This window comes from Streptomyces sp. Ag109_O5-1, from assembly GCF_003814875.1.
GTDB lineage: Bacteria > Actinomycetota > Actinomycetes > Streptomycetales > Streptomycetaceae > Streptomyces > Streptomyces sasae.
In genome coordinates, this window is sequence record NZ_RKQF01000001.1 from 2,051,431 (window position 1) to 2,109,101 (window position 57,671).

General features: G+C 68.9%; 49 protein-coding genes and 7 pseudogenes (2 of these 56 only partly in view). 28 read left to right on the forward strand and 28 right to left on the reverse strand.

The annotated features are described in order from the left end of the window. The 5 genes and pseudogenes from EDD90_RS09220 to EDD90_RS09240 form a co-directional block, all read right to left on the reverse strand. On the reverse strand, nt 1-297 hold the start of the coding sequence (locus tag EDD90_RS09220; protein ID WP_123972602.1) for a DEAD/DEAH box helicase. The gene continues 2,526 nt to the left of window position 1, outside the view; only the first 297 of its 2,823 coding nucleotides appear in the window; the start codon lies at nt 295-297; the stop codon falls past the left edge of the window. 133 nt (nt 298-430) lie between these two features. Then, nucleotides 431-1,012: a sugar kinase gene (locus EDD90_RS09225; protein ID WP_123972603.1), complete on the reverse strand. Its 582-nt coding sequence runs from the start codon at nt 1,010-1,012 to the stop codon at nt 431-433. Continuing rightward, entirely contained in the window at nt 1,009-2,154 is a 1,146-nt protein-coding gene (locus tag EDD90_RS09230; protein ID WP_123972604.1) for an ROK family glucokinase, read from the reverse strand. Before EDD90_RS09230 ends, EDD90_RS09225 begins: the two co-directional genes overlap by 4 nt. Nucleotides 2,155-2,351: 197 nt before the next feature. Beyond that, a pseudogene (locus tag EDD90_RS57010) lies at nt 2,352-2,594 on the reverse strand (sugar ABC transporter substrate-binding protein); the annotation flags it as partial. A gap of 199 nt (nt 2,595-2,793) precedes the next feature. Further along, nucleotides 2,794-3,531 (reverse strand): GntR family transcriptional regulator, encoded by a 738-nt coding sequence (locus EDD90_RS09240; RefSeq protein ID WP_123981064.1) that lies wholly within the window; start codon nt 3,529-3,531, stop codon nt 2,794-2,796. Nucleotides 3,532-3,661: 130 nt separating this feature from the next. Here EDD90_RS09240 and EDD90_RS09245 point away from each other — a divergent pair, with 130 nt between their 5' ends. Beyond that, a complete protein-coding gene (locus EDD90_RS09245; RefSeq protein WP_123972605.1) occupies nt 3,662-4,672 on the forward strand; it encodes a Gfo/Idh/MocA family oxidoreductase in 1,011 nt (336 codons plus the stop codon). A 94-nt stretch (nt 4,673-4,766) separates the two neighbouring features. On the opposite strand, the pseudogene EDD90_RS57015 reads toward EDD90_RS09245, so the two are convergent. The 4 genes and pseudogenes from EDD90_RS57015 to EDD90_RS57020 all read right to left on the reverse strand — a co-directional run. Beyond that, a pseudogene (locus tag EDD90_RS57015) lies at nt 4,767-4,979 on the reverse strand (cytochrome P450); the annotation flags it as partial. A 93-nt stretch (nt 4,980-5,072) separates the two neighbouring features. Next, nucleotides 5,073-5,741, reverse strand: a complete 669-nt coding sequence (locus EDD90_RS09255) for a response regulator transcription factor (RefSeq protein ID WP_123972606.1) — start codon at nt 5,739-5,741, stop codon at nt 5,073-5,075. A 55-nt stretch (nt 5,742-5,796) separates the two neighbouring features. Further along, entirely contained in the window at nt 5,797-7,047 is a 1,251-nt protein-coding gene (locus EDD90_RS09260) for a histidine kinase (protein ID WP_123972607.1), read from the reverse strand. Between the two features lie 309 nt (nt 7,048-7,356). Next, nucleotides 7,357-7,494: pseudogene (locus EDD90_RS57020) on the reverse strand (ribonuclease domain-containing protein); the annotation flags it as partial. Nucleotides 7,495-7,900: 406 nt separating this feature from the next. Here EDD90_RS57020 and EDD90_RS09270 point away from each other — a divergent pair. The 9 genes and pseudogenes from EDD90_RS09270 to EDD90_RS57025 all read left to right on the forward strand — a co-directional run bounded on the left by EDD90_RS09270 (nt 7,901) and on the right by EDD90_RS57025 (nt 14,449). Next, on the forward strand, nt 7,901-9,364 hold the full coding sequence (locus EDD90_RS09270) for a helix-turn-helix domain-containing protein (protein WP_123972608.1): 1,464 nt from the start codon (nt 7,901-7,903) through the stop codon (nt 9,362-9,364). Next, nucleotides 9,361-9,933: a helix-turn-helix domain-containing protein gene (locus EDD90_RS09275; RefSeq protein ID WP_311737204.1), complete on the forward strand. Its 573-nt coding sequence runs from the start codon at nt 9,361-9,363 to the stop codon at nt 9,931-9,933. The genes EDD90_RS09270 and EDD90_RS09275 overlap by 4 nt, the downstream gene beginning before the upstream one ends. A 191-nt stretch (nt 9,934-10,124) precedes the next feature. Next, nucleotides 10,125-10,841, forward strand: a complete 717-nt coding sequence (locus EDD90_RS09280; RefSeq protein ID WP_123972610.1) for a ParA family protein — start codon at nt 10,125-10,127, stop codon at nt 10,839-10,841. Continuing rightward, nucleotides 10,838-11,665, forward strand: a complete 828-nt coding sequence (locus EDD90_RS09285; protein WP_123972611.1) for a hypothetical protein — start codon at nt 10,838-10,840, stop codon at nt 11,663-11,665. Before EDD90_RS09280 ends, EDD90_RS09285 begins: the two co-directional genes overlap by 4 nt. A gap of 152 nt (nt 11,666-11,817) precedes the next feature. After that, nucleotides 11,818-12,249, forward strand: coding sequence for a hypothetical protein (locus EDD90_RS09290; protein ID WP_123972612.1), 432 nt, complete (start codon nt 11,818-11,820; stop codon nt 12,247-12,249). Between the two features lie 23 nt (nt 12,250-12,272). Then, complete coding sequence (locus EDD90_RS09295; protein ID WP_123972613.1) at nt 12,273-13,040, forward strand: transposase; 768 nt, start codon at nt 12,273-12,275, stop codon at nt 13,038-13,040. A gap of 115 nt (nt 13,041-13,155) precedes the next feature. Beyond that, nucleotides 13,156-13,485 carry a hypothetical protein gene (locus EDD90_RS09300; RefSeq protein ID WP_123972614.1) on the forward strand — a complete coding sequence of 110 codons (330 nt, stop codon included), beginning with the start codon at nt 13,156-13,158 and terminating at the stop codon, nt 13,483-13,485. 66 nt (nt 13,486-13,551) lie between these two features. After that, a pseudogene (locus EDD90_RS58935) lies at nt 13,552-13,965 on the forward strand (transposase); the annotation flags it as partial. After that, entirely contained in the window at nt 13,895-14,449 is a 555-nt protein-coding gene (locus tag EDD90_RS57025; RefSeq protein ID WP_260328701.1) for a transposase, read from the forward strand. The pseudogene EDD90_RS58935 and the gene EDD90_RS57025, both read left to right, overlap by 71 nt. Here EDD90_RS57025 and EDD90_RS09310 read toward each other — a convergent pair. The 5 genes and pseudogenes from EDD90_RS09310 to EDD90_RS55220 all read right to left on the reverse strand — a co-directional run bounded on the left by EDD90_RS09310 (nt 14,409) and on the right by EDD90_RS55220 (nt 18,586). Then, nucleotides 14,409-16,409: an ISAzo13 family transposase gene (locus EDD90_RS09310; RefSeq protein WP_398928483.1), complete on the reverse strand. Its 2,001-nt coding sequence runs from the start codon at nt 16,407-16,409 to the stop codon at nt 14,409-14,411. The genes EDD90_RS57025 and EDD90_RS09310 overlap by 41 nt on opposite strands. A 147-nt stretch (nt 16,410-16,556) precedes the next feature. After that, a pseudogene (locus EDD90_RS09315) lies at nt 16,557-17,391 on the reverse strand (IS256 family transposase); the annotation flags it as partial. Between the two features lie 119 nt (nt 17,392-17,510). Beyond that, nucleotides 17,511-17,912, reverse strand: a complete 402-nt coding sequence (locus EDD90_RS09320; RefSeq protein WP_148098568.1) for a hypothetical protein — start codon at nt 17,910-17,912, stop codon at nt 17,511-17,513. Between the two features lie 32 nt (nt 17,913-17,944). Then, nucleotides 17,945-18,154, reverse strand: coding sequence for a Tn3 family transposase (locus EDD90_RS09325; RefSeq protein WP_123972618.1), 210 nt, complete (start codon nt 18,152-18,154; stop codon nt 17,945-17,947). Between the two features lie 138 nt (nt 18,155-18,292). After that, the gene (locus EDD90_RS55220; RefSeq protein WP_185149000.1) at nt 18,293-18,586 is read right to left on the reverse strand and encodes a hypothetical protein; all 294 of its coding nucleotides are present in this window, start codon (nt 18,584-18,586) and stop codon (nt 18,293-18,295) included. A 550-nt stretch (nt 18,587-19,136) separates the two neighbouring features. Between EDD90_RS55220 and EDD90_RS09340 the strand changes: the two genes are divergently transcribed. From EDD90_RS09340 to EDD90_RS57030, 3 genes are all read left to right on the forward strand, one after another. Next, on the forward strand, nt 19,137-19,610 hold the full coding sequence (locus tag EDD90_RS09340) for a hypothetical protein (protein WP_123972619.1): 474 nt from the start codon (nt 19,137-19,139) through the stop codon (nt 19,608-19,610). 227 nt (nt 19,611-19,837) lie between these two features. Beyond that, a complete protein-coding gene (locus EDD90_RS09345) occupies nt 19,838-22,861 on the forward strand; it encodes a tetratricopeptide repeat protein (protein ID WP_260327753.1) in 3,024 nt (1,007 codons plus the stop codon). After that, nucleotides 22,861-22,935, forward strand: a complete 75-nt coding sequence (locus EDD90_RS57030; RefSeq protein WP_260328702.1) for a hypothetical protein — start codon at nt 22,861-22,863, stop codon at nt 22,933-22,935. The genes EDD90_RS09345 and EDD90_RS57030 overlap by 1 nt, the downstream gene beginning before the upstream one ends. A gap of 68 nt (nt 22,936-23,003) precedes the next feature. Here the strand turns inward: EDD90_RS57030 and EDD90_RS09355 are convergent, their stop codons facing one another. Next, entirely contained in the window at nt 23,004-26,789 is a 3,786-nt protein-coding gene (locus EDD90_RS09355) for a WD40 repeat domain-containing protein (protein WP_260327754.1), read from the reverse strand. Between the two features lie 551 nt (nt 26,790-27,340). Here EDD90_RS09355 and EDD90_RS09360 point away from each other — a divergent pair. The 7 genes from EDD90_RS09360 (at nt 27,341) to EDD90_RS09395 (ending at nt 33,013) form a co-directional block, all read left to right on the forward strand. Beyond that, complete coding sequence (locus EDD90_RS09360; RefSeq protein ID WP_260327755.1) at nt 27,341-28,390, forward strand: GH25 family lysozyme; 1,050 nt, start codon at nt 27,341-27,343, stop codon at nt 28,388-28,390. 326 nt (nt 28,391-28,716) lie between these two features. Beyond that, nucleotides 28,717-29,121 carry a peptidoglycan-binding protein gene (locus tag EDD90_RS09365; RefSeq protein WP_123972623.1) on the forward strand — a complete coding sequence of 135 codons (405 nt, stop codon included), beginning with the start codon at nt 28,717-28,719 and terminating at the stop codon, nt 29,119-29,121. A gap of 66 nt (nt 29,122-29,187) precedes the next feature. Next, the gene (locus EDD90_RS09370; protein ID WP_123972624.1) at nt 29,188-29,613 is read left to right on the forward strand and encodes a DUF2690 domain-containing protein; all 426 of its coding nucleotides are present in this window, start codon (nt 29,188-29,190) and stop codon (nt 29,611-29,613) included. A gap of 579 nt (nt 29,614-30,192) precedes the next feature. Continuing rightward, nucleotides 30,193-31,275 (forward strand): ISAzo13-like element transposase-related protein, encoded by a 1,083-nt coding sequence (locus EDD90_RS09375; protein WP_123972625.1) that lies wholly within the window; start codon nt 30,193-30,195, stop codon nt 31,273-31,275. Continuing rightward, nucleotides 31,229-31,738 carry a transposase gene (locus EDD90_RS09380; RefSeq protein WP_311737271.1) on the forward strand — a complete coding sequence of 170 codons (510 nt, stop codon included), beginning with the start codon at nt 31,229-31,231 and terminating at the stop codon, nt 31,736-31,738. Before EDD90_RS09375 ends, EDD90_RS09380 begins: the two co-directional genes overlap by 47 nt. A 164-nt stretch (nt 31,739-31,902) precedes the next feature. Beyond that, nucleotides 31,903-32,325 (forward strand): hypothetical protein, encoded by a 423-nt coding sequence (locus EDD90_RS09385; RefSeq protein WP_123972627.1) that lies wholly within the window; start codon nt 31,903-31,905, stop codon nt 32,323-32,325. A 298-nt stretch (nt 32,326-32,623) separates the two neighbouring features. Then, nucleotides 32,624-33,013: a ribonuclease domain-containing protein gene (locus tag EDD90_RS09395; RefSeq protein WP_123972629.1), complete on the forward strand. Its 390-nt coding sequence runs from the start codon at nt 32,624-32,626 to the stop codon at nt 33,011-33,013. A gap of 596 nt (nt 33,014-33,609) precedes the next feature. Here EDD90_RS09395 and EDD90_RS09405 read toward each other — a convergent pair. Further along, a complete protein-coding gene (locus EDD90_RS09405) occupies nt 33,610-34,332 on the reverse strand; it encodes a hypothetical protein (protein ID WP_123972631.1) in 723 nt (240 codons plus the stop codon). Nucleotides 34,333-34,960: 628 nt separating this feature from the next. After that, nucleotides 34,961-35,356, reverse strand: a complete 396-nt coding sequence (locus tag EDD90_RS57035) for a helix-turn-helix domain-containing protein (protein WP_260327757.1) — start codon at nt 35,354-35,356, stop codon at nt 34,961-34,963. 575 nt (nt 35,357-35,931) lie between these two features. Here EDD90_RS57035 and EDD90_RS09415 point away from each other — a divergent pair. From EDD90_RS09415 to EDD90_RS09435, 4 genes are all read left to right on the forward strand, one after another. Beyond that, nucleotides 35,932-37,419, forward strand: a complete 1,488-nt coding sequence (locus tag EDD90_RS09415) for a hypothetical protein (protein ID WP_123972632.1) — start codon at nt 35,932-35,934, stop codon at nt 37,417-37,419. Between the two features lie 147 nt (nt 37,420-37,566). Continuing rightward, nucleotides 37,567-37,995 carry an effector-associated constant component EACC1 gene (locus tag EDD90_RS09420; protein WP_221305080.1) on the forward strand — a complete coding sequence of 143 codons (429 nt, stop codon included), beginning with the start codon at nt 37,567-37,569 and terminating at the stop codon, nt 37,993-37,995. A gap of 4 nt (nt 37,996-37,999) precedes the next feature. Beyond that, on the forward strand, nt 38,000-41,473 hold the full coding sequence (locus tag EDD90_RS09425; protein ID WP_123972633.1) for a caspase, EACC1-associated type: 3,474 nt from the start codon (nt 38,000-38,002) through the stop codon (nt 41,471-41,473). Between the two features lie 64 nt (nt 41,474-41,537). Beyond that, a protein-coding gene (locus EDD90_RS09435; protein ID WP_123972634.1) for an IS3 family transposase occupies nt 41,538-42,718 on the forward strand; the annotation gives its coding sequence in 2 pieces (ribosomal slippage) (nt 41,538-41,802 and nt 41,802-42,718; 1,182 coding nt in all). A gap of 40 nt (nt 42,719-42,758) precedes the next feature. Here EDD90_RS09435 and EDD90_RS57040 read toward each other — a convergent pair. Next, on the reverse strand, nt 42,759-43,091 hold the full coding sequence (locus tag EDD90_RS57040; RefSeq protein ID WP_123972635.1) for a hypothetical protein: 333 nt from the start codon (nt 43,089-43,091) through the stop codon (nt 42,759-42,761). Between the two features lie 316 nt (nt 43,092-43,407). Then, nucleotides 43,408-43,746: pseudogene (locus EDD90_RS57045) on the reverse strand (transposase family protein); the annotation flags it as partial. 565 nt (nt 43,747-44,311) lie between these two features. Between EDD90_RS57045 and EDD90_RS09450 the strand changes: the two are divergent. Together EDD90_RS09450 and EDD90_RS09455 are read left to right on the forward strand one after the other, a co-directional pair. Then, a complete protein-coding gene (locus EDD90_RS09450; protein ID WP_311737205.1) occupies nt 44,312-45,592 on the forward strand; it encodes an MFS transporter in 1,281 nt (426 codons plus the stop codon). A 67-nt stretch (nt 45,593-45,659) separates the two neighbouring features. Further along, nucleotides 45,660-47,612, forward strand: a complete 1,953-nt coding sequence (locus tag EDD90_RS09455; RefSeq protein WP_123972636.1) for a glycosyltransferase — start codon at nt 45,660-45,662, stop codon at nt 47,610-47,612. Nucleotides 47,613-47,862: 250 nt separating this feature from the next. Here the strand turns inward: EDD90_RS09455 and EDD90_RS09460 are convergent. The 3 genes and pseudogenes from EDD90_RS09460 to EDD90_RS09470 all read right to left on the reverse strand — a co-directional run. Next, a pseudogene (locus tag EDD90_RS09460) lies at nt 47,863-48,672 on the reverse strand (IS5 family transposase); the annotation flags it as partial. 72 nt (nt 48,673-48,744) lie between these two features. Then, the gene (locus EDD90_RS09465) at nt 48,745-49,155 is read right to left on the reverse strand and encodes a RacP protein (RefSeq protein ID WP_123972638.1); all 411 of its coding nucleotides are present in this window, start codon (nt 49,153-49,155) and stop codon (nt 48,745-48,747) included. A 2-nt stretch (nt 49,156-49,157) separates the two neighbouring features. Next, nucleotides 49,158-50,069: a DUF6192 family protein gene (locus EDD90_RS09470; protein ID WP_123972639.1), complete on the reverse strand. Its 912-nt coding sequence runs from the start codon at nt 50,067-50,069 to the stop codon at nt 49,158-49,160. A 700-nt stretch (nt 50,070-50,769) separates the two neighbouring features. Between EDD90_RS09470 and EDD90_RS09480 the strand changes: the two genes are divergently transcribed. Together EDD90_RS09480 and EDD90_RS09485 are read left to right on the forward strand one after the other, a co-directional pair. Then, on the forward strand, nt 50,770-51,201 hold the full coding sequence (locus tag EDD90_RS09480) for a hypothetical protein (protein WP_123972612.1): 432 nt from the start codon (nt 50,770-50,772) through the stop codon (nt 51,199-51,201). A 23-nt stretch (nt 51,202-51,224) separates the two neighbouring features. Beyond that, the gene (locus tag EDD90_RS09485) at nt 51,225-51,992 is read left to right on the forward strand and encodes a transposase (protein ID WP_123972613.1); all 768 of its coding nucleotides are present in this window, start codon (nt 51,225-51,227) and stop codon (nt 51,990-51,992) included. 66 nt (nt 51,993-52,058) lie between these two features. On the opposite strand, the gene EDD90_RS09490 is transcribed toward EDD90_RS09485, so the two are convergent. The 6 genes from EDD90_RS09490 to EDD90_RS09515 all read right to left on the reverse strand — a co-directional run. After that, nucleotides 52,059-52,847, reverse strand: a complete 789-nt coding sequence (locus EDD90_RS09490; RefSeq protein ID WP_123972640.1) for a class I SAM-dependent methyltransferase — start codon at nt 52,845-52,847, stop codon at nt 52,059-52,061. A gap of 130 nt (nt 52,848-52,977) precedes the next feature. Next, nucleotides 52,978-53,949 carry an isopenicillin N synthase family oxygenase gene (locus tag EDD90_RS09495; protein WP_123972641.1) on the reverse strand — a complete coding sequence of 324 codons (972 nt, stop codon included), beginning with the start codon at nt 53,947-53,949 and terminating at the stop codon, nt 52,978-52,980. Next, the gene (locus EDD90_RS09500) at nt 53,939-55,186 is read right to left on the reverse strand and encodes a glycosyltransferase family 2 protein (RefSeq protein ID WP_260327759.1); all 1,248 of its coding nucleotides are present in this window, start codon (nt 55,184-55,186) and stop codon (nt 53,939-53,941) included. The genes EDD90_RS09495 and EDD90_RS09500 overlap by 11 nt, the downstream gene beginning before the upstream one ends. 51 nt (nt 55,187-55,237) lie before the next feature. Further along, the gene (locus tag EDD90_RS09505; protein ID WP_185149002.1) at nt 55,238-56,398 is read right to left on the reverse strand and encodes a VOC family protein; all 1,161 of its coding nucleotides are present in this window, start codon (nt 56,396-56,398) and stop codon (nt 55,238-55,240) included. Next, on the reverse strand, nt 56,395-57,318 hold the full coding sequence (locus EDD90_RS09510) for a sugar nucleotide-binding protein (RefSeq protein ID WP_123972643.1): 924 nt from the start codon (nt 57,316-57,318) through the stop codon (nt 56,395-56,397). The genes EDD90_RS09505 and EDD90_RS09510 overlap by 4 nt, the downstream gene beginning before the upstream one ends. Further along, a protein-coding gene (locus EDD90_RS09515) for an ROK family protein (RefSeq protein WP_123972644.1) crosses the window boundary here: on the reverse strand, nt 57,315-57,671 show its end. The gene runs 708 nt beyond the window's last position; only the last 357 of its 1,065 coding nucleotides appear in the window; its start codon lies off the right edge, out of view; it ends in the stop codon at nt 57,315-57,317. The genes EDD90_RS09510 and EDD90_RS09515 overlap by 4 nt, the downstream gene beginning before the upstream one ends.

A 57,671-nucleotide genomic window follows, 5' to 3' on the forward strand; every position in this document is an offset into this window, starting at 1 on the left:
CCAGCAGGCGGTGGCGGGATGGGCGGCGGGGTCGCGGCGGGCCCGGACGAGCAGCGGGAGGGCCTCGGCGATCGGCAGGGTCAGCGCGGGCACCTGCCGACGGCGGACCCCGGCACCGTGCCGTCGTACGACCGTCAGGTCCTCGGTCGCCGACGCGGAGGCGGAGTCGGGCAACGGGTCCCCCGCCGGGTCCCAGAAGGCGATCCGGCCCTGGCGCGGGAGGTCCGCTGGCAGATAGACGGCGGCCAGGCGCACGTGCACGCCGTCAGGGGTCTCGGTCACCGTGCTGCCGCTCATACGTTCTGCCACCTCCCGCCCACACGTCGGATCAGACGTCTTCGACTGTACGGGCGGGGTCTGACAATCGGCTCCGGCGGCCGACTGGGGCCCGTCGCCACGGCACGGTGCGCAAGACCGCGCAGGACGGTCGCTACGGCACGGTGCGCGAGACGACGTAGATCATCGGGTAGTTCGGGTCGGCCGTGTTCACGACCACGTCCTGGGTGGGCGCCGGGTTCTTCTGGGTGTGCGTCAGGCCCGACCAGGCTCCGGGGCCGGTGAACCTCCAGCCGGTGATCTTCTGGTCGCGGGTGCTGACGCTGATGTCGTTCTTCTTGAGGTCGTCCCGGTTGACGCCCATGCCGGCCAGGAAGCCGTCCAGGCCGGCGCTGTTGGTACGGAACTGGACGTAGAGACGGCTGGTCTTCCAGTTGTTCGTCTCGTAGTACGCGATCCGGTCGGCCGGGTGCGGGACGGGCACCTGGTAGAGGCGCCGCTGCACCTTCGACGGCCAGCCCTCGGTGAGGCCGGTCGCCGAGTACTTGGACTCCTTGTCCTTGCCGCTGTCGCGGCTCTGGGCGGCGGAGATCACCAGATAGCCGGCCGGTACGCCGATGAGCAGCACGATGATCAGCAGCGTGAGCGCACGGCGGCGGGCCTTGTGGCCGGGGGTCTCCGGCGGGCGCTGCGGTTCGTCCGGAGGTGCGGCCTGGTGCGGCAGCGAAGCGATCATGCGGTGTCCTGGGTGCGGCGGGCCTCCGCGTACCGCTCGTAGCGCTCGTAGCGCTCCACCCGGCGCCGGTTGGCACGCCGGAACCGGCGGGCGACGAGCCGGGCCAGGTCGGCGGCGCCGACCATGCCGGCCTCGGGGCCCAGCTGGGCGCGGGCGATCCGGGCCTCGGGGCGGTAGCCGCGGCCGGTCAGCTGGCGCTTGAACGCGTCCCGGGCGGGGCCGATCAGCAGGTCGTCGGCGGCGCTGACGCCACCGCCGATCACGAAGCAGGACGGGTCGAGGGCGGCGGCGAGGTTGGCGATGCCGACGCCGAGCCACTGGCCGATGTCCTGGAGCAGCTCGATGCACATCGCGTCGCCCTCGCGGGCCAGCTCTGTGATCATCGGGCCGGAGATCTCGTTGATGTTGCCCTTGACGTGCTCGATGATCCCGTAGGCCACCGGGGAGTCGGCCGCCGCCAGTTCCTTGGCCTCGCGGACCAGCGCGTTGCCGGAGCTGTACTGCTCCCAGCAGCCGCGGTTGCCGCACGGGCAGCGGTGGCCGCCGGGCACGACCTGCATATGACCGAACTCGCCGGCGACGCCGTACTTGCCGCGCTTGACCTGGCCGTCCTCCAGGATGGCACCGCCGATGCCGGTACCGAGCGTGATCATGACGAGGTGGTCCTCGCCGCGGCCGGCGCCGAAGCGCCACTCGGCCCAGGCGGCGGCGTTGGCGTCGTTGTCGACCAGGACGGGCACGGCGAGCCGGCCGGCGAGGCGGTCGCGCAGCGGCTCGTTCCGCCAGGACAGGTGCGGGGCGAACAGGACGCGGTTGCGGTCGGCGTCGACCCACCCGGCGGCGCCGATGCCGACCGCGTGCACGTCGTGCCGGTCGGACAGGTCCAGGACCAGCTCGACGATCGTGTCCTCGACGACCTTCGGGCTCTTGGACTTGTCCGGGGTCTCCGTGCGGAGCTTCTCCAGGATGTTGCCGTCGGCGTCCACGACGCCCGCCATGACCTTGGTGCCGCCGATGTCGATGCCCACCGTCGGCACACGGGGTGCGGTCAGGTGGGAGCGGCGTTCCCTGGTACCCACCGTTCGCAGGACGGGGGCTCGGCGGGAGCCGATGGGGGCGGTGAGGTCGCGGTAGGTGCTCATCGGGCTCGATTCTGCCGCACGCTCGCGCGGAGTGCCGTTCGGGGGACATAAAGGTGGCTACCGCGTCGTTGCCGGGTGCGGGTTGTCCGTGGCTGGTCGCGCCCACGCGGCGGAGCCGCACATCGAAACAGCCCCGCGCCCCTAGCCCCGCTGCAGTTCGTGGCGTAGGGACTCAAGGTCGCTTCCGCCTGCCATCTGTTGTCCTTGCGGGCGGCCTGCTCGGCACCGTTCTGCACGATGTCCCAGAAGGTGTCGCCGTCCCCCGAGTGCGTGATCATCGCGACGGTCCAGCGGGGCGTGTTCACCGCCGCCCTCCTCTGGGCCGCGGCGGTGTTCCTGGCGTCCTCCGCCCGCTTGCCGCCGGTGCTGCTGCACCCGGCGAGGGTGGCGCTCAGCGCCCCCGCCACCGCGATGCCCAACCAGGTCCGAAACCGTGCCACGAGGCCGTGCCCTTCTTGCCGTGCTCCTTACGTGCGAGAGGGGCGGGCGAGCTCACCGTCGGTGACCACCGAAGGCGAGCTCGCCTGCCCCAAAAGCCTCAGTACCGAACATGAGGTACACCCCTTACCAAGGTGGGGGTTACCTTGCGGTCACATTGTCCGGACAATGCGACCAGCACAGCCGGGACCGGGACGGCACTCAGGTCCGTACGAGCAGCTGGAACTCGAAGGAGTAGCGGGTCGGCCGGTAGATGTGATCACCGAACTCGACGGCGCGGCCGGTGTCGTCGTACGTGGTGCGCTGCATGGTGAGCAGCGGGGCGCCCTCCGGCTCGCTGAGCCGCTCGCCCTCGGCGGCCGTGGCGCCGCGCGCGCCGATGGACTGGCGGGCGCTGTGCAGGGTGATCCCGGCGCCCCGCATCAGGCGGTACAGGCCGGTCGCCTCCAGCTGCCGGGTGTCCAGGTCGAGCAGGCCCGACGGCAGATAGTTGGTGAGGTACGCCATCGGCTCGCCGTGCGCCAGCCGCAGCCGTTCGATGCGGTGCACCTCGGTGGTCTCGGCGACCCCGAGCGCGGCCGCGACCTCGGCGGAGGCCGGGACGACCGTGTTGACCAGGACCTTCGTCGCGGGGCGCTGGCCGGCCGACTCCAGGTCGTCGTAGAGGCTGCTGAGCTCCAGCGGGCGTTTGACCTGACTGTGCACGACCTGGGTGCCGACGCCCCGGCGGCGGACGAGGAGTCCCTTGTCGACAAGGGACTGGATGGCCTGACGGACGGTCGGGCGGGACAGACCTAGCCGTGCGGCGAGTTCGATCTCGTTGCCCAGCAGGCTGCCGGGGGTGAGCGAGCCGTGTTCGATGGCCGCTTCCAGCTGCTGGGCGAGCTGGAAATACAACGGCACCGGTGAGCTACGGTCCACTCTGAGGTCGAGCGACACGGTCGGGTCCACATCTGGTTTCGGCACGGGCCTGAGCGTATCCCCGTGACGGGTTGGCGGGAAGTTGTGTAGTTCGATTGTCCGGACATACGGATTGACAGCGCACGGGCTGCACCAGCACCTTGTTCCCATGCGCATCGGGGTCATCGGTACGGGCCGCATCGGCACCATCCACGCGAACACGCTCAGCCGCAATCGCGAGGTCGGATCGCTGATCCTCACGGACGTGGATCCGGCACGGGCCCAGGACCTGGCGCACCGCCTCGGGGAGACGGCGGCGCCCGGGACGGACGAGATCTTCAGGTGGGGCGTGGACGCCGTGGTGATCACCACCGCGACCTCGGCGCATGCGGACCTGATCGGCCGGGCGGCGCGCTCCGGGCTGCCGGTCTTCTGCGAGAAGCCGATCGCCCTCGACCTGCCGGGCACGCTGCACGCCCTGGCCGAGGTGGAGAAGGCCGGGACGGTGCTGCAGATGGGCTTCCAGCGGCGCTTCGACGCGGGGTACGTGGGTGCCCGGGAGGCGGTGCGCTCGGGCCGGCTCGGGCGGCTGCACACCGTACGGGCGCTGACCTCCGACCAGTCGCCGCCCCCGCCGGAGTGGCTGCCGCTGTCCGGCGGGCTGTTCCGGGACACACTGATCCACGACTTCGACGTGCTGCGCTGGGTGACCGGCCGCGAGGTCGTCGACGTCTACGCGACCGGCTCCGACGCCGGGCCCGCGATGTTCCGCGCGGCCGGTGACGTCGACACGGGCGCGGCCGTGCTCACCCTGGACGACGGCACACTGGCCACGGCCACGGCGGCCCGGCTGAACGGTGCCGGGTACGACGTGCGGATGGAGCTCTCCGGGGAGCGGGACACCGTGGTGGTCGGCCTGGACGACCGCACGCCGGTGGCCTCGACGGAGCCGACCGGTCCGCCGCCCGCGGACAAGCCGTGGCCCGGCTTCCTGGAGCGGTTCGGGCCCGCCTACGAGGCCGAGCTGTGCGCCTTCGTCGACGTGGTGCGGGGCGCGCTCGCCAATCCCTGCGACGGACGCGAGGCGCTCCAGGCGCTGCGGATCGCGGAGGCCTGCGAGGTGTCCCGGCACGAGCGAAGACCGGTGGCACTGGCGGAGATCCCGGACCGACTCGCCTGACCGGACGGGACGGACGGACGAGCCGGACGGACAGGCCGGGACAACCGCCGTCGGCTCCGGCTCGGCTACGGCTTCGGTCACCAGCGCACCGGAAGCCGATCTTTCCGGTGTCCTTGACCAGGCGGGGGTCGGCGAGCGCCGCCCGTGCCTCCTCGTACCCCACCACCAGCCAGCTCTCGTAGAACTGGTCGGCGCCCGGCAGCCTCACGCGGTGCACCGGGCCCCGCGCCCGCAGCCCGGCGTACACCGGATGCGGGTCGGTGCGGAACGTGTCGCCGTACTCGCTCAGGTCGATCACTCGCGTCATGTCTTCCCCCTTGCGGACGCGTCCCCCGAAGCCGTCCCGGTACTTCCCACAACGCACCGGCCCCGCGATTGGTGCCCAGGGGCCAGGAGAGCCCTAGAGGGTGTCTTCCAGGAGCCCGGCGTCGTACGCCAGCAGGGCGATCTGAACCCGGTTGTTGAGGCCGAGCTTGGCCAGGATGTGGGAGACGTGGGTCTTGACGGTGGCGACGCTCATGAAGAGGCCGGTGGCGATCTCGGCGTTGGCGAGGCCCCGGCCGACCGCGACGGCGACCTCGCGTTCGCGGTCGTTGAGGGCCGCGAGCCGGTCACGCGCGCGTGCCTGCCGGGTGTCGGCCCGGGTGCCGGCCGCGTGCCGCATCAGCTGGCGGGTGACGGCGGGCGACAGGACGGGGTCACCGGCCGCGACCCGGCGCACCGCGTCGACGATCTCGGCGGGCGGGGTGTCCTTGAGGACGAACCCGGCGGCACCCGCGCGCAGCGCGTGCAGGACCTGTTCGTCGGCGTGGAAGGTGGTCAGGACGACGACCTGCGGGGCGTCCGCCCGCGCGCGCAGCCGCTCGGTGGCGGTGAGTCCGTCCACGGTGGGCATACGGATGTCCATCAGGACGACGTCCGGGCGGGTGCGGTCGACGAGCGCCTCGACCTCGTCGCCGTCGGCGCCCTCCCCGACGATCTCGATGTCCTCGGCGCCGCCCATCATGAGGGACAGCCCCGCCCGCACCAGCGGGTCGTCGTCGACGAGCAGCAGTCTGATCGCGGTCATGCCCCCTACGTAATCACGTACGCAATCTCGCCGGTACGGCGTCGCGTGGTGCGGTTCAGGCCGCTGCCCAGGGCAGCCAGGCCCGGACCTCGAAGCCGCCGTCGCCGGTGGCCAGGTGCTGGAGGTGTCCCCCGGCCAGCGTGGCGCGTTCGGTGAGGCCGATCAGGCCCTGGCCGGACCCGGGGACGGGCGGGGCCTCGGTCTCGGGGGCGGGGTTGTGCACGGTGATGTCCAGGCCAGCGCCGGGCGTGCCGGTGACGCGAACGGTGACCTCGGCGCCGGGGGCGTGCTTGCGGGCGTTGGTGAGGCCTTCCTGGGCGATGCGGTAGGCGGTACGGCCGACGGAGGCGGGTACGGCCGCCGGGTCGCCCACGTGGTTGTCGAGGGTGACCTTCATGCCGGCCTGGCGGGACTCGGCGACAAGAGCCTCCAGGGCGGCGAGGGTGGGCTGGGGCCGGCCGCCGGCCTCGTCGCCGTCGGTCGCGCGCAGGACGCCGATGATCTCGCGCAGGTCCTGGAGGGCTTCGTGGGCGCTCTCCCGGATGACCCCGGCGGCCCGGGCGATCTCCTCCCGGGGCGCGTCGGGCCGGAACTCCAGGGCACCGGCGTGCACGCTGAGCAGGGTGAGCCGGTGGGCGAGGACGTCGTGCATCTCGCGGGCTATGGCCTCCCTGGCCAGCCGTTGGGCCCGCTCGGCTCGCAGCCCGGCCTCGGTCTCGGCGCGCCGGGCCCGGTCGCGCAGGCTGACCATCAGCTGCCGCTTGGAGCGGACGAACATGCCGAGGCAGGCCACCAGGAGGGTGAACAGCGCGGCGAGGACGACGACCACGAGGTAGGGCAGATCGGGGTCGGGCCGCAGCCAGTAGAAGACCGGGACCAGGGCCAGGCTGACGCCGGTGATCCAGGCCAGGTGCCGGAACGGGCGGTGCACGGCGAGGGTGAACAGGGCGACCATGGAGGCGCCGCCCGCGGTCGCGGAGACGAAGCTCACCGGGATCATCGCGACGGCGAGGCCGAGCGGCCAGCGGCGGCGCAGCCAGACCGCGCCGCAGGCGAGGCCGCCGATCAGCACGTCGAGGACGGCGAGGGTGTGCGGGAGGTGCGCCTCGTGCCGGACGGTGTCCGCGCCGGCCGCGCCCACGACGACGGCCAGCAGGAAACAGGTGAAGTCGACGAGCCAGTCCCGCGCGGTACGGCGGGGCCGCCGGCCGCCGGCCTGGGCGTCTGGATCGAGTTCATGGATCACGGCGGACGGGAAGAGCCACCGTCGCCCTTCGAACGTCCGTACCGGAATGTCACCGCTCACGGTCGCCAAATCTACGCAGACCCGGAGCGCGGCACCGCCCTGCGCACGGGATCGTCGACCAAAGTTGCGCTCGTGTGGACTTTCGGCGCGCCACGCGCGCGTGGCGGCGGTCTTCCAGCGGGAACGACTCGCCCCACGGCCGATGGCATGGGGGGAAGCCGCGGGGCGAGGGTCGTACCGTGAAACAGCTGCTGGAACCGCTCGGATTCATGACTTCGGATCAGGAGCCGGGGGTCCGGCAGAACGCGGACCGGACCTCCGGCCGGTCGCACCGTTCCTGGTGTCGGACCGGTCGGCTCGACGGGCTGCTCAGCAGTCGAAGTCGATCAGGTCGAACGAGGCGTAGTGGTCCGACGTGTAGTAGTCCTCCTGGTACGCCTCGCCGGTCACGATGCGTCGTGCTCCGCGCGTGGACGAGCCCGGCGTGATGACCGTGTACTCGTGGTAATTCCGCCGCACCCCTCCGACCTGGGCTTACTGAGGCCGAAACGGTTGTGACCTGCTAGGTCGGGTTGCAGAGGCGATCGGAGGCAGTCAGAGGAAAGCGCTCTGATTCGACCCCGGTTCGACCCGGGTCGCTCAGAGGCAGTCAGAGGCATCAGCCTCCCAAACTGCCCTTTGAGCGACCGGCGTTGACCGGTACGGATCCAGGGTGGCGACTCTGACAGGCCTCTCGGCCGTCTCCGGTCGAGCCGCGATGGGGACGCCTGCCTCCGCCCGGTGCCAGAGCGCACGAAAGCCCCCAGGACGGCAATCCTGGAGGCTTCGCTGGCACCGATTGGAGGTCAGTTCCGGACGCCACCTCTGATTTAGAGGTCCGCGGTGGCATCCATGTCCATGGGACGACCCCCGAATGCCATACCCCACGCTGCAGGGACTCGCCTCCCTCCCCAAGCCCGCCGCCGACCTGGTCCTGCTCGGCGACCTCACCGGCCGCTACGCGGCAGGCAGCTACAGCAGGCTCGGCCATGACGGCCGCACAGTGACCCTGCGCGGCAACCGCCAGGGCATATCGGAGCACGGTCACCGGATCACCGCAGCCATCGCCTGCCACGTGGCCCGTGCCGGCGGCAGCGTCGAGCAGCTGACGCGGTTGCTGCTGCACCCCGACCACGAGGGTGGCCGACACGCCCGGGACATCGCCCTGCGCTCCGGGCAGGCGCGCGCACTGGACTACATCCACCGCGTGTGGGCCAGCGCCGTCCAGACCGTCAGCGCCACCGTGCCGGTCGACTCCCGGGACCACGCCTACGAACTCCTCGCCGCGCTGCGGGACCAGATCGAGACCACGCCGTGGCGCGGGGAGCGGGGCCGGACCGCGCTGCGGGTCCTGCGGGCGCACCTGACCTTCGCGGAGACCGCGGGCGGTCCGCTGCACCACGCCAGTGAGCGGCAGACCGCCGAGGAAGCCGGAATCTCCCGGACCACCCTGCGGGCCACGTACGAGACTGTCCTGAAACCGTACGGCTGGCTGCGCCGTCTGCGGGCGGGGCGCGGTCGGGAGGGCTCCACCTGGTACCTCGCCCTCGGCACCCCCCGCCAGCACGTGGCGCCCCCTGTGCTGTCTCGTTCCCGTACCACTCAGTACCCCCCCGACCCGGCGCTTGAGGAGTGGACCACCCCTGAGACCGGCAACGCGCCGGACATCGACTCCACCGTCCTCGCCCGCCTCATGGCCCACGACGCCTTCGCCCACCACGGCCTCGGCAGCACCGCCCTCGTGATCATCAGCGCGCTTCACGCCCGGCCCACCCAGACCATCACGGACCTGATCGCCAGTTCCTCGGTCTCCCGTGCCACCGCCTACCGCACCCTCCGGCGCCTGGCCCACCACGGCCTCGTCCACCACCACGGCGAAACCTGGACCCTCACCCCCCGCGCCCTGCACGGCATCGGCCACTCCCCCACCAGTGACAAGGCCACTACGGACACACAGCCGGCCCAGAGCTGGGACGAGATCGCCCTCCGGCACGGTACGGCAGGGACCGCGGCGCGCCGCAAGGCCCTGCATGCGGCCGAACGCACCCTCTACCGAAAGGCCCTGGAGCGTCTGGCGGAGCACCGCAGCCGGGCCGTGGTGATCGTCCGGGACGGCTGCCAGGTCCTGGTCCCCTCGGTGCGGCCGGATGAGGTTCCGGCTGCCTGGCACGCCCCGGGTGGACGCGTCCTCGATCCCGTCACCGGACGGTCTTCGACCGAGTGGCGGGTGGCCACGGACGGCCGGCTGATCCTCATCACTCCTGCCGACCAGCGCACTTATGACGAGCTGGCGGCAGCCCATACCCAAGCCCTCAGCGAATGGGAGTCCGCCTCGTGAACCCACCACCCCCCAACCAGCGCGAGGGCGAGCCGCCCAGCGCACAGAAGTTGCGTGAGGAGTACGAGGGCGGGGCCACGGTCCAGGAACTGGTGGCCGCGAGCGGTCTGCCTTACGGGACGGTCCTGAACCGGCTGCGTGAGGCCGGGACGGTGATGCGGACCTCGTGGCAGACCCGCAGGATGCGCGACGGCCAGGAGGCTCGCGCGCGTCTGGCGGCCAGGCTGCGCATCCTCTACGAGACGCACGGCGCGACTCTCGGTGAACTCGCCGCGGCCGCGGGCAAGTCCAAGCCGGCCGCCCGCCGTCTGGTCGTCGAGGCGGGCGGCAGGGTGCGCAGCACGCGGCAGACGATACAGATCCGCTCCGCGGCATCCCGGGCGAAGCGGGGCAAGCTCGCGGCCTGGCTGCGGGTGCGCTACGAGGCCGGGGCGACAGTGCCCGAGCTCGCCCAAGAGTGCAACTACTCCACGGCCACCGTCTACCGCCTCCTGCGTCAGGCCCACACCCCCATGCGCCCCCAACACCGCCACGGCCCCGGCCGCCACACCAGCAAGAAGCAGCCATGACCGCCCTCGTCGAGATCCCCGCTAGGGCCCGATGGCCGGTGCAACACACCCGTCCTCACCATGCCGGCCTCACCCGGACGGCCCGGGCACCCCCGTTACAGCCCGGCCCGGCATGCCCAAGAGGGCTCCCAAGCCGCCCACCACACACCACGTCTAACAACCACATTTTCGATTCAGGAGATCGCGCACACGTGAACGAGAACACCCGCCACAAGGCCCTTGCCGCGGCCGCCGAACACGCCTGGGACGCCTTCGTCATCGTCGTCGGCATGCTCAAGGGCGGCACCGGCAAGACCACCTCCGCGTGGTTCATCGCCCTGTACTACGCCGTCGTCCTCGGCCTGCCCACGCTCCTGCTGGATGCCGATGCCACGAGTCAGTCCGCCTACGACTGGTTCAAGGTCGCCCAGGCCGCCGGCTTCGAGATTCCCGAGAACCTGGTGGTCGAGCGGTACCCGTTCGACGACATCGCCGAGTACATCCGCGCCAAGCGGGCCGAGTTCGGCGCGATCGTCGTCGACGCCGGCGGTGGCAGTGCTCGGATCTTCCACGAGGCGGTTACCGAGGCGAACCTGCTGCTCGTGCCGGTCGCCCCGACCAAGATCGAGCGCCGCAAGCTGGTCGCCACCTTCGACGAGGCCGAGCGCGCCGCCGCTCGCAACGCCCGTGGCGTCACCGCCCACGTCGTCATGGTCAAGGCCGACGACCGCACCAGCTTGCCCCGCATCGCGAAGGACAAGCTCCTCGACCCCGCCGAGGGCGAGGGCATCGGCCCCGACCGCGACGAGCCGTTCCCGCTCGCCGACACCACCATCCACTCCTGGGTCCACTACATGGAGGCCTTCGGCGAGATCCCGACCGAACTGAGCGATTACGCCGAGCTCATGAAGGAGCTGACCCAGGCATGACCGAAAAGAACGAGAAGCTGAAGCCCCCGGCCCGCCGCACCGGTCGCACCCTCGGCGGCGGGGCCAAGAATGCGGCCCCGCCGCCCCCTCCCCCGGCCGCCGAACTCACCCCCGAGCAGTACGCCGCCGAACAGCCTCCCGCCCGGGCGACAGCCCAGGCGCCCGAAGGCGTGCCCGGCGCAAGCCCCGTTCCGGTGCTCGCTCACGTCGCAGCAGCCCCGGCGCAGGTCGGGACGGAACACGATGCGTATCCGGTCGCCGCAGACTCGGCAGCTGCGTCCACCCCGAACGCTGCGGCACCGGCAGCGGCCGAGAGTCCCTCGCCTCAGACGGTTGCCACCACTGCCGGACCGGTACCGCTACCCGCTGCGCAGGCGGAGACGCCCGCTGCCGCCCCCGTTGGGTTCAGCGAGCACTCCGCGACGAAGGGGAGCGTCGCCACGGCCGCAGATGTCCCGATTCCTGGAGCGGTCGCGGAGATAGCGGTCCGCGCGACGGCACCTGTCGTCACCGGTACGGCTTTCCCCGTCGAGGCCAAGGAACCGACACGAGAGCACAGCCACGGGGCTCGGGCGCAGGAAGCGCCCAGCGAGGGCGTGCCCTGGACACAGGGACCGGGCCGACCCCAGGGCATCCCCGATGTCGCGGTCGTCCTCAACCAGCGCATCATCACCCGCGAGTCCCTCGACTCGTCCGTGCCGGCCGCGCTGAAGCTGAAGAAGCGCATCAAGCGCTTCGCGCTGGACAACGAACTCGACCACCTGCCCCTCGGCGACATCGTCGCCGTCGCAATGGACGAATGGCTGTCCACCCGCGGCTTCTGACAGCCTGAAGCAACGGTTCCCATGCAGCGCAGGGGGGCGCGGTCCGTGGGGTCCGCGTCCCCTCTGCCGACTATTCCACTAGCCCAATAGTCGACTAAGGGCTGTCCCGTAATCTCTGTGACCTGCTGCTCGACAACAGGTACGGTCTGCGGGTGATACCGACCGAACCGCACGAGTGTCCGCTGCATGGCGCGGGGGCGAACCCCGACCGCCTGACTGGACGCCGCGTGCAGCAGGTGGTGGCCGCCTGGCACCGGCACGACTCCGAGGATGCTGCCGGCCCGCTGGAGATCTGGCTCGTCGACGAACTTGGTGGCTACTTCCACATCACGACCGGCTCCGACTGGTGCCTGATCACGGATGAGGAGGCACCCCACGCGGGATACGACCTTGGTGAGAGCAGCCGGGTCGAGGTGGTGTCGAGTGAACGCGGGACACCGTTTGCCGACTACCTGGGAGAGGTCATCCTCGCGGTGGACCAGAGGTTTGACGCCCGCACCGGACGGGTCGGCCTGAAGGTCTGCTTCGCCACCGGCACTGTTGAATGCGGCAGTTGGGGCGGGGACCTGCAAGTGACCGGCTGACCGCCGATGGGATGATCTTGGATGTGGCTGGTGTGATCACGGCGGCCGAGCCGTCCTGGATAGCCCCCTTCACCGGGCTGAGCCCGCGTGCGTTCGGCAAGTTGGTGATCCAACTGCGTCGCGAGGGTGCCGACGCGTGCCGGCGGGGCCGACCGTGGAGGCTGCCGCTGGAGGACCGGGTGCTGCTGGTGGCCGCGTACTGGCGGACGAATCTGACCATGCGGCAGTTGGCCCCGTTGTTCGGCGTGTCGAAGTCGGCCGCCGACCGGATGATCGATGACCTCGGGCCGAGGCTGGCCCTGCAGCCGCGCCGGCGGTTCGCCAAAGACGCCGTGCTGATCGTGGACGGCACCCTGGTGCCCACCCGCGATCACAAGGTCGCCGAGCAGTCGAAGAACTACCGCTACTCCACCAACCACCAGGTAGTCATCGACGCCGACACTCGCCTGGTCGTGGTCGTCGGCCGACCACTGCCGGGCAATCGCAATGACTGCCGGGCCTGGGCGGAATCCGGCGCGAAGACCGCGGTCGGCAACACCACGACGATTGCCGACGGCGGTTACCCGGGCACCGGACTGGTGATGCCGCACCGTCGCCGCAAGGGCGAGGAACTGCCTGAGTGGAAGCAGGCTCACAATAAGTCACACAAGCAGGTCCGCGCCCGCGTCGAGCACTGCTTCGCCCGCATGAAGACCTACAAGATCCTCCGCGACTGCCGCCTCCGCGGTGACGGTGTCCACCACGCCATGCTCGGCATCGCCCGCCTGCACAACCTCACCCTCGCCGGATAGGCGAGCCCGACCGTTCCGAGGTCGAGCACGTCCCGACCAGCCGGAAGATCATTTACGGGACAGCCCTTAGGCGGATCACTATTCGCCTAGTCGCAGCATCCGGAGCAGCCCACACATGCCTGACCACACCCATCACGCCCGCCTGCTGCGCGAGCTCGCCGACCTGCTCGAAACCCAATCCGAGCCCACCGACGATCCGTTCACCCCACATCCAGACACCCAAGCAGTCATCAACAGCCGCCACACCGTCCGCGGACAGCTCAACTACGCCGTGCCCGAAGACCTTCAGCTCCAGCGCCGTATCCGCCGCTACAGCGCGGACAGCGGTATCCCCCATGGCGACATCGTCGCCCTCGCCCTCGACGCCCTCCTCCGTGCCAAGGGCTACCCGCCAGAGCTGCGTCCAGAGGCGGAGACGTCATTGCCTGCCGCGGGACTGTCCTGAAGTTTGTGTTTGGCCTGGTGTGACCCGAGTTGGCATGAGGTGGGTTCTCTGCCGGGAAGGATCACGATGGGCAGTACGAACGAGAGTGGCCCCGAGGGTAACGAGCATCAGGTGCGGACGGGGGCGGAGTTGGCGCAAGCAGCGACTGAGCAGGACCGGGGGCTGGCCGAGAGCCTGATCGAGCGGGCCCGCCGGGACGGGCTGCAACTGGTCGGCGAGAACGGGCTGCTGACGGGGCTGGTGAAACTGGTCCTGGAGGGTGCGCTGGAGGCCGAGATGGCCGAGCACCTGGGCTACGAGAAGGGCGATGCGGCCGGCGCGGGCTCGGGCAACCACCGCAACGGCACCAGCCGCAAGACCGTGCTCTCGCAGGTCGGACCGGTGACCACTGACATCCCCCGCGACCGGGCTGGCAGTTTCACCCCGCAGATCGTGCCCAAGCACGCCCGGCGCGTCGACGGCTTCTCGGAGACCATCGTCTCCCTCTACGCCAAGGGGCTTTACGACCGGGGAGATCCAGGCCCACCTCGCGGAGATCTACGACGTGGAGGTCTCCCGCGACCTGGTCTCCCGTGCCACCGCCCAGGTCGCAGCCGACCTCGCCGTCTGGCGGACCCGCCCGCTCGACCGCATCTACGCGGTCCTGCTGATCGACTGCATCTACATCAAGATCCGCGACGGGGCCGTCGCGAACAAGCCCGTCTGCATCGCCGTCGGCATCAACCTCGACGGGCTCGGGATGTGGGTCGGCACGGGCGGTGAGGGCGCCAAGCAGTGGATGACCTGGCTGGCCGAACTACGCAACCGCGGCGTCCAGGATGTCCTGATCGCCTGCTGCGACGGGCTGAAAGGCCTGCCGGAGTCGGTCAACGATGTCTGGCCCCAGGCCGATGTCCAGCTCTGCGTGGTCCACCGTGAAACCGTCAAGAAACAACCTGGTGGTTATCGGCGCCGATCGAGGTGAGCAGGTCGGATGCGGTGGGGTGGCGGTGGCCGGCGGGGGAGATGTCGATGCGACGGTCGTCGAGGATCGGCAGGACGTCGCGGATCGCGTTCCACAGTGTGCTGCGGCAGACGCCGAACAGCTCGGCGAGAGCGTCGAGGCCGCAGACACGGCGGCGGTAGAGGATCGTGGCGAGGATTCGGTCGCCGTCGGTGATCTTCTCCCGGAACACGCCGCCGCGGGTGCCTGGGCGCCGGTTGCCGCCGCGCTGGCGGTGGCGGCGTTCTTCGATCCCGGCGGCATAGGGCACGATCAGTTCTTCGAGCAGGGCGTGCAGTGCCTCGCGGGACATGCCGGTCAGCGTCGGGTCCGTCAGCGCCTGGTGGGTCGGTGTCGCGGGAGCGTGCTCGGCCGGGCCGCTGCCGGTGACCCAGGCGCGGAGGTCCTCGGCGCGGGTGAAGTAGCGCACGACGGTGGGTGTGATGCTGATTTTCCGTTCGTCCAGCAGCTTCCGGGTGGCCTTGATTGCGTGGCCGATGGTGACGGGGTTCATCCCGAGCAGGTCGCCCAGCACCTTCTGCGGGCAGACCTGCCGCAGGTAGATGACGGTGAGGAGGACTTCGTCCGCATCTGACAGCAGGGATCGGCTGCGGCCGGTGGTAGCGACGCGTCGTCCTTTGCGGAGCACGTAACGGTGCTGTTCGGCCGCTGCCGCCTGAGCCGGAGCCAACTGGGCCTGCAGCGCGTCCAGTTCGCCATCGTTCATGCCGGTCAGGCGGGGGTCGGCGAGCATCTGCAGGGAGTGTGTGCGGGCCTTTGCCCGTTCGTCGGCGCGCGGCGCGAGGGCGGTGGTGCCGGTCGGGGCGATACTGTAGTTCCACCGGCCGTGCTGGTCATGCGCGGTAATCGGCAGGGCCTGAATCTGCTCACGGCTGACGGCGATGCCGGTCGGGTAGGAGCCCTCGTCGAGAGCGGCCTCGACACGCAGTCCGCTCCGGGTCGTGGTCGCGGCAATCGTATTGAGGACGACTTCGTGGCTGGTCAGGGGGCGTCCGCGCCAGTTCATAGTGATGTGGGAGAACAGTCGGTGTTCGATTTTGTTCCATTTTGACGTACCTGGCGGAAAGTGGCAAACCGTCACAGTCAGACCGGCGTCGGCGGCGAACGCGGCCAGTTCGGCCTTCCAAACTCGGTAGCGGTAGCTGTTGGAGCCTCCGGCGTCCGCAGTGATCAGCAGCCGGGATGCCGCGGGGTAGTCGTACTGGCCGCGCGCCTGCCACCAGCGTCGGATCGACGAGGCGGCGAACGTGGCGGTGTTGTGGTCGGTGCCGACGTTCACCCAGCCGGTGTTCGCGGACATGTCGTAGATCCCGTACGGGATGACGGACTCCACGTGCGGGCTGGCGAAGAAGCTGTGGTCCTCGACCTCGACGGGTTGTCCGGCCGGCCGCCATTCCTGTCCGGGCATCGGCAGCTGCCCGATCTGTTCCTTCTTCTTCGCGTCCACGCTGATTACCGGCTCGCCCGCGGCCTGGTGCTGTTTGACCTGCTCGTTGATATAGCGGAACTGCGCGTCCCGGTCCGGGTGTTGATCGCCTTCCAGGGTCTTGGCGGTGCCCTGCAGACTGAACCCGTGTTCCTTGAGCAGCCGGCCCACCGTGGGCGCGGTCACCCGGTGCCCTTGCCGGGACAGCTCCGCGGCCAGGTGCCGCAGCGACTTCGTCGTCCAGCGCAACGGCGACATCCGATCACCGCGCTCGTCCGGTTCGACCAGCGCCATCAGCACCGGAACCAGCTCAGGGTCGATCGCCTCGGCCCGCATCCGCCCGCCGCCAGGGCGCCGGACACGTCCTTCGGGCAGCGGATCGACTCCGGCCTCGAGTTCGAACACGCCCTTGCGGACGGTCGTCTCGCTGACCTCGGCTATCCGCGCAACCACACCGACGCCTCCATGCCCGAGCAGCCGGGCCTCGGTCGCCAGCGCCAGACGCCGTTGACGCTCGTTCAGGTGCGGGAGCAGAACGTCGAACCGTCGAGCCAACTGACTGCGGACCTCGGCGGATATGCGCATACCACATCAACGAGTTCGTCTCCGCGAAGCAACGCGTTGTTTCTTGACGGCTTCACGGTGAACGACACAGGTCTGGACGATCGTCGCAGGCCAGACGGTGTTCACGGCGTCCGGGAGACCGGTCAGGCCGTCACAGACCAGCATCAGGACATCGGCCGCGCCGCGGTTCTTGATCTCGGTCAGGACCTGGAGCCAGTACTTCGAACCTTCACCGCCGTCGCCGATCCACAGGCCCAGAATGTCCCGGTGCCCCTCGGCGGTGACCGCCACCGCCATGTAGACAGGCCGGTCGGCGACCTGCCCGTCCCTGACCTTCACGTTCACACAGTCGATGAACACGACCGGGTAGACGCTGTCCAGCGGACGGTTCTGCCATTCCGTCATGCCGGCCATCACGCTGTCGGTGATCGTGGAGATCGTGGACTTGGAGATCTCCGCGCCATACACCTCGGCGAGATGCGCGGAGATCTCCCCATGCGTCAGCCCCTTCGCCGACAGCGACAGAACCATCTCATCCACCCCGCCCAGACGCCGCTGCCGCTTCTTGACCAGCTGCGGCTCGAACGACCCGGCCCTATCCCGCGGCACCGAGATCTCGACCGGCCCCGACTCTGTGATCACCGTCTTGGAGCGTTGCCCGTTGCGGTAGTTCTCCCTGCCACCCTCAGCCCGCTCACCGGGCTCGTGCCCCAGATGATCCGTGAGCTCGCCCTCCAGAGCGGACTCCAGTACCCGTTTGGTCAGCTGCCTGCAGGAGGCCACCCTCCCCGGTGAGCTTCACGCCACCGGCCTGGGCCCGGGCAACCAGCTCGGCGACCAGCCCGTCATCGACGGCGCTTGCCCCACTCACAGCGGCCTTCCCGGCCTCGGTGTCACTCGTCACGTCAGTCATCAACTGTCGCTTCCAGCTCGGGAGTTACACCGCTCACCGTACAGACCCTCTCGCAACTCGCGTGGTGTCATCACATGAGAAGTGTGCCAGCCCCGCTTGATCACAACCGGAGACAGTCCCTAGTACCAGGCCCCGCAGTCGTCCCAGCCGTTGTTGAGGTTGTTCACGCATACGCGGGCCTTGTAGCCACGGCCGTCGTAGTGGAACTTGGTGCTGCCCTTGTTGAGGCTCCCTCCTATGCCAGCACTGTCCACCCACTTGATCTGCTGATTGTGGTCGATCTCCAGGCGCATCGCGCAGTCGGAGCCACTCCAGGTCTGCACGAGCCCTTGCACCTTGGGACCGGGCTTCTTGCCGTTCATCCACGCCTTGCAGCCCGGAATGGTCACCGGAGAGGAGGAGATGAAGTAGACCTTGGAAGCCGCAGAAGCAGCCGAGGTGGCGATGCGGCTCTGGGATGTCGTTGTGGCATGGGCCGGGGAGGCCATGCCGGTCGCCGCACTGGCTAGGGCGGTTGCCATAGTGATGGCAGCAAGGTTCATCTTGAGTCGGTTCACTGCGTCGTTCTCCCGTTGACGTGGTTGGTGGCAGGACCATCTCGTAGTAGCAGCGCGAAGATGACCTGGGTGACGCCGTGCGTATCGGTCGCGTGCTCCGTGATCGGCAGGTCGGTCTTGTTGCCCATGATCTCGTCCAGCACGTAGTGCGCCTCCTTGCGGGTGACCACGATGACCTTCGTGGCGTCTATCCCGTACGCCTGCATCGCTGCGTAGCTGCGGCTGGCCGGCCAGGGTCAGCTACTCGGTCGGTGGTCGGGCCACGATGGCTCAGGCCCCAGCGAAGTCAGGGGCCTGAGCGTCAAGTGGGGCGTCTGCTGCAAGACCCGCCGCGAAGCTTCGGTCTAGTACCAGACGTACAGGAAGTACTTCCAGTTGCCGTCGCTGCCGTAGCCGCCGGTGCAGTAGTAGTCGTACGGCAGGGATTCTCCCTCGGAGACACAGGCGGCCTTGGTCCAGTAGGCGCGGTAGAAGTGCCAGCTGGCCATCGGGTGCACGTCGCCCACAGCGCTCTCTGCCGGTTTCACGCTCAGTGCGGGCGCCGCGAAGCTGGCGCTCGCACCTGCCAGGCTGGCGGCGGCAATCCCGACAACGGCAGTGGCGCTGACGAGTGCCCTCGTCAAAACATTGGATCGCATTCGTTTTCCTCCCGGATCGCAGAGCGGCGCCTGACCGGCTGGCCGCGTAACAAGGTTTCTAGGCCGACTGGTTGTTGCGCACCTCCCTGCTGTCACATGCAACAAAGTTGTGGGTGGCTGATCGCTGGCGGCGGTCGGCTGAAACCTGCGGACCGCGCTCGCGGTGGCGGAGATCGCCACCATGGCGCAGGTCGAAAGTCTGCGTCACAGTGCGCTCACGCACGACGCCGAGCGCGGCACGTCCACCCGATGCTGATGGCGCGCTCCTGGCACGCCTCGTCCGTTTGTGAGCGATCACGAAATTACGTGACCGTTCACACCGTTCCCTGGAGTGGTACGCCCGCCCCGGCGTGGACGCGGGCGCAGCGCACGTCGCCGCGAGCACCCCGGCCGCCCGGTGCCGCGGCTGACCGTGGTCACCCCGGGCGTCCCAGGTGGCCGCTCTACGAGGGGGACGGCCCGGATTTCGTCAGTTCTCTCATGACGCTGAGCGGGCGTCAGATGCGGCGCTACCGTACTGCTGGGACATTCTTGGGAGGGAAGAACGGGGATGCTGGATCAGGCGTTGGCGGCGTTGGCCGCGGCGGGTGGGACCGCGGTGGTGCAGGCTGCGGGGACGGACGTATGGACCGCGCTACGGCAGGCGGTGGCACGTTGGTTCGGCCGGGGCGACGAGCAGCGCGAGCGCGCGGTGCTAGAGCGTCTGGATCAGGCCGCGCGTGAGCTACAGACTGCCGGGGCGGCCGAGGCCGAGGGGGTGCGTATCCTTCAGGAGGCGGTGTGGCAGGCGCGGATCGAGGCTCTGCTGGAAAGCCTGGGCGAGGCCGAACGGGTCGGCGCCGCTGAGGAGTTGCGGGCCCTGCTGGCCCAGCATAATCATTATGGCGGGGTGTCGGTCGGTGACGGCGGGCAAGCCGTCGTGGGGGATGTAAAGATTCACGCCGACCACGGCTCCGCAGCCGCCTGGAGCATGGGGAACGTGACGCTGGGAAACCCTCCGCAGCCGGGTCCGCACGAGGGCTGAGCGTACCCGGAGCCGCCTCGGCCAGGCCCAGCGGGGTCACCAGCATCTTTGCCGACCATGGCAGTATCGCTATCGGCTACGCCGAGCGGGTCCACCACTACGCCGCGCCGCGTAAGCCGGCTGCCTGGCCGCACCAGGTTGGTGTGATCCCGCCTCGCGCGTTGTCCTTTCAGCACCGGACCGAGGCCGACCAGTTGCGGGCCGCAGCCGACAGTGGGGGTACTACGGTGCTGAGCCAGGTGCTGACTGGGACCGGCGGGGTGGGCAAAACCCAGTTGGCCGCCGACTATGCCCGCGCCGCCTGGGAGGATGGCAGTGTGGATGTTCTGGTGTGGATCAGCGCAAGCAGCCGCCAGACAATCATGGACGGATACGCGCAGGCTGGCGTAGAGGTGCTGGCGGCGGATCCCAGTGACCCGGAGCATGCCGCCCGGGCCTTCCTGGCCTGGCTGGAACCCAAGGACGGCCCGAGGCAGTGCCGGTGGCTGGTGGTCTTGGACGATCTTGCCGACCCCGCCGACCTGCGCGGCCTGTGGCCGCCGAACCGACACGGCCGCACTCTGGTCACCACCCGTCGTCGCGAGGCAGCCTTGTCCGGAGATGGGCGACGCCTCCTGCATGTGGGCATGTTCATGCCCTGGGAGGCTGTCGCGTACCTCACCGCCGTACTTGCCGCCCACGGCCGTCATGATCCCCTCAATGAGATCCAGGCTCTCGCCGCCGACTTGGGACACCTGCCGCTTGCTCTCGCTCAGGCCGCCGCCTACCTGATCGACACGGCTATCACCTGCGCCGACTATCGCCGACTGCTCGCCGACCGGATCAGGAAGCTGGCCGACCTGCTGCCCGAACCCAGTGCGCTGCCCGACGACCAGACCACCACCGTCGCCGCCACCTGGTCACTGTCCATCGAACGTGCCGAGAAGCTTCAGCCCGCAGGTCTGGCCCGGCCCATGCTCCAGCTCACTGCGATGCTCGACCCGAACGGCATCCCAGATGCCGTCCTCCTGAGCGAACCGACGCGCGCTCACCTGGCGGCTCATCGCGCCGCCGGCCATCAGGGATCCGCCCTGGTGACGGCCGAGGAGGCTGCCGGCGCACTGCGTGTGCTGCACCGGCTCAGCCTGATCGACCACGCTCCCGACACCCCCCACCACGCTGTACGCGTCCACCAGCTCATCCAGCGCGTCACCCGGGACACCTTCGCCTCGCACCAACAGGACCATCTCGCCCGCACCGCCGCCGACGCCCTGTTCGACGTGTGGCCGAACACCGAATGCGACGCCGCCCTCAGCCAGGCTCTGCGTGCCAACACCGGAGCGCTCGTCAGACATGCCGAGGACGCCCTGTTCCAAGAGGGAGCCGGGCTCGCTGTGCTGTTCCGCTTCGGTAGCAGTCTCGGCCACTCCGGTCAGCCCGCCGCCGCGATCAAGCACTACGAGCACATGGCCACCATGGCCCATGACCGTCTCGGCGCCGATGACATCTACACCCTCGGTGCCCGGCAAGAGCTCGCCAGATGGCGTGGCGAGGCCGGGGACGCGGCCGGTGCCGCCGCCGCTTTCGAGCACCTGCTGGCCGACGAACTGCGGGTACTCGGCCCCGACCACACCACCACCCTCAGCGCCCGGGCCATGCTCGCCGAATGGCGTGGTGAGGCGGGGGACGCGGCCGGTGCCGCCGCAGCCTTCGAGCAGCTGCTGGCCGACGAGCTGCGAATATTGGGCCGCGACCACCGCCCCTTCATGACCCGAGCCAATCTCGCCACTTATCGAGGACGAGCGGGGGACCCGGCCGGTGCTGCCGCCGCCTTCGAGCAGCTGCTGGCCGACCAGCTGCGAGCAACGGGCCCCCACGATCCGATAACTTTCACCACACGAAGCGACTTGGGCAACTGGCGTGGCCGGGCGGGGGGCGTATGCGGCGCCGTCACCACGCACGAGCAGCTGCTCGCCGATGAGGTGCGGCTGTTAGGCCCTGACCACCCCTGGACCCTCACCACACGCCACGACCTCGCCTTTTGGCGTGGCGAGGCGGGGGACGCGGCCGGCGCTGCCGCAGCCTTCGAGCAGCTGCTGGCCGACCAGGAGCGGGTACTGGACCAGGATCACCCCAAGATCCTCACCACGCGGAACAATCTCGCCGTGCAGAAGAGAAGGGCCGGTGATGCGGCGGGTGCTGCCGCCGCCTTGGAGCAGCTACTGGCTGCCGCGCTGCGGCTGCTCGGTCCCGACCATCCCGACACTCTCAAGGCACGAGCAAACCTCGCGTCTTGTCGGGCGGATGCGGGGGATGCGGCGGTTACCGCTGCCGCCTACGCCGAACTGCTCGATCACACGTTGCGGGTACTTGGCCCGGACCACCCCGACACCCTCAACGTCCGGAACAGCCTCGCCTACTGGCGAGGGAAGGCCGGTGATGCGGCTGGCGCTGTGGCAGCGTTCGAGCAGTTGTTGGCCGACCATCTGCGAGTAACGGGCCCTGACCACCCCGATGCCCTCACCATCCGAGCAAACCTTGCGACTTATCGAGGGGATGCGGGGGATGCGGCGGGTGCCGCTGCCGCCTATGCCGAACTACTTGATCACACGTTGCGGGTACTTGGTCCGGACCACCCCCAGACCTTCACCATCCGAGCTAGCTCCGGCCGGTGGCTGGCGGCGGCGGGGGACGGCGTCGGCGCTGCCGCTGTCTTCGTGCAGTTGATGGCTGACACGAGACGGGTGCTGGGTCCCGATCACCCTGACACCCTCGCCGTCCGAGCCGCCATCACCGCGTTACGCCGCGAGGGGGAAGACACGAACAACCCGGCCGCCTACGAGCCCGACCTCGCGCTCACGCTGTCCGGCCTCACCGCTCAGCTGTGGAAGGCAGAGCGCCGGAAAGAAGCCATCACCGCCGAGCAGGAGGCTGTGGAGATCCGGCGCCGGCTCGCGGCGGACAACCCGGCCGTCTACGAGCCCGACCTCGCGTCCTCGCTAGCTGTCTTGGCCATGCTTCTGGCGATAAGGGGTGACCTTTCCGAGGCGCTACGCGCGACGGGAGAGGCCGTGGAGCTCCACCGCCGTCACATCGCCACGATGCCCTCCGCGCTCCCGCAACTCTACAATGTGCTGGGTCTACAGGCGGATCTGCTTGAGGGACTCGGGCGTGATGAAGAGGCGGAGGCAGTCCGCCGCTGGCTGGGGGAGAATCCGCTGCCGCCCGATTCTCAATCCTCGGCGCGTTCGCCGAGTTCGAGCATGCCCTGATGTCTGAGCGATCCAGGGACGGCCTGGAGGCCGCCCGCACCCGAGGTCGCACCGGCGGCGAGTACGTCGTGTGAGCCAACCGGCCGGTGCCCTGGCTTCGGGAGCGCGGGGCCGGGGCGACGGCAGTGTGCGGGAGGGCTCGTCAGGCACGGCATGGCTGCGCGTACGGGAGTTCCCTTATGTAGTCCCGCCATTCCGGCGGTGTGAGTTGACCGGCGGTGCCGGCGCAGATCCGCCGGATTGCCTGGCCGAGCCCGAGGGGCGTGAGCTCGATCGTCCCGTCAGGTCCTGCTGTGGCCAGGAGCTGGCCGTCCGGGCGGTACGCGGCCGTCTCTATCGCTTCGGTGTGCCCTGCGGTGAGCGCCTTGCCCCAGGGCGCCGGCCGGGTGAGGTCGGTCAGGTCCCACAGCAGGACGCTTCGGTCCTCGCCGGCGGAGGCCAGCGTGTGGCCGTCCGGGCTGAAGCCCACCCAGGTCACCCGGCCGGTGTGACCGGTCAGCGAGCTGCCGGTGGCCGATGCGTGCGCGGGGTCGCTGAGGTTCCACAGGCGTACATCGTGGCCGACGCCGGCGGTTGCTAGGAGCCGTCCGTCGGGGCTGAAGGCGCCCCACAAGGTGCCGCCTGTGTCGACTGTGCGGATGTCCGCCAGGGGCTTGGGACGGGCCGGTTCGCGGATGTCCCACAGGCGGACCTTGTCGTCCTCGCTCGTGCTGGCCAGGGTATGGCCGTCCGGGCTGACGCCCGCCCAGTGGACAAAGCTGATGTGGCCGGTCAGCGGGCTGCCGAGGGCGGTGGGGCCTGCGGGGTCGGTGACGTTCCACAGCCGGAGGCTGTACTTGGGGCCGCCTGTGACCAGTACGTGTCCGTCAGGAGTGAAGGCCAGCACGCCATCGGACTGGTCGGCGCCGCCGGTGTGGATCAGGCCGACCCGCAGGGGGCGGTCCGGGGCGGAGACGTCCCACAGCCACACGGTGCCGTCACTGTCGGCGCTCGCCAGCAGTCGGCCCCGCGGCTGGAACACGGTCCGGATGGCGAGGTGCTGACCCGGCAGTTCGCTTAGCTGCCTGCCGTGGGCTGGATCGCGGATGTCCCACAGCCGTACCCTTCCGGCGCTCGCGCTGGTCAGGACACGGCCGTTCTGGCTGAACGCGATGCCGGTGACGCTGCCGAGATGGCCGGCCAGGACGGCGTGCGGGAGATGCCACAGACGTACGGTGTGGTCGTCGCTGGCGCTGGCCAGCGACTGCCCGTCGGGGCTGAAGGCCAGCCAGTTGACGAATCCGGTGTGGCCGATCAGCGGCTGCCCGAGCAGGGCTGGATGCCGGGGGTCGGAGACGTCCCACAGCCGGATGGTGTGGTCCGCGCCGCCGGTGGCAAGTGTCCGGCCGTCCGGTGAGAACGCGACCGCGAGCAGGGTGTCGGTGTGGCCGGTCAGCGGCTGGCCCAGTGGCTTGGTGTGCGCGGGGTCGGACACGTCCCAGAGCCGTACCTTGTAGTCGTTGCCCACGCTGGCCATGAGCTTGCTGTCCCGGCGGAAGGCGACCGCGTAGACGACGTCCGGGTTGCTCAGCGGCTTCGACCACAGCTTCGGCCGGGCCGGGTCAGTAACGTTCCACAGACGGATCTTGTGATCGTGGCCGGGGGCGGCCACTGTGCGGCCGTCCGGGCTGAAGGCGGCCGAGGCGACGGCTTCGTCGGTCCCGGTGAGCGGATGGCCCAATGCCTTGGCGTGTGCCGGGTCGGAGACGTCCCAGAGCCGAACGGTGTGGTCCTGGCTGGCGGTGGCCAGGATGCGCCCGTCGTGGTTGAACGACACGGAGAAGACATAGTTATAATGACCGGTCAGGGGCTTGCCGAGAGCCCTCGGGTGCAGCGGGTCGCGGACGTCCCACAGTCGTGCCGTACGATCCCGGCTCGCGCTGGCCAGGGTGTGACCGTCCGGGGAGAACTGCAGCCAGTACACCCAGTCGGTGTGCCCGGTCAGTGGTTTGCCGAGCGGGACGGGGTGCGCGGGGTCGGCCAGGCTCCACAGCCGGATGGTGTCGTCACCGGCCCCGGTCGCGAGGGTCCGCCCGTCCGGGGAGAACGCCACCGCGTACACCGCCTGGGAATGGCCGGACAGTACGGAGGACAGCGCGATGTTCTGCGTGTCCAGCAAGCCCGCGGCGGCTTCACGGTCCGACCGCAGCCGGTGCGCCGCCACGTACATCCGTGCCGCCAGCGACGGATCGGTCGCGTTCAGCTGGCCTGCCTCGGCCTCCACCTGCTCGGCCACCGCGCGGTCGCGGCCGGCGCGGGCCAGCGAGCGCTGCTGGAAGGCGACGACAGCGACCGTCGACGCGAGCAGGAGAAGGGCGGACACCGCGGCCAGCAGCGCCCGGATGCGCCGAACGGTGCGAGCGGCCGCTCGACGCTCCTGCTCGCGGGCGGCGATGCTGGCGTCGAGGAACGCGGCCTCGGACGGGGTGAGGTCCGCACGATACCTCCCGGTGAGGCACTCCTCGGCTGTGGCGAGGCGGGTGCCGCGGTACAGGGCCCCGGTGTCCTGGTCGAGGGTGTTCCAGGCGCGGGCGGCCTCGGTGAGCTGGCGGTGGACCCGGAGCCGTTCGCGGGCGCCGCCGATCCAGGACTGCAGTCGCGGCCACGCGGTGATCAACGCTTCGTGCGCCAGGTGCACCATGTCGCCGTCGAGTGTGACCAGCCGTGCGCGGGCCAGTTGTTCCAGCACCGAGGCCGTGTCGGCGGACTGGCCGGTGGCGCTCAGCGCCTGCAGTTCGGCGTGCTCGGCGGGCCGGCTGGTGTCCTGGGCCCCTTCACCGGGCGTGATCAGTCGCAGCAGGATACGCCGGGCGACCTCAGCCCGTTCCGGCGAGAGGCGGGTGTACAGCTCTTCGGCGGTGCGGGTGAGGGCACCGTGCACACCGCCCGCGGCCTCGTAGGCAGCCAGCGTGAGGGTGCGGCCCCTGCGGCGGCGCCAGGTCTCCAGCAACGCGTGGGACATGAGCGGCAGTCCGCCGGGTTCCTCGGCGACGTCCTCGACGATCCTCGCCGTCAACGTACGCTCCACGATCAGCCCCGCGGCCACGGCGGGTTTCACGATCGCGTCGCGCAGTTCGACTGGCCCCATGGGGCCGAGCAGGAAGGTGGCGTCGGTGAGAGCCGCGGCGAGCGGACGATGGTCGGCACAGCGATTGAGGAAGTCCGCCCGTACCGCGATCACCACCCGCAGCCTGCTCTCCGGTTCCACCGCGCTCACCAGCAGGTCAAGAAATGCCGCCCGCTCCGCTGGGTCCGAGCACAGGGTGAAGAGCTCCTCGAACTGGTCGACAACGACCACCGTGTCGCCGGCACTCTGACTCGCCGTCAACGCGCGTGAGTGGGTGGACGCCGGGCGAGGCCCCGGGGTGAGGATCCGGATGGCTGCCAGTCGGCACTCCGATGACTGCTGGTCCTGGAGGGACGGGAGGAGCCCCGCGCGCAGCAGGGAGGACTTCCCGCTGCCGGAAGCGCCCACCACCGCGACCATACGGCAGGCCCGCACCCGCTCGGTCAGTCGGGCCACGAGCTGGTCGCGCCCGAAGAACAGATGCCGATCACTGGGTTCGAAGCGGGTCAGCCCCCGATAGGGGGCATCCGCGTCATCGGCGTCCTCCGGCTCGGCGGCCACTTCCCGAGCCACCGCCCGCCAGCGCGGCTCCCATTCCTCGGGGTCCGCACCGCACGCCCGCACATAGGCCAGTACCACCTCCAGCGTGGGCAGTTGGCCGCCTGCGGCCGCCCTGGACAAGGTGGCGACCGAATAGTCGGTGCACTGCGCCATGACGCTGTAGGTCAGGCCTCCGGCGTCCTGGCGCAGCTTGCGTAACTCGAACGCGAGACGTTGGACCGGCCCGGCCGACGGATCCAGCGGTCCCTCACTACGCCCCATCCCATCCCCCATGGTCAACGCCAGCAGTGAGGGACAACAGTGGCACCTTCTTCGTCACCGTCGCATCCCTGACCAGCTTGTTTCAGCCGATCGGCGCCTACGGCCGGCCTGCCGCGACGTTTGTTGCATTCGGCAATGCAGGCGTGCGCAACAACGTGCCGGGCCAGAAGCATGGGGCGGGACGGCAGCGGCAGGTCGACGGCAGGTACTGCCGCACATGGCCGTGGCCGCGTCCACCGACCGCAACGGCCCGTTGCCTTCAGCGTGCGGACTGGGGCGGGCGAAGGGCGCCGCCGCAGAGGCGCCATAGAGCCGGCGCCCGTGGTCAGAGACGCATGGCAGGACGCGAAACAAGTGAAAGGAGTCCATGAATGACGCTTCTTCGCCGAACTCCTCGCCATTTCGAGGGGGTTTCCTCAAGACGCCGCGTGCGGGGGGGGGTACGCAGCGGGCTGACCGCGGTGACCGTCACGGCGGCACTGCTTGTCGCCCCGGTCGCGGCATCGGCGACGGCCCAGGAAACGCGGCCGCGGCAGGCCACGGATGCTGCCGTGCGAGGACTCGACGTCAGTGCCTACCAGGAGACCGTGGACTGGGCCGCGGTCGCCGCCGGCGGAGCCTCCTTCGCCTACGTCAAGGCGACCGAGGGCACCTCCTACATCAGTTCCCGCTTCTCCCAGCAGTACGACGGTGCGGCAGCAGTCGGCCTGATCCGCGGCGCCTATCACTTCGCCAGGCCGGACAAGGCTTCCGGCAGCGCCCAGGCCGACTTCTTCGTCGACCACGGAGGCGCCTGGCAACCCGACGGCAAGACCCTCCCCGGCGTCCTGGACATCGAAGCCACGCCGGGCCTGCCCACCTGCTACGGGGTCAGCCCCGGTGCGACGGTCCACTGGATCGCCTCGTTCGACAAAGAATACCGGCGCCGGACCGGCCGCCATCCGGTGATCAACACCAACACGTCGTGGTGGTCGCAGTGCACCGGCAACTCATCCGCCCTCGCCGCCACCAACCTGATCTGGATCGGCAGCTGGACCGGCACCCCTCACCCCCTGCCCAACGGCTGGTCCACGTACGCCTTCTGGCAGACCGCCGACTCCGGCCCCCTTCCCGGTGACCAGGACGTCTTCAACGGCACCGAGCAGGACCTGCGGAACCTCGCCGCTAGCGGCACCTACACTCCCCCGCCGGCGCCTCCGGCCGGCGCATGGCCGATCGTCCAGCAGGGTTACAGCGACCGCCAGGTGACCACCATCCAGTACCTCCTCAACGCCCATGGCGCGGCAATGTCGGTCGACGGCTCGTTCGGAGCGGCCACGCATGACGCCGTGGTCGCCTTCCAGACCCGCAACCACCTCACCGCCGACGGCATCGTGGGCCCCAACACCTGGCAAGCCCTCATCACCACCGTCAAAGAAGGTGACCACGGCCCGGCCGTCAGCGCGGCGCAGGCCGAGCTGAAAGCCCATGGCGCGGCAATGTCGGTCGACGGCTCGTTCGGAGCGGCCACGCATGACGCCGTGGTCGCCTTCCAGACCCGCAACCACCTCACCGCCGACGGCATCGTCGGCCCCAACACCTGGCTGGCGCTGGTCAACTGACCCCACCCCGTAGCCGGCCCACCCTGACCAGGCCGCTGGCACTCGCTCGACAGTGCACGCCGGAATGTCAGCGCCCGCAACGCCCGACCTGCCCAGAACGACACCGCAGACACTCCCGAACATGGACCACATCCGGTCATCGATACAGCCGGCTCGGGCAGTCCCGGGAACGACCCCGAGTTCGCTGGTGGGCCGGGCGGGAAGTCCCGAGACGTCCCCCACCGCCAAGCTGAGCTGGTGCTTCGGTGCAGTCGGCACCCATGCTCGTTCCGGTGCGGATCGCCACAGAAGTCGCGACCGAGACCCACCGTGAAAGGACCTGATCGATGCGTGCACCCACGTGCCTGCGCAAGGCTGCCGTCATCTCGGCGGCGACCGTCGCTCTCAGCGGCATCGCAACCGCGGCCGCCGGTACGGCGAACGCCGTACCGGGCCAGGGCATATCCTCGACCGCTCTGCAGTCCTACAGCTGTTCGAAAGCCTATTACACCGGCACTGCCGTCACCGAGTACGGCGACACCGGTAACAGGGTGATCGAGGCGCAATGCCAGCTCCATTGGCGCGGATTCCTCAGTTCCGGGCAGGTGGACGGCATCTTCGGAAACAACACCTACAACGCCGTCCTCAGTTTTCAGAAGGAGTTCAACCGGGACTGCAGTGGCGGTCTTTCCGTCGACGGAGTCGTCGGCACGTACACGTGGGGTGCGCTGCGTTCCCCCTGCCCGAGCTGAGAAGTGGAAGGAACCGCGGGGTCAGACCGTAGAACTCCTGTCAGAAGAAGGAAAGGAAGCAAGTCCATGCGAATCAGCAGTCTTGCCAAAGCAGCTGCCGCAATCTGCATAGCCGCTGGGGGCCTTACCGTTGGGGCGGGCTCAGCGCAGGCAGCGCAGTCCTGCTACGGCTCCACCTGTAACCACCTCAACCCGTACAAGACCACCTGCACGGGGGACGCGATCCATCCTTACAGCGCCCCGGACAGCAATGGCAGCGTGGTGTACCTGTACTACAGCCCCTCCTGCCGCGCCACGTGGGCCGAGACCTGGAACGCGCCCAGCGGGACCTGGATCACGGTGCAGCGGAGGAACGGGGACGTGTTCAGCGAGGACTGGGCGACGTCCGCGGCACACACCTGGACCGGAATGATCAACGACGCCGGTTATGCGTCCTTCGCCGAGATCTGCCCACCCAGCGGGGGCCACTGCGGGGTCACCGCCTCCTACTAATGGGTGTTACACAAGGCTGTGAACTGGTCATCTCCCTTGCATAGCCGGGGCTGGCCGCCTGGCGTGAACCATCGCGAGCCCGCCCCCTGCCATACGCAGGGGCGGGCTCGCGCCACGACCGCTCGAGCGGGAAGTCGGGGCGGTCCAGGACGCTGTCCACGAACACCATCGCCGTGTCGGTGATCGTGTCCAGTGACGCGATCTCGTACGTCTGCTCCAGCGACCTCACCGATCCCTCGAGGCTGTGAACGACACCTCAACGGACGGTCGGCAGCGGCGCCGACCGCACCCGGAGTCTGCCAGTGCTCGGCTCTCCTTAACGGAGTTGGGCGGATCAAACCACTCGAACGGGAGTCGTGTGGTATCCCTCGAAACGCCAGGTGGGGCCTCAGCTGGGGCACCCCAGGTGCCAGCGAACGGCTGCTGGTCGCCCACGGAGACCGTGTAGGAACAAGGCAATAGTCCCCGCTCCTCGGACAGCGCCCCTCGGAGCCGGATAGCACCGTAGCGGCGCAGACGATCGCCGAACTCGGCCCTCCTGAGCCCAAATCTGGGAGACTCCCGCGCGGGTTCCGCTCCATGAACGTCCAGGATTATGCGAACTCGCGCGCTATTGAGACGATCGCCGCCACTCGCACCCGGGCCGGTCTGCGCGTCGAGGCCCATCTGGATCCCGGCGACTACCCCACCGGCATCGCGATCAGCAAAGACCGCTTCGCCGCGCTGCCGCTGGTCCGGCACGAGGTCCACGGTCAGTGGAACTATGCCCTGCTGCCCGAGTCCTCCACACCGCAGACTCTGCCCACCAGCGAGGCGCACGGCGTTTACGGCCGGCGCTGCGAGCTTCTAACCCGATTGACGGACCCCCGTCTGACCGGGCTGAGCAGCGCGGAACTCGGTTATCTATGCGCCGAGTTGGCCCCGATGCAGGCCGCCCGGTCCCAGGAACGCTACAGCGAGCAGCGCGGTGGCCGGGCCCGGCGCGCCACCGGCAATCAGCGGGCCAAGCCGCTGTTCGACGACGGCGCCCGTGTGACGCTCACGCTCCTCTACCAGCGGCAAGTGTGCTCGATGAAGCTGCTGGCCGACATGCTGGAGGTCACTCCCGAGTGCATCGGCCACCTCGTCGCCGAGACCCGCCGGGTCCTGGAGGACCACGGCCATCAGCCCGGATACGCCCCCAGCCGGTTCACCACGGCGGACGCGCTGATGTCCTTCCTCGACGCCGACAAGGCCCCGCCCCGCACCCGGATCATGGAGAGCCTGTCCCACCCACGGCTTACCGGCATGTCCCGCACGGACCTGGATGCACTCGCTCGCCGCCTCGCCCCACGCCAACTCGCGCAGGTCGAACGGGCCTCCTACCAGCGCCGGGGCGCCGATCGCCAGCCGGGCAGCCGCGGCGGCGTCTTCCCCCAGAAGCTGGGTGACAGAGAGCGCGTCGTGGTCGCACTCCTTTACCTGCGGAAACTGTGCACCCTGGACGTCCTCGCCGACGCGCTGGGGGACGTGAGCAGGTCCTCGATCGGCAACGTCGTCCGCGAGATCCGGCCCCTGCTCACGGAAGGCGGACTCCTCCCACCCCCGGCTGCCACCCGCTACCGCTCCGCCCCAGATCTCCTCGCCGCCGCGGACGAGCAAACCAACACACCGACAAGTTGATTCTTTACGGCTTCACCTCGTCCGGACGAGCCTGCGCTACGCAGCCAAGCAGCACTGGGGCGCCATCGCGAAGCAACTGCGCGAGGTCTACACCGCCAAAACCGCAGATGAGGCCGAGCAGCGGTTCGCCCGCTTCGAGGAGGAGTGGGGCCAGCGCTACCCGGCCGTGGTCGATACATGGCGCCGCAGCTGGGAGCACGTGATCGTGTTCATGCGCTTCCCGGCCCCGATCCGACGTGTCGTCTACACCACGAACATGATCGAATCCCTCAACTCCCGCTTCCGCCAGGCCACCCGACGACGCGGGCACTTCCCCGACGACGACGCGGCCTTGAAGGTGCTCTACCTGGTCATCCGCAACCCGATCAAGAACCGCCCCAACGTCACCGGACGGACACCCGCCTGGAAACAGGCCATCAACAGCCTCGCCAGCTACTACGGCGACCGCGTCACCGACCGCTAATCACGAACAACCACACCAGGCCACCCACAAACGATCAGACACTCCCGACCGTCGAGGTCGAGTGCGTCCTGTTCGGGCGGGACACTGCCGGGATCACAGCGGACTGGTACGGAGGATGGGGATCGCTCAATGGCGCACAGGGTGTCGAAGATCTCGCCCTGAAGATGTTGCTCGAGGTTGGCTTCGTCGATCTGCAGTACATGCTGGAGGTCGAGGACAGGCAGGTGCTGGACTTCTGTGATGTTCCGCGTATCGACGGCGGTGACGTCGAAGCCCGGCTCGAAGGCAACAAGCTTTCGATCACCTGCGCCTACGGTCAGCTTCTGCCTCCCATGGCGATCAACTTTTACCCACACTGGTACCAGAAGGCGCTCGAGGGTTCGCTGATCGTCGTAGCTGGCCGCAACCTGCAAGGTATGGCGGGCGACGACCCCTCCTACCTTCACCGTGCCATGACATTGGGCCAAGTGGTGGGCGCCACCTTGCCGCTCACCGTGGTGCGCCCCAGCAGGAACAGCCGCCCGTGCATGATGCGCTCGGGCCGCAAGTTCAAAGACTGCTGCGGCAGGAGCAGCACTCTCGCCTGACAACCAGCTGATGTATCGGTCACCCCGTTCAGGATGGCCTTTACCGACACTGGGTGTCCGCAGAGACTAAATGCCGTCACGCACGGTGCCCTTGGAGTCAGGACTCGCCGAGTGGACGGTTGCGCCAGGACCCAGGCCAAGCCGAAGACCAGCGCCAAGGCCTCCGCGAGCCCGGACGTGTAGACCGCAAGGAGACGCCACGCGCCAAGTTAACTTCCCGAAAACTCATCGGACTTGACGGGAAATTCTCCGGAGTTGTCATTGACATGCCACTGTCTACGCGCGTCATCATGAGGGCATGAGATTCCCCCCACGAATCACCCGCATCGGCGCCGCAGCCGCCGTCCTGTCCGCTCTCCTCGTCGGCGGCACGGTCGCTACCTCAACGCCGGCCGCCGCCGCGGTCGGCAGCATCTGCTACAGCGCCCTTCCCTCCCAGGCCCACGACACGCTCGACCTGATCGAGCAGGGCGGTCCCTACCCGTACTCGCAGGACGGGACCGTCTTCCAGAACCGGGAAGGCATTCTGCCGAGCCAGTCCTCTGGCTACTATCACGAGTACACCGTGATCACTCCGGGCTCCTCCACGCGCGGTGCACGCCGCATCGTCACCGGTGAGGAGAACCAGGAGGACTACTACACGGCCGACCACTACGAGTCCTTCGACCTGGTCAACTACGGCTGCTGAGTCCCCCACGACTCAGCCCGAGGTACGGCGCAACGCGCTGGAGGTCCGGTCCTACGTTCGGCCGGACCTCCAGCCGCCCCAGCAACTTGGTCTGCTTCACCAAGTAGGTGCATGCGGCTCCCGGCAGGTGAAACAGGACCGTCACTCGCCGAACTCGCGGCCTCACAGTTCGCGGCGCCTGTGCAACAACAGCGCGGCTCGGCGTCGACCCAGTCCCTGACCGCAGAGCTCCTTGCCCCGTGTACCCCCACTTCGCCATAGGCCGCGGGGCGAGGCAGGAACTTGACACTGCGGAGGCCGAGTTGGCCGTTCGGCTGGAGCGGGGCCGGGAAGATCTCTCGCGCCTGGAGATCGCGTGGGAGACCGTCGCTCGCGTATCCGCGGAGCTGTCGGCCGCTGAGGGCGAGACCGATCCGGGCCTCCCGACGGAGCCTGCGCCGGACACCGCTGCGTCGTCAGCACCACACGGCGTCGGGGTGATGGTGGGTGCCGTGGTCACACGCGTGATGCCTCATCGTAGCCAGAGCGGGACGGGCGAACCGCCCTTTGCCAGCCGCAGCCGACGCGAGCGTGTACGCAGCGAAGGGGGCGGGGTGTCACCACCGGCTGGCCCGTTCCTCCTCCTCGATACCGCGCCGGCAGTCGCCGCATAGCGTCTGGGTAGTCCCGTCATCGTCGCCCTCGTGCGGCCACAGGCACCCGCATCCCCCGCAGTTCGTCAACTCCTGTGGGCTGTAGCGGGCTTGGCAGGTGAAGCAGTAGTACACCTCCTCGCCGGCGCCGTCCATGAAGGCGAAGCAGGCCAGCGTCGGAGCGCAGCACTCGGGGCATTCGTTCACCGGGTGTCCGGGCTCGAACTCCTGGAAGGCCGGGGCCAGCTCCTCGCCGCTCACGTCGGTGCCGCAGAAGTGACAGTGGGCACCGTTCGGAATGACGGCAGGAGCCCACTGTCCGCACACGGAGCAGGGCAGAACCGAGTCGGTCGCGCCCTTGAGCTCGTTGCCGCGCAGGCGATTCATGCGTTCGTTGACGAACGCATCGATGGTGTTGAGGCCACTGCGCACGCGCGACATGTCTCCTTCAATGCTCTCGCGCTCCTCCGTGTCGAGCAGCGGCAGCAGCTGGGTGTCGAGGAACCGGAGCAAGAAGTCGAGCACCATTCCGGCTCGTGACTCCACGGCCTCTGCGCTGTGGGTTAATCCGTAGTGCTGCAGAGCGTTGCGGTCCTTGCCCAGGTTCTTGAGGGCCTCGGCGTCCTTCTTCGTGATGCCAAGGCCCAAATGTTCCTGCGTCGCTCGACGGCGGCGTCCGTTCCGCAACTGGTGAAGTCGGAGGCCGAGAACCTCTCGGCGGTGGCCTGGAGGTGCAGGACCGCGTACTTGATCTCGCGGGGTCCTGTGTCCGTGTCGGAGTCCAGGTGCTCGACGACGCTGCCGAGGTATTCGATGCCGTTGCGAATGGGCGGGAAGTCCACCTGCGCGGGGGCAGCTTGGCGCCACCGCGGTCGGAACGGCCGGGCTGCCGCAGTGTCGCCGCTCTTTCGGATGCCATGTACCCCCAGCCGATCGGCGCTCGGCTCTGAGCCAGCGATCTTTCTCGCAACCTACAGGAGCATCGCGATCTTCCTGTGCCAGAGCTGCTCAACTGCACTGTTGCACTCGGCGAGTCTGCCCTGTCCGACGGATCCGCTCCCTTCTGACCGAAGCCCCCGGACAGGGCGTGGGCACGGGCTGCGCGTTCCCGGTCCGGCAGGTTGCTGTCCGGTACCGGGCTGAAGGCAGTCGGAGAGCCCGGTTGGCAGCGGCAGGCCGTTTTCTTCTGGCCCGAGGGCAGACGGCCGGGCCCCACATGCACCGGAGACGTCGACCGTGTCGTCGAAGAATCCCTTGCCTTCAAACAGCGGCCGGGCACGTGCTGACGGGTGTCTGGGCCGACGAGCCGGTCTCGCTACTGCGGGGCATTGCCAGAGTGTCCTTCCGCTAGGTGATTGATGAGTTCACCAGGTGCAACATCGAGCGCCGCGGCGATGTCCACGAGAGTCAACGCGCTGGGATTGCGCTGCCCATGTTCGATGTAGATGAGGCCTCGAAAGCTCAGCCCGCTGCGTTCTGCGAGCTCTTCCAGGCTGTAGCCACGTTCTTCTCTGAGGCGGCGGATTTGCATACCGAGGGACAGGAGTCGCGGGTCGGGCGACGGTTCACGATCTGGCACACAGCGACACCACCGGCACGCCACACCAGACACCATGAACAGCTGTGCATAATCGAGGTTCGCGCGGGGAATGCTGATGCCGCAGATTCCGGAGGCCTGGGAAGCCATGCTCTGGTCGTGCTGAACGTTCACGGCAGGCCCGTACAGGCGGGCCACTTCTATCGGAAATGGCATCAGGCCCTCGGCAGAGCCGGACTTCCTGCAGGCACCCGGTTCCAGTACCTGAAACGCTTCTACACTTCCATGCTCGGAACGTCAGGACTCCACGACCCCAAGACGGTTCAGATCCTCTCCCGTCATGCCAGGTTTTCCGAGACCTGGGACACCTGTGCACAACCTCCGCTGGCTGCGGAAGGATTGAGGGTCAACGTTTTCAGCGGCGCATTCTCCACAGTGCACTGACACTGCGGGTCACCGGTCTCGCTGCCCCTGCGAACCGCAGTCGGCCCGAGAGGGCCCGCTTCTCGATCCTGAGTCCCGCGCGAGCTCCAGCCCTCACGGGGCGCCCCGCACCAGGCCGCTGCCCACGGTTGGCGCGTGCCTGAGCGTTCTGGCACCTCTCTCCGCGCATCCCGCCACGGCCGGTTCACTGTCGGTCCGTATGGATGCTTCTGGCCATTCTCCGAAGGCCGTCTGGCGTCGCCAGGTGGCCGGCGTCACTCTCGTGCCTGGGGACTGTGGCCAGATGTCCAGGGGGAGGAACTGCCATGGAAGACGCTCCGAGCGCTGCGCAGGTACTGGATCGTCTCTTGGATTCAGTCGCTGTCGCAGTGAATTCCAAGAGCGCGCTGACCGGGAATGTGGAAACCGCGGCTCGGGCCGAGGACAAGAAGCGGCGTCGGAATCAGCAACGGCAGGCGGAGGAAGCGGCAAGGGATGGCCGGCCTCGTAAGGAGTCTCGTCCCGACCTGCGGCGTAAGCAGGAACTCCGCCCGCTTCCCGGCCCCGAGTTGGGCGCATCCGTGAAATTGCCGTACATCGCCTTGCTGCATCATCTCGCGCGGGGTCTGTCGCTCACCCAGCGTGGCGCGGCGCGCGGGCTGGCCGAGCACTGGGGCAGTCTGAAGTACATCCAGGCCCTGCAGGCAGGAAAGGGCACGTACTTGTGGCTCTCCTCGGAGGGCAAGCGCATCGCCAAGCACTACAAGACACTTCAGTCGGACGAGCTGGGCCAGGCGTTCGCGCTGGCGCTCGCCGAGCGCATCCTGCGCAGCCGCTTTCCAGGTCACGAGGTCTCGATCCTGCACTCGGACACCGTCCTGCGGGCCGGATGGGCTCTGACCAGTGCGGAACGAGAGAACAAGGACGACAAGGGTGCGAGCGTCGGCTACCGGTACCGGCCCCACTACTTGGCCGAGGTCTGGAAGCCGGACCAGCCGTCCATGATCTTCCCGATCGCGTGCAAGGGCAATCACAGCGGGGCGGCCGTCTCCCACACCCAGCTCGCTTCGTGCGCAGCCCATGTCGACGGCGTCCACGTCGGGGCGTGGAACCAGACACCGGGGCTGTTGTTCAGCACCGAGCTCCCTCTGGACGGGCCGGTCACCGTCCATGCCCTGCATGCGTCAGGATCCGGGTCTCGTCTCGACTTCAGGAGCACAGCTGGCACTCGTGATGCGGACCTGGATCAGCCGCCCCTGCAGAAGGAGTATTTCCCGGGGATAGAGCGCCCCGAGGAGAAGGGGCGTCATTTCGATCCCGAGCCCGGCTGCCAGGTCAAGCCTGAGTATTTCGCGTGGTTTCAGGAAACGTTGGCGCACACGGACGCGGCCGGGCTCACGGCGTTCGCCGGAGCGGGCAGTGCCACGGCGCGGCAGTTGACGAAGCGGCAGGGCAGGGAGTTCTTCAAGGCCTTGGAGCATCCTGCTGCGGGCAGCGTCCAGGACATCACGCACGAGCTGCTCGGCGATGCCTTCGCCGGTACCGATCACGTCTTTCGCCTCAACGGCGACCACGTGGAGGCATTCTCCGGGGTCCAGGTGGACCTCTTCCGCCACCTGGCCCGGGGCACGCGCAACGGCGACGACGCCACGCAGCGGGCCGAGGTCTCCGCCTGGCGCAAGGCCGCGCACGACCGAAGCCGGGCGTGGCCCCGCTGCGACTGGGACGACGAGTGGGGTGGGCCGGTCTCCATCCACCCGGACGGCACGGTGCTCGCCCTGCGCATGGTCAACGTGCAAAAGACGGGGCACTGAGCCCAAGTCCGGCCTGTCGGCCGCTTTCAGGTCAATGACCAGTAGTTTTTCAGCTACCTGGACAGCAGGGTCATGGCCTGCGGACTAGCCTTACGTGCTCGTGTGACCGCCACGGCGGGGCAGATCGAGGGGGAGCGCGTGACAGCCATGCCCGGGAATGAGCCCAACGGGTACCGGATCGCCATCGTCGACGACGACCCCCTGCGTGCGCGCAGGGAGGCGCGGGAACTTCTCGCTGAGATCGTTGATGCCGACCCCGCTGCCCGCCTGGACCTCCCCCGGCAGCGTGCCGTCCCCCATACGGACAAGGGCGGCCTGTCCGCCGAGACCGTCGGGCTAGTCCTCAATGCCGGCTCGCTGGTCGCGGCGGGTGTTCAGGTTTGGCTGGCCCGTGTTCCGCAGCGCACGATCGTGGTCCAGCGCTCCGACGGCAGCACGCTGCAGATCACGGGCAGGCAGGCACGCGAGGACGATCAGCGGATCGAGCAGTTCCTCGCCGCCGGCAGCGGGGCTGGGCAGGACGAGGGTCCAGCCGCTGGTGACGACGGTGCCGGCAGCGGAACGGCGGCGGGCTGACCGCATGACCGACAACGACCGCTACGCCATCCTCATCGGCGTCTCCACCTACGACAGCGACGCCTACCACGACCTGCCGGCCGTGCGCGCGGACCTGCACTATCTCCAGGCGGTGCTGGAGAACACCGAAATCGGCATGTACAACGACTGCGCCATGGTTCCCGAGCCGACCCGCGCGGAGATGCTGCACGCCATCGAGACGTTCCTCGAAGCACGTCAGTCCAACGAGACGGCGTTGCTGTACTTCAGCGGACACGGGGAGTACTGCGAGGACGACAACCAGCTGTACTTCCTCACCCGCGACACCGACCCGGACGACCTGCCGGGCACCGCGGTGCCGGCTGAATTCCTGGAGCGGATGCTGGGATCCTGTCGCGCCGCCTCCAAAGTCGTTCTGCTGGACTGCTGCTCCAGCGGCTCGGTCGTACAGGGCTGGAGCGCCAAAGGCTCATCTGGCGCCGATCAACCCGCGGCCTCCAGCACCCTGTTGCGGCCTTCCGGCGTGTACTTCATCACCGCATCCGACGCGCTGCAGTCCGCCTCGGCGATGGCGCCGCCCGGGTCGACGCTCGGCACGTCTCGATTCACCGGTGAGATCGTCGAAGGTCTACGCAACGGCCGCATCAAGGACAGCGGTTGGATCACACCGGACGATCTATTCGACTACCTGACCCGGCAAATGGCCCGCAGCGGGATTCCCGAAGAGCAACGCCCCACCAAGTCCACCATCCGCGCCACCCTGACCCTGCCCTTCGCCCGCTCCGTGGCGCGCCCGGTGCACCTCCCGCCCCAGCCGCACGACACCGCAGGGACCCACCGGCGTGCCCCCGCTGCGCTGAAGGCCCAAGCACTTGCCGCACAGGATGCACAGGACGGCATCGACTGGCAGCGGCTGCTGCGGTACTACGTGCACTGCCTGAACGCCCAGGCAACGGCCGCCATGCTGCCTGGCCGTGACGCCGGGCTCAACTCGGCGTACTTCCTGCTGAACAGCGGCGAGGAGCGCATCCAGTCAGGGCAAGGCACCACGCTCTCCGCTCCGCCACGGCTGCCGCGGCCGCAAGCCAAGTCCGGCAAGGCACGAGGCGACGCAGCACCGCAGGAGTACTGGTACGGCTACCCCGCCATCACCCTGCCCGTACGCGACGGAGGGCGCGGTCGCCGTGCCCCGATGCGGATCGCGCCCCTGTTGGTCCAGCAGATGGAACTCACCCCCGACGACGAAGGCCGGGACGTCCTGCGCCCGACCGGTCTGCCGTCCCTGCACACGGGTGTGGTGGCGGAGCTGCTGCCAGAAGACGCCGCGGCCGATCTGATCGCGCGATGGCAGCCGACCTGGCAGGAAGGCAACGACGCCCAGATGCTGCGGGCCGTACGGGAGCTGTTGCAGGAGCTGGATCTGCCGGAACTGGAGCCGCTCGACACGTCCGCCCTCAGCGACCGCACGGTTCAGCAGACACTGCGGCCCGGCGCCCACAACGCGGCTGTGCTGCTGGTGCCGTCGGGGGTCGAACTCATCGCGACCCAGGCGCTGGTGGACAACCTGCTGCAGATCTCCACACGCACCGGGCAGATCGACGGCACTGCGCTGGACGCGCTGCTGAACAGCTACGGGTCCGACGCCCGGGGCGCGAGACCGGTAGTGGTGGCGCCCGGGCCGTGCAACGAGAGCCAGGAACACGTCGTCTCCGCAGCCATGACCCAGCCTGTGACGGTGGCCACCGGGCCTCCCGGTACCGGCAAGAGCGAGGTGGTCACAGCCGTCGTCACCACCTGCGTCGCCGCCGGGCAATCCGTACTGGTCGCCTCCACCAACAACGAGGCGGTCAACGTCGTCGCCGAGCGCTGCGACGCGATCGCGCCAGGGCTGCTGATGCGCACGGGCAACGCCGAGGCGCTGGAGCGGGAAGCCGCCAAACTGGAGCGGCTGCTCAGTGAACCGGCACCCACCGCGCCGCGGGGATCGGCGACCGTCTCCGGGGATCTGCGCAACACCCGCGCTCGCGCCGACCACCTGCGAGCGGAGGCCGAACTCCGTATCGGCGAAGAGGTGCGGCTGCTGCAGCTGTACCTCGACCGGGAGGAGCGGGCAGCAGCGCTCAACCTTCCTCTACCGCTCCTGGAGAGCGTCTGGGCAGCCGAGGACGGCGCTGCAGCGCTGGCCCGCTGGGCGGACCGGGCGCGAACCGCAGCCGGCGCACGCTGGTGGCTCTTGGGCCGCTGGCGCAGATCGCGAGCGCTCACCGCGCTCCTCACGGCGGCGCCGGCCGCGGCAGGCAATAGCCCCGCGTGGCCGAGCTGGGCGACCGAACGGCCAGTGCCTCCGGAGCTGTTGGAGTCGCTGGCAGACGTAGCGGCCATCGAGCGGGAACGCCGTGAACTCGTCCCTCAGCACACCGCCTGGGACGAGGAGCACCTCAAACAGTCCCGGCTGAGCGCAGCGGCCGCGCTGTCGAACCTGTCGACAGAGCTCACCCAGGCGATATCTGCCGAAGCACTGACCCGGGCACGCGAACTGATGGGGCAGCGGCTTCAGGCCCTGCGCAGCCGCTCCGGCTACCAAAAGAGCCAGAAGAACCTCATGACCCACGTCAAGGCATGGGCCATCAGCACCCACTCGGTGCGCCAGCTCGAACTCACCCCGAAACTGTTCGACCTGGTCGTCATCGACGAAGCCAGCCAGTGCTCCATCCCGTCGATTCTCCCGCTGCTCTTCCGGGCACGGCGGGCACTGATCATCGGCGATCCCATGCAGCTCGGGCACATTCCCGGGGTCTCCGCCCAGCAGGAACGACAGGCCCGTCTGAGGACCGGACTCAGCGCGGCGCTGCTGGAGGACCACCGGCTCGCCTACCACGTGCACTCCGCCTACCACGCCGCCGCACAGCACAGCGAGGAGACTCTCCTCCTCGACGAGCACTACCGCTGCCACCCCGAGATCGCCGACGTGGTCAACGGCTACTGCTACGCCCGCCGGCTGCAGGTCCTCACCGACATACGTCGCCAAGTCCCCGCCCTCGACCCCGTGGCCGCGGTCGAACCCGCCCCCGTCCTGGGCTGGCTGGACGTACCGCACGGCGCATCCGCCCGGGACCGTGGACAGTCCTGGCGCAACGAAGCCGAAGCCGAAGCGGTACGCCGCGTGGTCGACGAACTGCTCGCCCGACTCCCGCACGGCGCCACCGTAGGCGTCGTGACACCCTTCCGCACCCAAAAGGAACTGCTGCAACGCATCTGGCGCGACGACGACCGCGTGCGGGTGGGCACCGTGCACGCTTTCCAGGGCGGACAACGCGACGTCATGGTGCTCAGCCCCGTGGCCACCGACAACACCCCACCCAGAACCACCCACTGGGTGGCCAGCCAGATCAACCTCTGGAATGTGGCCATCACTCGCGCCAAGTCCCAGCTGATCGCCGTAGGCAGCCACGGCTTCTGGCAGGCGCAGAACGGACTGCCGGCGCTGCTGGCAGAATGAGGGGCCACGAGGTTTCCGGACAGGCACCCAATAGGGTTGTCCTGAACAAGGAAACGAGGACTAAGTGGCGCCACCCAGTAAGTACTCGCCGGAGTTCCGCGAGGAAGCCGTCCAGATCACGTTGAGGTCAAGCAAGACGATCTCCGAAGTCGCCCGGGAGCTTGAGCTGAACTCGGAGACGCTACGCGGCTGGGTGAAGAAATACCAGAAGCAGCAGGAACCAGCCCCCGATGCGGAACTGACGGTGAACGAGCGGGCACGCCTGAAGGAACTCGAACGACGCAACCGCGAGCTGGAGATGGAAGTTACCTTCCTGAAAAAAGCCGCAGCGTACTTCGCGAAGGATCCTCGGTAGCAAGCAAGTACGAGTTCATCGACGAGATGCGGCTCGACACCGAGAAGTACGCATACAGCGTCGAGTTCATGTGCGGCCGACTCGGCGTCTCCAGATCCGGCTACTACGACTGGCGATCCCGCCCGGAATCCGCGACAGCCCAGCGGCGCGAAGAACTGAAATTGCTCATCGAGAAATCCTTCGACATGTCCGACAGCACCTACGGGCACCGGCGCATTCAGGCCCAGCTGCACCGCTGGGGCGTCGCCGCAGGCGTGGAGTTGGTCCGCCGCCTCATGCGCGAACTGGGCCTGGTGCCCTGCCTGCCACGGCCGAAGAGGTTCAACCTCACTCAGGCTGCGGCCGGCCAGGTGCCGGACCTCGTCGGCCGCGACTTCACTGCAGATGCGCCCGGCGAGAAGCTCGTCGGTGACATCACCTATGTCGCGACCGGCGAAGGCTGGCTGTACCTGGCAACGGTCATCGACTGCTGCACGAAGGAAGTCATCGGTTACGCGATGGACGACCATTACCAAACCTCACTGATATCCAGAGCAATCCGTAACGCGGCACGGAACAGGAACCTCTCAGCCGACGCGATATTTCACTCGGATCGCGGAAGTAACTACATGTCAGCCGAGTTCGGGAGGACGCTGAACCGCTTCGGGCTCCGCAGATCTGCCGGCCGAACCGGGATCTGTTTCGACAATGCCATGGCCGAATCATTCTTCGGCGCCCTGAAGAACGAGCGCGTATCACGCGTAACTTACCTGACACGCGAGGCCGCCCGGCAGGACATCACTCGTTACATCGAATTCTGGTACAATCGCAAACGCCTCCACTCGGCGGTGGGTTACCGCCCTCCGCGCGAAGTTCATGCCGCGTACGAGAAGTTGCGAATCGCTGCGTGAAATAAACGGTCAGAAGCCTGTCCGGAAAACGCGAGGCCCCTCAGAACGTTCGTCCCTGCTCGGTGCTGGTACGGGCGGACGCCGTGAACCAGGGCGTGGCATGGGCACCAGCGGGATCAACGGCGCAGGGGAAGCGGCGGCCAGCCGTGCGGCCGCGTTCCGCGAAGAGCTGGCTGACCGACTTCACCAGCACCTCGGCCGCCACGGCATCAGCGAGATAGAACGCGCAGCCGTAGTCGGCGGCCAGATCATGGATCTGTTGATCCCCAAAGACGGGGAGAACATCGCCCTTCTGATCGACACCGGCCCCCTGCCCGACCGCGATCCAGCACGTGAACTGCGGCTGACACACGCACGAGGCGACCTCCTCCACGGCCTGCCCTCAGGCGGGCACGGAGCAAAACCCGGTGATCTGGGGCGCAGCGTACGGGTTCCCGCGTGGCGCATCCTGGCAGGCGAGCAGCTGCTCGCACAGACGATCCCGTGAGAGCGAACCAGGTACGCGGGTGCGGCCTCCCGCGGCGCAAAACGCAATCGCCGTACGGGGAGCCGCCAAAGGATGGGAGGATCACGGACTGTGGCACTGGGCCGCGGCCATGGTGTGAAACGAGTCTTCCTTCGAAGTTCGCTTCGGCTCCCGCGTTGGAACCGTCCCGGAAGAGTTGATCGTTTCCCAATGTATGAAGATGGCCCGCTAACTCCTCCACCACTGCGCCGAGTTGGACGGCGAAGCGGTTCGTGCGGCGCTGATGGCGCTCCACGACCCCGGGCACCTGCTCGCGGAACGTCTGCCGCGGACAGTCCAGCACCTGGCACACCAGACGCCGCCGCCGAACCGAGACCCTGACCCGTCGGCCGTCCACCGGGGCGTCCGCGAGCGTGCGGGTGTGGAAGCCATGGATCTTCTCCGTCGGCGTCCCGCACGCCGGGCACGGCACCGGGCCGCCCCGCGTCCGCGCCGACACCAGGACCACATCACCGCCGTCCGCCACATCCTCCACCGCCAGCGCTGACAACCCCGAAAACACAGTCCCGACGAGGGAGATGACATCTAACACGGCCCGATCATGACACGTCGTCACCCACAGCTACCACCGACTACGGGCCAGAGCCGTTCACTGGGCTCTGTCGCACATCCGGTGGTGACGGAGCGTTCCGGATATCACTGTCAGTGAAATTCCGGCGCGGGTCGGCGCTCTGACCTGGTCGGTTGCAGATTTGGCACCCACGGACGCCACGGGTGGGCGGCCCAGGCTCGGCGAGCACCAGACACCCCGGCCGAGACCCCGCTTGAATGCGATTCAGCCCCGTTGACCAGCAGAGTTCTCGCACCGCGACTTCGCCATGACCAATATGACTTTCTGTCACCACCGGATGTGTGGCAGAGCCGTTCACTGGACAGCCCACGGTCCGGAAATGTCGCGTGTAGCATGCACGGTCACCGCGAGGGGCCGCCCCGAGGTGCTCTTGACGTGATAACAAGAGTGCCGTTGACTTCGTAAAGGTGCCGGCCGAGCGCGCTGCGCGCCTATTTCTCGCGAGGGACAATCTGGTGAATTTCCCGGGTTACCCGAATGTACGGAGAGGTCGGGCGTGAACGCCAAGGGACTGGACCGAGGTTTACTTCTGCGGGGGCGCACTGCCACGTCCCTGCTTTTCTTGCTGTTCGGCACCGCTCTGGGCGTGTGGACAAGCCGCATTCCCAGTGTGAAGCATCATCTCGGGCTCAGTGACGGCAGTCTGAGCCTTGCTCTGCTCGCCTTTTCGGCCGGCGCGATCGCAGGAATGCTGGTGCTGGGCAGACTCGCCGACCGCTGGGGAAGTACCCGGGTCATGGTGCCGACGGCGGTGCTGGAAGGGCTGCTTCTGATCCCTCCGGCGTATATGCCCTCGCTCGCCGCGCTTATGCTCGCGCTTTTCCTGTTCGGGCTGACCCACGGCACCCTGAACATCGCCATGAATGCCAACGCCATTCAGGTCCAGCGCGCCTGGGGGCGTCCCATCATGTCGTCCTTTCACGCCGTATACAGCGTCGGCGGCTTCCTGGGCTCCACGGTCGGCGGGTTCTTCGCCCGGCAGGACGTCGGCCCGCGGGTGACGTTCATCGCGGTGGGCGCCGTCGTGGTGGTGCTGGCTGTGTGGGCCGCCGTGTGGGCCCTGCCCCGCGCCACGATGCCGACGGAGCACGAGGAGAAGGACAAGGCGACGACGGCCTGGGGATCGTCGGCCCAGGGGGCGAGGGCCGGGGGCTCGGTGGTCTCCCCCGCCCTGGTCTTCCTCGGCGTCCTGGCCATGTGCGCCCTGGTGGGCGAGGGAACCGCCGCTGACTGGAGCGCCGTGTACCTGCACGAGAGCCTGGGCAGCTCACAGGGGTTCGCCGCGACGGCCTTCGCCGCGTTCTCAGTCGCGATGACCGTCGGCAGGCTGCTCGGCGACCGACTCGCCGCCCGCTACGGACCGGTACGGCTCGTCCGCACCAGCGGAGTACTGGCCTCGGTCGGCATGACCGCGGCCCTGCTGATCGACCGGCCGCTCGCCGGTGTCATCGGGTTCGCCTGCCTGGGCGCCGGGATGGCCTGCATCGCCCCGCAGGTGTACTCCGCCGCGGGACAGCGTGACCCCGCGCGAGCGGGAGCGGCGCTCTCTCTCGTGGTCAGCCTCGGCTACACCGGCTTCCTCATCGGTCCCATCGTCGTCGGCAGCGTCAGCACCTTCACCGGACTGCCTGTCGCGCTGGGCATCCCCACCGCACTCGTCCTGTTCGTGGCCCTCGGCGCGTCGGCGCTGCGCCCGCCGGATCAGGACGACCACGCGGCCCCCGCCGCCGACCGGCCGGAAACCGCGTCGCGGACGGTCCGTGGGACGGGCGGCTGACTCCAGGGACGCCTGTCGCGTCCCGCCTCGACGGCCATGCGACGTAGACGACGGAGAGGGCGTACGGTTGCGCATCATCGAGTGTCACTTCGAGTTCAGCGGCTTCGACGACCATCTGGTCAAGGCCGGTACCTCTGTTTATCTGTGGAACCTCGTCCGGCAGTTCAAGTCGGCCGGACACGAGACCGGGGCGGTGACCGCCGCCCACGGTCTGCTGGATGTCATCGCGGAGAAGCACACCGTCACCGAGCTGGACTGGGAGTTCCGCGACCGGATACCGGTCCGGCTGGATCCCGCCGACTGGTCCGCGTTCCCCGAGACGGTCACCCTCGACATCACCGCACGCGCCTACCGGATCACCGTGGAGGGCATCGACATCGTCCTGCTGAGCGGTGACATGCTCGACACCTTCCCCGCGAGCTTCTACCCGCCCCGTGAACTCAAGGGGCAGAGCCTGGAGTTCTTCAAACCACTGGTGTTCCAGGTGGTGGCGGCCCGCTACCTGAAGGAACGGGTTCCCGACGGCACGGTCGTCCACCTGCACGAGCCCTTCTACCACTACCTCTTGCCCGGCCTGATCGCCGGGCACGGCTTCCACGTCGTCTCCACCGTGCAGACGAACATGGCGGTCAACACCAAGGTGTACGGGCCGGAGGTGCGCGGCGTCCTGGCGAGCGAGGGCGCGGACGCGTCGGTCGCCGACGGGCTCGCGGACCCGCCGCTCGACTCACACCTCGAACGGGCGATGCGCGCCTTCCTGCCGCAGACCCTGCTCTACAGCGACTATCCGGAACGCCCGGGGCATGACTACATCACCATGCTGGGGCTGGTGGTGCGTTCCGTCGCCGCCATGGACTTCCTCTCGCACGGGCAGCTCGACCATGCCCTGACCCAGGCCGAGACCCCGTTCGAACAGCTCTTCCAACGGCTCGCGGTCCGGCGGGAGCTGCAAACGCACGACCATCTGCTGGTGGTCGGAGGCTGCGCCATCGGCGACGAGTGGCTGGACGTACGGCGCGACGACGGGCTTCGCAAACGCACCCTCACCGGGCTCGGTCTGGATCCCGAGCTGCCGACGATCTACCACAACGCGCGGTACTCCGTGCAGCACAAGGGCCAGAAGGAGCTGTTCCGAGGCATCCGGAAGCTGCTCGACGCAGGCCGTCGCTGCAATGTGCTGTTGCACTGCCTGGCACCGCAGCCCCCGGACGACGAGGATCTGACGGCACTCGCCCGGGACTACCCCGGGCTGGTCCGGGTCGAGACCGGCCCGATGAGTTCGGACGAGCTGAAGGGCTGGGCCGTCGCGAGCGATTTCTGTGTCTTCCCGTCCAAGTTCGAGATGGACACCTTCCTGATGGCGATGGGCGAGGCCATGGCGAGCGGGTCCGTCCCGGTCGCCACTGCTCAGCGCGGCATGCGGCATTTCCAGCAGTCCTTCGACCTCGACGCGCCGGGAGCGACCGGGCTAGCCCTGCCACGTTCGTTCCGGGTGGACGACCCGTTACTGACGGAGGCGGTGTACACGGGGCTGGCCCGCATGCTGGACCTCTGGCACGACGACCCGGAACGCATCGAGGCGCTGCGGGCCCGGGCGGTGGAGGTCGGCCGGAGCTTCACCTGGCAGGCCGCCGCGGAGCGCTTCCTAGCGGTGTTCGCCGCGTGCGTGGCCGGGACCACACCCGCGGACGCCGTTCCTTCGGCCCGTGAGCCGGTCCGCGAGGAGCGGGAGGGCGACGCGCCGTTCGACGCCGGACACGGCAGCGCGGACCGCAGCGGCGATGCCGTGGCCGTACGGTGGCGCGCGGAGCAGGCGAGCCGGGTCGAGATCGTGCCGGCTGGCCTGGACGGCGACGTCACCGTGTTGGAGAGAGCGGGCGACGGCACGGACGCCTTCGCCGGGACGGTGCCGCTGCTCGCCGACGGCGCCCTCGCCGTCCTGGTGACCGGGCGCGACGGCAGGTCGGCCTGGGCGGAACTCACCCTGCCGGCCTCCGACGGACGGCCGGTCGCCGGCTGATGCGGCGAGGGGGCGCCCGCGGTCCGGACGGACCGGGGGCGCCCCCTCGGGCAGTGCACAGGGACGCGCCGGGAGTCCTCAGTGCCTGTGTCACATCCTCTTTCCGCAGGTCAAGGTGTCCTGGAGCTGGATAGTGATCAGGGTTGCCGTTCGGTTGAGCGTCGTTGGACGCCGAAGCGAACGGCAGGCGGAGGGAACGTCAGGCAGCTGTGGCGAGGGTAGTTGGGACCGCCTCGGTCCGGCGGTTTCGTCGGGTGAGGCGGCGGGTCATGAGGGTGATGAAGGCCCACTGGATGTGGGCTTCGGCGTGCGACATGAGGCGTTCGTAGTCCCGCGCGTTGCGGCGGGCCCGCATCGTCCACGAATTCGACCGCTCGACCACCCAGCGTTTGGGCAACAAGACGAAGCCCTTGGCGTCTTTGGGCCGGGAGACGACCTTGATCGTGATGCCGAGGCTGGTCTGGGCCCAAGTGCTGAACTCGTCTCCGCCGTATCCGTTGTCCGCCCAGACCAGGACGATTTCAGGGTGCTCGGCGTGAAGGCGGGCCAGCAGGACACGGGCCGCGTCCCGGTCCTGGACGTCGGCTGGCGTGACGAGCAGGTCGACGAGCAGGCCGTCCTGATCAACCAGGAGATGCCGCTTCCGCCCATTTATGTGCTTGTTCGCGTCATAGCCGCGCGTCGCCTTCGATACGGTCTCCGCGCCCTTGACGGACTGCGAGTCCACGATCACCCGGACCGGCCAGGGACACCGCCGACGGTCCAGCCGCAACCGCCGACGGAGCTGGTCGAGGATGTGCCGCAGAACGCCGCCCTTCGCCCAGCGGGCGAAATACCCGAACACCGTGCGCCACGGGATGCCGAAGTCGGCAGGCTGCGCGCGCCACTTCGTCCCGTTGTCGGTGATGTAGCGAATGGCATCGACCACGCGCCGACGGGGCCACTTCTCAGGAGCACCGCCCTTGGGTGTCCGGCAGGCGGGGGTGGGCAGGAGCCGTTCCAGGAGCGCCCATTCGAGGTCGCTGGTGTCGGAGGGGTAGCGGTAGCGGGGCAGCGGCATGACGGGATGCCGGGCCGCGACCTGAAGATGGGGCCAACTGCGGGCGGTCGCGGCCCGTCGCCTTCCAGGGGTTCACTCCAGGTTGGCGAGGAGGTGCAGGGTGGACTCGATCGCGCCCATCTGCGCCATGACCGTGCGGATGTAGGGGTCGTCGGGCTTCTTCTTCTGGTGCGGCAGGAGGATCCCGGCGATGAAGTGCTCCACCCGGTGATGGACGGACTCGAAAAACGCCCGCTCGTAGCCGATCCAGACCTCCGGCGCATCCTCCAGCATCCGGTAGCCCCACGTCTTGTCCCAGGTCACCGGCGGAAGCCCCTTCGCCGCAGCCACCATGCGCAGGTGGGCGAGCCCGGTGTGGACCTGCGCACGGGTGCGTTCGGTGGCCGCCATCAGCTGGACGATCGTCAGGCCGGCGGGACGGGCCTCCAACAGGGCGGACAGGACGGCTTCGGCGTGAACGTGAGCGGGAACGCCCCGCCCCATCGCTACTCGCCCGAGCCCTTCAGCAGCTTCTGCAGCTGCTCGTCCAGGTCGACCTCGCCGCGGGTGACCGCGTTCTCGATCCAGTCCGCCGACGCCCTCACCCGTGCCAGGCCCCGCAGGACCGTCTCGCGTTCGGCGTCGTCGTAGGGCTCGCCGCGCAGGTTCGGCACGATCCTTCCGGCGGTGACTGTGAACTGCGTGCAGGCCGCGACCAGGTCCATGAACTGGGTGCTGTGCTCCATGCGGCGTAGCTGGTCCAGCTGCGGGGCGGCTTCCTCCCGCCCGTACTGGACCTGCTGGCGGAACTGGTCGAACTGCGCCTCGTTCACGGCGTGCCTGGCCGTGCCGTCGGCCATCGCCTTCGAGGCGACCGCCGGGCGGCGCAGAAAATCGGTGGCCACCCGCGCGGCCACCTGGTCGTCGGCGGCCAAGTCGTGGATCGCGTCCACCTTCTCCTGGACGCTCTCGGGGGTGTCGACCTTCCAGCCGACGATCCGCTTCGCGCTGTCGTGCGTCCAGCGCGCAGGTCCGCCGCGCGGACTGGGCGGGGGGTTGTCGACCGCCTCGAACCGTTCCTGCTCGTCGGGGATGGAGGCGAGGATCTTGTGGATGGTGTGGGAGACCCCCGTCCGCCGGTGTTCCTTCGGCCAGCGCGAGGCCACCCACCGGTAGTCCCGGACCGTCGAATACGCCAGGCCGACGTCCTCGGCGAACATCCGGATCGCCTCGCTGACCGTGAACAACTCCTCGCTCCCCGACGGGTTGGTGCCCCCATAGGAACGCATCGGCTCGATCTCCATGGCCGCGTCCCCGAGCTGCCACTGGACGCTGCTCATCGCCTCGACCCAGTCCCGCCCCAGCTTGACCAGCTCGTCGTAGCGCTGCCGGGTCACACTGCCGACCATCCCGGTCATTCGGACACCACCCGCACGAGGCCCGGGGACAACACCCTCGCGTGCCGTCAACTCGCCCTGGAAGCCCGTCACCTCGCACGATCCGACCGCCTCGCCCGGCAGAGAAGGGTGTACGGCCCCGGCGGCCGAAGCGGCCCCGTCTCCATCGAACGCGCAGGCTCACGCCTCGCCGGAACGCGCGCGCCGCGCGTGCCAGGCCCGTTTGCGGCAGGCGGGAGAGCAGTACACCGCGGAGACTGAATGGTCGACACCGACCGTCCACGCCACTCCGCACTGCGGACACGAGGCCGTCACGCCGGCCTTCACCGCCTCGGTCCGAGCCCTTGCCCGCCGCATCCGCCGCCAGTGCCGCGAACGGCAGGCCGCCTCGCAGAACACCGCCGTCGACTTCGCCGACGGCATCAGCCGACCACCGCACCCCCGGCACAACCGCGGCCCGCAAGCGTCATCCGTGATCACGGTCAGCTTCAGCCGGGGCACCCCGTCCCTGCCCATGCAGCCACCGTACGAAGCAAGAACAGCCTCCGGGAGCCCCACCGCCGAAGTCTTGCTCAGCCGCGACGCGACCTGCCTACATATCCTCAATGATCTGGGCCAATGACTTTCTGAAGGCAGCCGGTTGACCACGACATCACACAGGCCCTAAGGGCTGTCCCGTAATCTCTGTGACCTGCTGCTCGACAACAGGTACGGTCTGCGGGTGATACCGACCGAACCGCACGAGTGTCCGCTGCATGGCGCGGGGGCGAACCCCGACCGCCTGACTGGACGCCGCGTGCAGCAGGTGGTGGCCGCCTGGCACCGGCACGACTCCGAGGATGCTGCCGGCCCGCTGGAGATCTGGCTCGTCGACGAACTTGGTGGCTACTTCCACATCACGACCGGCTCCGACTGGTGCCTGATCACGGATGAGGAGGCACCCCACGCGGGATACGACCTTGGTGAGAGCAGCCGGGTCGAGGTGGTGTCGAGTGAACGCGGGACACCGTTTGCCGACTACCTGGGAGAGGTCATCCTCGCGGTGGACCAGAGGTTTGACGCCCGCACCGGACGGGTCGGCCTGAAGGTCTGCTTCGCCACCGGCACTGTTGAATGCGGCAGTTGGGGCGGGGACCTGCAAGTGACCGGCTGACCGCCGATGGGATGATCTTGGATGTGGCTGGTGTGATCACGGCGGCCGAGCCGTCCTGGATAGCCCCCTTCACCGGGCTGAGCCCGCGTGCGTTCGGCAAGTTGGTGATCCAACTGCGTCGCGAGGGTGCCGACGCGTGCCGGCGGGGCCGACCGTGGAGGCTGCCGCTGGAGGACCGGGTGCTGCTGGTGGCCGCGTACTGGCGGACGAATCTGACCATGCGGCAGTTGGCCCCGTTGTTCGGCGTGTCGAAGTCGGCCGCCGACCGGATGATCGATGACCTCGGGCCGAGGCTGGCCCTGCAGCCGCGCCGGCGGTTCGCCAAAGACGCCGTGCTGATCGTGGACGGCACCCTGGTGCCCACCCGCGATCACAAGGTCGCCGAGCAGTCGAAGAACTACCGCTACTCCACCAACCACCAGGTAGTCATCGACGCCGACACTCGCCTGGTCGTGGTCGTCGGCCGACCACTGCCGGGCAATCGCAATGACTGCCGGGCCTGGGCGGAATCCGGCGCGAAGACCGCGGTCGGCAACACCACGACGATTGCCGACGGCGGTTACCCGGGCACCGGACTGGTGATGCCGCACCGTCGCCGCAAGGGCGAGGAACTGCCTGAGTGGAAGCAGGCTCACAATAAGTCACACAAGCAGGTCCGCGCCCGCGTCGAGCACTGCTTCGCCCGCATGAAGACCTACAAGATCCTCCGCGACTGCCGCCTCCGCGGTGACGGTGTCCACCACGCCATGCTCGGCATCGCCCGCCTGCACAACCTCACCCTCGCCGGATAGGCGAGCCCGACCGTTCCGAGGTCGAGCACGTCCCGACCAGCCGGAAGATCATTTACGGGACAGCCCTTAGTCGGCCTGCAGGACGAAGAACAGGAAGCACAGGAAACGCGGCTTGGCCGCGATGACTTCGGGGAACAGCTCGCGGGCGGCTGGATCAGGCTCTGGCTCGCTGATGACCATTATCCGAAAACCGGCACCGGTGAACGCCTCGACCATCGCGTGCAGCGGCCTGTGCCAGAAACTCATCAACGCAGTCTGGCCGCCCATAGTCCACTCTTCGGTCCAGTTGGTGGTGTCGAAATACTTGTAGTCGGCCTCGCGGCCGGCCTGGCGATGCATGAGGTTGATGGCAAAGGGATGGTCGACAGACGCGATCAGCCGACCGCCGGGCTTGAGCACGCGTCGCAGCTCGGCCAGCGCCGGCCCCCAGTCCTCCAGATAGTGCAGCACCAGGGACGCGACTACATCGTCGAACGTGTCATCGGCGTAGGGAAGCGGGCTGCCCAGGTCGGCCACCTGCAGATCCGTACCGTCGCCGAGCCGCCGGCGGGCCAGCTCCAGCATCCCGGCACTTGCGTCGAAGCCACTCACCAAGGCACCACGATCGCGTAATGCCGCAGACAGGGGCCCGGAGCCGCAGCCGGCGTCGAGGATCCGCCGGCCGGCTACGTCTCCGGCGAGGGCCAGCATCGCGGGCCGCTCGTAGTGGGCATTGATGAGGTTGGTTTCGTTTTCGGCCGTGTACGCCTCGGCGAAGCTGTTGTAGTCATTGACCTTCGGCGGATCCACAGTCACCGCGGACGGCGAGGTAGGCCCAGTGGAACTCGCGTGCTCGTGGTGCTCGTTGGAGATCATGGTGCGGGAGACGTGTGCTGCATCAGTTCGGTTCCGGGCCGCTCCCGATCATCCTCACACTTGAAGATCCAACGAGCCGTTCGTTCAAGGTCATGTCATGTCATGTCATGTCAGCCTCAGGAACAGGCACTCACCCGAGGGTCAGGGAGGCACCGACCTTCTCCAGGATCGACTCGCCGGCGATGACGGGGCTCATCCCCTCGCCGCCCCCGGTGGGTGCGGACAGCGGTACCACCTCCGTGTCGGGGTCGGTCTCGAAGAAGTAGACCAGTGACACCAGTTCCTCGTCCGGGGCCGCGTCGCTTGGCGCGAGCACCCGGTGCCGCAGCGAACGCCACCGGCCGTCCGTCCACAGATTCATCAGGTCGCCCAGGTTGACCACGAGGGTGTTCTGTTCGTAGGGCGGCCTGAACCAGCCGTCTGCCTCGTTCCAGACCTCCAGCCCGCCGACCCCCTGCTGGCGGTCGAGGAGGCTCAGCGTGCCGAAGTCGGTGTGCGGGCCGACCCGCATCTGCCCCTCCGCCACGCCGCCCACGGTCCGCAGCGAGGGATACCAGTTGATGTTCTGGGTCCAGGTCGCCCGCTGCGAGCGCGAGGTGAAGTGCTCCTCGGGCAGGCCGAGGACGGACGCGAGGACGCCGAGCACCGAGTGGGCGACCCTCGTCATGTGTCCGGTGTATTCCAGCGCCGTCTCCCGCAGCCCAGACTGCTCCTCGGGCCACTTGTTGCGCGGGTAGTAGCGGGCGTCGTACGCCGGGTCGCCGGTGCTGTGGGAGGGTCCGACGTGATACGCCTCGTGCAGGTCGGGGGTACCTGCCGCCCCGTCGACGGCGCCGACGTCGAGCGCGCCGAGGCCGCGCCAGCCGTTGTCGTAGGGACGGCTGACCGCGTACTGCTGCTTCACCGTGGCGGGCAGGGCGAAGAACGCCCGGCCCTGGGTGCGCATGCGGTCGGTGAGCTCCGGTGGAATGCCGTGTCCGCGCAGGAGGAAGGCGCCGGTCTCGCGTAGGGCGGCGTCCAGTGCCGCCCCGGTCCCGGCGCGGCCGGCGGCGTCGGCCGCATGCCATGCGGTCAGGTCGAGAACGGGGACGTCACGAGACATGAGTGTCTGCCCTTCGTTCGTGTGGTGCGGGCCGGGGGCCGGTCGGGGACGGTCGCTCGAACCGGTGCAGGTCGCCGATGGGTTCCGCGGAAGGCCCCCAGCTCAGCGCGGGGATATGCGCGTTGACCAGTTCGCCGTCCTCGCGCAGCACCGCGGAGGAGGGGTGGTACATGTGCAGCAGGGGGTCGTTGTAGTGGTCGAAGGCGGAGTGGGTGTCCATGCGGTAGGCGAAGTCGTTGTCCTCGCCGCCCCAGCCCTCGAAGCGTTCATCCATTCCGCCGATCCGGTGGAAGGCGCTCGTGCGGACCCAGACGCAGCACCCAGGCGGGCGCCGCAGCACGAAGGCCCGCAGATGATCCGGGTCCACCTCGGCGGCCCGCCGCCACAGCCGCTCCTCGATCGCCCAGGAGGTGGCGGCCTCGTCGAGGCACCACATGTCGCGGTAGCTGAGGTGTCCCATGGCGCCGGGCTGGTGGAAGCGGGCGACGTTGCGGGCGATGAAGTCGCGGTCGACCAGCGCGTCCGCGTCCAGGATGCAGATGATCTCCGCTCGTCCCGGCGTGTTGACCACGCCGGCGTTCACCGCCCAGGACTTGTTGAAACTGTCGGGCTTGCAGGCGAAGAGATAGTGGTCCGCGTGGGGCAGGACGGTGTCGCGCCATCGCGGGGTGCCGTCCGACTCCACCACCGTGACCTCGTAGAACGCCCGCGGCACGGACTGGTCGCGCAGGGCCTGCAGGCAGGCCAGCAGGTTGCGCAGCCTCAGCCCCGGACCCCGGTCGCGGAACGGCACCACGACACGGACCTGAGGTTCGTCGCCGGGCCCGAGTCCGTCGCCGGGTGCCCGCGTGCCGAGCCGCTCCGGCCTGACCACGGCCTGGCCGGTGCCGTCGTAGTGCCGCCCGAGGTGGTAGCCCAAGCGGGAATTGGACTCCGCCGCCCAGGCCCGCCCGAAGAGGGTTTCGAGGGCCTCTCCGCCGCCGTCGGCGGCGAGTTCGACCAGCCGCGTGTGCAGGGCGAGGCGCACCGCGGGGTCGGCCGGGCGCTCCCGTAGCTCGCCGACCAGGCACGAGGTGGTCTCGTCCCCGGTCTGCTCCGCCGCCGCCACCACCGCCTCGCGGTAGGACAGTCCCCGTTCCCAGTAGAAGATGCTGGCCTCGCGGGCCTGGGGGTCGAAGTGGACGGCCAGCGTGGTGACGACGGCCGTGGCCAGGGGTTCGGGATCAGTGGGGGTCATCGTTGCCACTGGGCGTCCTTCCATTCGTCTCGTCGGGCGGATGCGGGGCCCTCATCGGTCCCACCAGCGTTCCGCATCGGCCGCACGGCGTCTGGCGGCGGTGCCGTGCTCGTAGGGCAGGCTTCCGTCGGGCATGCGCACCACCTCGACGTACAGTCCGATCGCGGTACGGACGTACACCCAGCGGTCGCCGGTCAGCGGCCCGTCCGGGATCGTCTCGGGGGCGCCGAGCACCGCACAGCCGGGCTGTGCAGCCAGGTACGCTGCCGCCGCGTCCACGTCGTCCACGTACAGCGCTAGGTGGTTGCCTCCCAGGTCGCTGTTGCGCGGCCAGTGGCGGCGCGCGCCGGGTGAGCCGACAAAGCAGTTGAGTTCGACGTTGTCGGTGGGGCCCATGCGTAGGGCCGCCTGGTGCATGGTGCCGCCTGGCGGCACGCCCAGGGCGGCGGCCAGGTCCGGGGCCGTGAGGTCGGCCGTCGTACGGTAGAGCGGTTCGGCGCCCAGGACCTCGGTGAAGAAGGCCTCGGCCTGGTCCAGGTCGGCCACCGTGTAGGCCAGGTGGTCCACGTTGCGGGCCCCAGCCAGCCGGCCGGCCGTACCGGACCCGTCGTCGCGGTTGCTCCACAGCGGGCACGGACCGAAGCGGCGTGCCGGTGTGTGCCGTTCGTACGGCAGCGAGGCGGGCACCGAACGCAGTTCCAGGGGTATGCCCCAGGGAGTGGTCACCCTGACCCACCGGCTCCCCTCCCCCGGCAGCCCCGCGGGCACCGTCCGTACCGGCCCGAAGGGGCGCCAGGGACCCCGGTCCCGCAGGTCGCGGAGCGCGGCGTCCACGTCCGTCACGTACAGGCCCAAATGCATGCCGCCCACGTCGTGCGGTCGTGGCGGTACGGCACGGTGGTGGGGCGACCGGTAGGCGAAGAGCTCCAGGTTCGTGGTCGGTCCGAGGCGCACCAGGGCTATCTCCGCGACCGCCCGGGGATGGACGTCGAGGTGTTCGCGCATCCAGTCGTCGTCGTGGGCCATCGGGGGGAGGCGGTAGACGAGTTCGCCGCCCAGTACCCGCACCGAGAAGTCGATCGCGCTGTCGAGGTCCGGCACCGTGCAGGCCATGTGGTCGACCCGGCGGGCACTCGGCACGCCCGGCCGGGCGGCGGACGTCGAGGACTTCAGGGTCCTCGTGCCGTCGGAGGCGCTCGTGTTCGTCGTCACAGGGTGCTCCTCGTGATCGGGGCGGTGTGCCGGTCGATGAGGAGGCGGCTGCCCTCGCGCACGGTGCGCGGCAGCAGCCCTGCCGTCGCCGGGTGCGTCCCGAACAGCCCGCTGGACAGGCAGGTAGAGGCGGGGCGGCCGGCGTAACGGCCGCTCGCCCGCGGCTCCGCCACCACCAGGTCGGGCGCGGCGCCGAGTTGCCCGGCGATGACGGCCGCCCAGTCGGCGCGGGAGATCCGGTCCGGGCCGCCGAGATGGAGCAGCCGGGGTACCGAGTCCGCCGAGACGAGCGCGGTGGTCGCCGCGACCACGTCGTCGATGAGCACGGGGGTGGTCCACTGGTCGAAGGGGACGGTCACGGGCTGGTCGGCCCGGAGGCGGTGCACGCAGGCGGCGAAGAAGTTGAGCCACTTCGGGGTGTCCGCGGGCTCCCATCCGTAGATCAGGCTGACGCGCAGCAGGGTCACGTCCGGCAGGTCGGCCAGGATCCGTTCGGCGGCCAGCTTCGCGCGCCCGTAGGCGTTGGCGGGGCGGGTCGGATCGGACTCGTCGGGTGCCTCGGCCTCGCCGTCGAAAACGTTGTCGGTGGAGATGAAGACGACGCGCCGGTCCCCTGCCGCCCGCACCACCTGCCGGGCGGCCTCGGCGTGGCCGTGCATCGCCTCCTCGGGGTGCTCCACGCACCAGGTCACGTCCGAGGGGCCATGCACGAGGACCACGGCGTCCGCGCCCGTGGCGTCCAGCGCGCGGCCGAAGGCCCCGTCCTCGGTGATGTCGAGCCGGATCCAGTCCGGAGCGGTGTCGCCGCCCTCGGGTCCGGGAGGCGTCCGCGAGGCGAGGACCGCCGCGTCGCCCGACCGGGTGAGGTGACGGGCCAGCGCGCGGCCCACGAATCCACTGCCGACGACGAGCGTCCTCATGCGTCGCCTCCGGTACCCGCGGTCAGGAGCGGCGTGCGCGCCAGCATGCGTGCCATCCCGATGAGGCAGTGGTCGTCGTCCGCCGCGCCCAGTGCGAGCATGCCGCGTATCTCCCGGTCGGTGAGTCCGAAACAGCCCAGCCTCGTCAGTTCGTCGCCGAGCAGAGTGATGAACCGGTGCCCCACCGCCACGGCGAAGCCGCCGATGAACAGGTAGCGCCGTACCCCGATCGCCGTGAAGATGCAGTTGACCGCCTGGGCGAGGGGGACGAGGCAGGTGCGCAGCACCTGTGTGGCGAAGGCGTCGTCCGCGCGGACGGCACGGGCCAGGGCCTCGTTCGTGATGCCCGCCGG

Bases quoted from the DNA above. Each gene is read 5' to 3' on its own strand.
- EDD90_RS09395 (WP_123972629.1), top strand. From the start codon at position 32,624: ATGAGATTCCCCCCACGAATCACCCGCATCGGCGCCGCAGCCGCCGTC.
- EDD90_RS09365 (WP_123972623.1), top strand. From the start codon at position 28,717: ATGCGTGCACCCACGTGCCTGCGCAAGGCTGCCGTCATCTCGGCGGCG.
- EDD90_RS09370 (WP_123972624.1), top strand. From the start codon at position 29,188: ATGCGAATCAGCAGTCTTGCCAAAGCAGCTGCCGCAATCTGCATAGCC.
- EDD90_RS09500 (WP_260327759.1), bottom strand. From the start codon at position 55,186: ATGACCCCCACTGATCCCGAACCCCTGGCCACGGCCGTCGTCACCACG.
- EDD90_RS09415 (WP_123972632.1), top strand. From the start codon at position 35,932: ATGGAAGACGCTCCGAGCGCTGCGCAGGTACTGGATCGTCTCTTGGAT.
- EDD90_RS09285 (WP_123972611.1), top strand. From the start codon at position 10,838: ATGACCGAAAAGAACGAGAAGCTGAAGCCCCCGGCCCGCCGCACCGGT.
- EDD90_RS09490 (WP_123972640.1), bottom strand. From the start codon at position 52,847: ATGATCTCCAACGAGCACCACGAGCACGCGAGTTCCACTGGGCCTACC.
- EDD90_RS09320 (WP_148098568.1), bottom strand. From the start codon at position 17,912: ATGGCAACCGCCCTAGCCAGTGCGGCGACCGGCATGGCCTCCCCGGCC.
- EDD90_RS09495 (WP_123972641.1), bottom strand. From the start codon at position 53,949: ATGTCTCGTGACGTCCCCGTTCTCGACCTGACCGCATGGCATGCGGCC.
- EDD90_RS09470 (WP_123972639.1), bottom strand. From the start codon at position 50,069: ATGACCGGGATGGTCGGCAGTGTGACCCGGCAGCGCTACGACGAGCTG.
- EDD90_RS09355 (WP_260327754.1), bottom strand. From the start codon at position 26,789: ATGGGGCGTAGTGAGGGACCGCTGGATCCGTCGGCCGGGCCGGTCCAA.
- EDD90_RS09425 (WP_123972633.1), top strand. From the start codon at position 38,000: ATGACCGACAACGACCGCTACGCCATCCTCATCGGCGTCTCCACCTAC.
- EDD90_RS09300 (WP_123972614.1), top strand. From the start codon at position 13,156: ATGCCTGACCACACCCATCACGCCCGCCTGCTGCGCGAGCTCGCCGAC.
- EDD90_RS09420 (WP_221305080.1), top strand. From the start codon at position 37,567: ATGCCCGGGAATGAGCCCAACGGGTACCGGATCGCCATCGTCGACGAC.
- EDD90_RS09225 (WP_123972603.1), bottom strand. From the start codon at position 1,012: ATGATCGCTTCGCTGCCGCACCAGGCCGCACCTCCGGACGAACCGCAG.
- EDD90_RS55220 (WP_185149000.1), bottom strand. From the start codon at position 18,586: ATGCGATCCAATGTTTTGACGAGGGCACTCGTCAGCGCCACTGCCGTT.
- EDD90_RS09255 (WP_123972606.1), bottom strand. From the start codon at position 5,741: ATGACCGCGATCAGACTGCTGCTCGTCGACGACGACCCGCTGGTGCGG.
- EDD90_RS09385 (WP_123972627.1), top strand. From the start codon at position 31,903: ATGTTGCTCGAGGTTGGCTTCGTCGATCTGCAGTACATGCTGGAGGTC.
- EDD90_RS09270 (WP_123972608.1), top strand. From the start codon at position 7,901: ATGCCATACCCCACGCTGCAGGGACTCGCCTCCCTCCCCAAGCCCGCC.
- EDD90_RS09375 (WP_123972625.1), top strand. From the start codon at position 30,193: ATGAACGTCCAGGATTATGCGAACTCGCGCGCTATTGAGACGATCGCC.
- EDD90_RS09465 (WP_123972638.1), bottom strand. From the start codon at position 49,155: ATGGGGCGGGGCGTTCCCGCTCACGTTCACGCCGAAGCCGTCCTGTCC.
- EDD90_RS09245 (WP_123972605.1), top strand. From the start codon at position 3,662: ATGCGCATCGGGGTCATCGGTACGGGCCGCATCGGCACCATCCACGCG.
- EDD90_RS09510 (WP_123972643.1), bottom strand. From the start codon at position 57,318: ATGAGGACGCTCGTCGTCGGCAGTGGATTCGTGGGCCGCGCGCTGGCC.
- EDD90_RS09230 (WP_123972604.1), bottom strand. From the start codon at position 2,154: ATGAGCACCTACCGCGACCTCACCGCCCCCATCGGCTCCCGCCGAGCC.
- EDD90_RS09325 (WP_123972618.1), bottom strand. From the start codon at position 18,154: ATGCAGGCGTACGGGATAGACGCCACGAAGGTCATCGTGGTCACCCGC.
- EDD90_RS09340 (WP_123972619.1), top strand. From the start codon at position 19,137: ATGCTGGATCAGGCGTTGGCGGCGTTGGCCGCGGCGGGTGGGACCGCG.